Here is a 46,449-nt window from a genome sequence, read left to right as displayed (position 1 = left end):
GGTCCACGATCTCTGCGGTCATCACTCACAGTGCCCATCCCGCCGGATCGAAGTCCGGCGAATCGGGCCAGAAACACCGTTCGTGGCACAGTCCCTCGCCGGCCAGTGGCTGGTCAACCCCCGCGCCGCCCACGTCCAGCGCCTCGCCACCACAGCGGCTTAAGACGCGCGTTCGCCCCATCGGTGAGCCGGCCGGGCGACGAGCCTGTCGTAGCCTGCCAGCGCGCTCCTTGACGTCACCTGCCGTGGCGCGGACTGCGCCCGCAAGACCCCGCGCCATCAGCGGCGGCAACCTCCCCAAGCCATCGCCTGTGTCGGCAGCGCTTGACGCCATCATCGGTAAGTCGTAGCTTACCGTTCGTGACAACTTACCGATCTGATGATGGCTGGGACGTGCTCGCCGACGCGTCGCGGCGCTCGATCGTCACGTGTCTGGCCGAGCGGCCGCGGGCCGTCGGTGAACTCGCCGACGAACTGCCGATCAGCCGGCCCGCGGTATCGCAGCATCTCAAGGTGCTCAAAGACGCCGGCCTGGTCACCGACGAAGCCGCCGGCACCCGCCGCGTCTACCGGCTCAACCCCGCCGGTGTCGCCGCGCTGCGCGACCAGCTCGACACCTTCTGGAACCGCGCGCTGCGCGGCTACCAGGACCTCACCGAACAGCCCACCGATCCCGCACCGAGCAAGGAGCAGTCATGACAGAGGCAACCGCCGTAGTGGTCCAGCGGCAGATCGTCATCGAAGCACCGGTCGAGCATGCGTTCACCGTGTTCACGCAGCGGTTCGGTGACTTCAAGCCGCCGGAACACAACCTGCTCGGCACGCCGATCGCCGAGACCGTGTTCGAGCCGAAGGTCGGTGGCCACATCTACGACCGCGCCACCGACGGCACCGAATGCCGCTGGGCCCGGGTGCTCGCCTACGAACCCCCGCACCGGGTGGTGTTCAGCTGGGACATCAGCCCGCAGTGGCAGGTCGAGACCGACCCCGGCAGCACCAGCGAGGTGGAGGTCCGGTTCATCGCCGAGACCCCGCACCGCACCCGCGTCGAACTTGAGCACCGTCACCTCGACCGGCACGGCCCCGGCTGGGAATCCGTGCGCGACGGCGTCGCCCACGACCAGGGCTGGCCGCTCTACCTCACCCGCTACGCCGCCCTGTTCGCCTGACACAGCCGAGCCAGTTGCACGGCTACGTGAGTCGGTCGAGGGGGCGGCCCTGGATTCGGGCGGCCAGCTCGGGATCGATCGGGTCGACGCCGGCGCGCTGGGCGTGGCGGCGAGCGCGCGGTAGATGCTGGCGACGCTCGGGTTGCGGCCTTTGCGTTTGCCGGTCGGGATGATCAGGTCCGGTTGGATCTGCTCGACGGTTTCCCCGGCGGCGCGTCGGCGCAGGACGGTGTGCAGCATGTCGGCCGTGATCACCGGGGCCGGCAGAGGGGGCTGTCGGCCCCGGTGATCAGATGTGGGACCTGCCGGGCTCCATGCTCCGTTCTCATCGGCTGATGTTGGCTTCGCCATTGCGGTGGTCGCCGGCGGACACTGCCGCTCCGGTACTGGGTTGCTCCGACCCGCGGGTGGCGATCAGGTAGGCCACGGCGGTGAGGAACACGATGATCGAGGTCCACACGTTGAGGCGAAGGCCCAGAATGTGGTTGACGTCGTCGACCCGCAACGACTCCACCCAGGCCCGGCCCAGGGTGTAGGCGGCGATGTACAGCACGAACAGCCGGCCGCCGGTGACCCGGAATCGTTTCTCCGCCCAGATGAGCAGAAAGAAGACTCCCACGCACCACAGCGACTCGTACAGGAATGTCGGGTGGTAGAGGCCGATGTCGGGAGTGTCGGCGGGACGGTTGCCGGGATCGATGCGCAGCGCCCAGGGCACAGTGGTGGGTCCGCCGAAGAGTTCCTGGTTGAAGTAGTTGCCCCATCTGCCGATCGCTTGGGCGAGGACGAGTCCGGGGGCTACCGCGCCGGCGAACGCCGACAAGGAGATGCCGCGCCGGCGGCAGCCGATCCAGGTGCCGACGGCACCGAGGGCAACGGCTCCCCAGATCCCGAGGCCGCCTTGCCAGATGTACAAGGCCGCGACGGGGTTGCGGCCTTGGGCGAAGTACAGCTGCGGGTCGGTGACCACGTGGTACAGGCGTCCACCGATGATGCCGAACGGCACCGCCCACACCGCGACGTCGGTGACATCCTCGGCCTTACCCGACCGGGCGACCCAGCGGCGCTGAGTGATCAGGACCGCCACGATGATGCCCACCAGGATGCACAGCGCGTACGCCCGCACCGGGAACGGGCCCAGATGCCAGACCCCCTGCGATGGGCTGGGCAGGTAGGCAAGACTCATCGATTCCTCCACCCCGCGGTTGCGGTGTCTGCCGGTCCCGGCCGCCGGGATCGATCTTCACCGCTCAGTATCGACGGCGGCCCGATCAGCGCGGCGTCCAGGCTGGGTGGGGTGCGGGAGCATGAGGGCCACCGGCGGGAACGGCCCCCGGCCGGGGCCGATACGGCCGGGCGCCGGGTCAACCACCTGGCACCCGTCTTCCCGGGCCGGATACCGCTGGAGCTTACGAGGAGGCAGCCGGTAGACCGTGCCGCCGTGGTCCGGTGGCGCGAACCGCGGCGGCACGTCGATGAGGTCGTGCTGGCAGCCGGTCAGACGGCGGCGGGGGCGGTGGTGAGCTGCCAGGCAGCGTATCCGCCGAGCAGGTCGGAGGCGTCGGGGTGGCCGTTGGCGCGTAGCAGGCTGGCGGCGACGGAGGAGCGGTAGCCGCCGGCGCAGTGCATGACGACTGGCCGGTTGTTGGGGATCTCGGTGAGGCGGCGAGGCAGTTCGGCCAGGGGGATGTGCGTCGAGCCGTCGATGGCGCCGTGTTCGCGTTCGCCGGCGGTGCGGACGTCGAGGATCATGGGCGGCTGCGGGCTGTCCAGGGCGGTGCGCAGGTCGGCGGCGGTGACCCGGCTGGCGCGGGTGAGCTCGGATGCCATCTGCGGCAGGGCGGTCTCGGGCTCGTGCAGGTAGCCGAGGACCTGGTCGAAGCCGATGCGGGCGAGGCGGATGACGGTCTCCTCGGCGCGGTCGGGATCGGCGATCACGAGTAGCTGATCTGCGGGCTGGGCGACGGTGCCGGCGGTTTCGGCGAACCGGCCGTCGGCCGGGATGTTGAGCGCCCCATTGAGGTGTCCGGCGGCGTAGTCGTGCGGGTCGCGGGCGTCGATGACGATGGCGCCGGCCGTGCGGGCGGCCGCGAAGTCGGTGACGGTCAGCGCCTGCGGGGTGGTGGTGTAGTCGAACAGGTCGCGGGCCTGGCGGTTGAGGGCGGCGTCGAAGGCGAAGTAGCCGGGCGCGGCAGGCTGCCCGGCGGTGACCAGGGCGAGGAACTGGTCGACGCTCATCGGGGCGCAGGCGTAGTTGGTGCGGCGCTGCTCGCCGATGGTGGACTGCCGTTCGGTGGACAGGTTCTTGCCGCAGGCGGATCCGGCGCCGTGGGCGGGGAACACCCGTACCTGGTCCGGCAGGGCCATGAGTTTGTGCTGGACGCTGTCGTGGAGCATGCGGCCGAGTTCGTCGGCGGTGACGCCGGTGGAGGCGAGCAGGTCGGGACGGCCGACGTCGCCGATGAACAGCGCGTCACCGGTCAGCACGCCGTGCGGCACGGTGTCGGCGGCGTGCTCGTAGACGAGCACGCTGATCGACTCGGGGGTGTGGCCGGGGGTCTCGAGGATCTGCAGGGTGACGTCGCCGAGGCTGATGCGTTCGCCGTCGGCGAGTGTGCGGATCTCGTATTCGGTGTCGGCGCGCCGGCCGTAGCCGATCCAGGCGCCGGTGGCAGCGGCGACTTCGAGGTGTCCGGCGAGGAAGTCGGCGTGGAAGTGGGTGTTGATGACCCCGACGATGTTCAGCCCGTGGGTGCGGGCGTCGGTGAGGTATTCGCCGATGTCGCGGCGCGGGTCAACGAGCACCGCCTGGCCGGTGGTCTCGTCGGCGATCAGGTACGACGCCTGCGACAGGCAGTCGAGGTAGTACTGCGTGAACAGCATGGTCTTCTCCCGTGGTCGGTGGTGTGGGGTCTCGGGGCGGGTCAGGCGAGCCGGCCGGGGCGGCCGCCCTTGGCCTGCAGCGGCATCCCGGCGTCAATCCAGCCGCGCATGCCGCCGGTGAGGTCGTGGACCTGCCGGCCGTCGTGGGCGAGCAGGGCGGCGGCCTGCCGGGAGCGGGCCCCGGACAGGCAGACGGTGATCACGGGCCGGTCGGCCGGCACGTCGGCGAGGCGGGAGGCGAGCTGGCCGAGCGGGATGTGCCGGGCCCGCGGCGCGTGCCCGGCACGCCACTCGGCGGGTTCGCGCACGTCAAGCAGTACCGCACCGGCGGCGATCAGCGCGGCGGCCTGCTGCGCGTCCACCGACCGGTACGGCTTGCGGAACAGCGCGGTGAGCAGCGTGGCTACGGGCATCGGAATCCCCTTGGGTCTTTGGGTGGCGTGGCAGGTGCGGGCCTGGAAACCTTCCCATCGGATACCCCCAGGGGTATCTGAGGAGGACGGTTGTGGTGTGCGCCGCAACGCGAGGGAAGCGCGGGTCAGGCCGTGACGGGGTTGACGATCGCCTGGACGGCGACGAACGCGGCGATGGCGATGACGAGCCAGGCGAAGGCGCGTTGCAACTGCCGGGTAGGCAGCCGGGTGGCGATCCGGCCGGCAGCGAGGGAGCCGATGATCGCGGCGAGGGTGAACGCCGCAGCGATGCGGTAGTCGATGGCCGCGTCACCGGCGTGCGCGGCGAACCCGGCGGCCGAGTTGACCACGATGATGACCAGCGAGGTGGCGACGGCAGCGGGCATGCTCAAGCCGAGCAGCAGAACCAGCGCCGGGATGATCAGGAAGCCACCGCCGACACCGAACAGGCCGGTGAGGAAGCCGACGCCGAGGCCGGCGGCGATGGACTTGGGTAGGCAGCCGCGCCAGTTGATGCCGCCGCCGGGCAGGGCGCAGTCGCCGCCGGAGTCGTCGGTGCCGCCCAGCATCCGCCACCCGGCGACCACCATGAGCACGGCGAAACCGGCCAGGACCAGCTGCGGATCGAGCAGCCGGTTGACGGCGGCACCGGCGAACGCCGCGAGAGCGCCGGTGCCGCCGACGATCCCGGCGATGCGCCACTGCACCAGCCCGGCCCGCAGGCGCGGGAGCAGGGCGGTGGCCGACGAGATGCCGACCACCAGCAGCGAGGTGGACACGGCCGCGGCAAGGCTCAGGCCGGCGCCGTAGACCAGAGCGGGGACGGCGAGAATCGAGCCGCCGCCGCCGAGTAGGCCGAGCAGGATCCCGATGAGCGCGCCGAGCCCGACAGCGGCGATCATGACCGGCCCCGGCCCCGGTCCGGCTGGTCCGCGAAGGCCGGCCGGCGGCGCTTGCTGCGGTGACACGGCATGGCTTCTACCGCCGGTCGCTGGTCAGGGCGGTGACGACCTGGTCGAGGTCGGTGCGGGGGCCGCGGTTGTAGGGCAGCTTGGCCAGCAGCATGCCCATCGCGCAGGTGTTGCTCAGTGCCGCGAAGGCAAGGCCGGCGCCGATGAACGCGGCCACCCACCTCACCGGCTCGAACAGTGTGCTGGCCAGCACCGCGAGCAGGACGATGCCGCCGGCGGCCAGGCGGACCTGGCGTTCCAGGTCCCAGCGCGGGGTGCCGGTGGTGACCGGTGCGTGGGCGGCCTGCCAGGCGGTGATGCCGCCGGTGAGCACCCGCAGGTTCGGCAGGCCCGCTCCGGCGAGGGCCTGTTCGGCCTGGCCGGCGCGCTGTCCGGAGCGGCAGACCAGCACGACCCGCTCGTCGAGGTGGTTGCGCAGCTCGTCGCGGTGCTCACGCAGCAGGTCGAGCGGCACGTTGTAGGAGCCGGGGATGTGCGCGGTCTCGAACTCGGCCGGGGTGCGCACATCGATCAGCCGCGGCGTGTGGCCGGTGGTGAGCAGGTGCTGCAGGGCGGGGACGTCGAGGGCGGCGGGGGTGCCAGTGGGCGTGGTCATCGGGTGCGGTGCTCCTGTTTCAGTTTCCGGCAACGATGGACAGGCCGGCGTCGGCAGCGTCGGCGTAGGCGTCGTCGATGTGCACCACCCGGCGGCCGGCCCGCTGCAGCAGGCTGGTGGCGGCCGCGGCTCGGTAGCCGGAACCGCAGTGCACCCAGACCGTGCCGGCGGGCACGTCGCCGAGGCGGTGCGGCAGGTCGGGCAGCGGAATGTGCACCGCGCCGTCGATGTGCTCGGTGCGCCACTCGTTGCTCATCCGCACGTCGAGCAGCACGTCGACGGCGGGCAGGTCGTGCGGTGAGGTGCTGGCGCGGGCGGCGGCCAGGTCGGAGAACGTGGCGGTGGTCAGCCCGGTCAGGCGGGTATCGTCGCCGTCGGCCCATTGGCCGGGGCTGCCGGTGGCCGCGGCTGCGGGCCGGTCGATGCCGATGCGGGCGAGTTCGCGCTGAGCGTCGGCGGCCTGCTGCTCGCTGTCGCCGAGCAGGGTGATCGGCGCGCCCCACGGGGCCATCCAGCCGAGCCAGGTGGCCATCGGCCCGTCCAGGCCGAAACTCAGGGTACCGGCCAGGTGCCGGTGCGCGAACGCCTTGCGGGAGCGCAGGTCGACCACCCACTCGCCGTCCGCGATCCGGGTCGCCAGTTCGGCCGGGTCGGCGACGGCCACCGCGGTGAGGTCGATCAGGTCCGCGCCGGCGGTGTTGCGGGCACCCATGTGCGCGTAGTACGCCGGGTAGGCGTCCAGCCCGGCCAGAGTCTGCTCGACGAAGTCGTCGGTCTCCAGCCGCAGCGCCGGGTTGGCGGTGCGTTCCCGGCCGATCGTGGACTGCGGCGCGTCGGACTGGGTGGCGGAGCAGAAGCTGCCGAAGCCGTGGGTCGGCCACACCTGCGCGCCGTCGGGCAGCAGGTCCGCCAGCCGGTGGGCGGAGGCGTGCTGGTGCTCGGCGAGGGTATGGGCGTGCTGCTTGCCGAGCAGATCGGTGCGCCCGGTGGTGCCGAACAGCAGCGACCCGCCGGTGAACACCCCCACCGGCCCATCGGTGTCGTCCAGGATGTACGACAGGTGGTGGAAGGTGTGCCCGGGCGTGGCCACGACTCGCAGCCCCATCCCCGCCGACACGGTGACCTCGTCACCGTCGGCCACCGGCCGCCGCTCGAAGCCGACCTCGTCGGCGCCAGCGACCAGATATGTCGCGCCGGTCAGCTGGGCGAGGGCCAGGCCGCCGGAGATGTAGTCGTTGTGCAGGTGCGTCTCGGCGACGTGGGTGATCCGCACGCCGAGCCGGCCGGCCAGGGCCAGGATCCGGTCGATGTCGCGTTGCGGGTCCACCACGATCGCGACCTGCCCGTCGTGGGCCAGGTAGCTGCGGTCACCCAGAGACGAGGTCTGCACGACCTCCACGCTCACAACAGTCATCACACGTCGTCCCCTCGTTCGTCTGCGCTGGTCAGCGGCTGGTCTCGACCGGGTGTCCGGCCTGGCGCCACGCTTCGGTGCCGCCGGCCAGGGACTGCACCCGCGGCGGCCAGCAGCCGGGCAGCGGCGAGACTGCGGGCACCGGAGTGACACACCGTCACCACGTCCTGCCCGGCATACCGGCTGGCGGCCGCCTCCACCTCATCGAGCAGCACGCCGGAGACGCCGTCCTGCCGCAACCGGTCAACAGGAATCTCGCTTAACGTCACTTCAAAACTCCATTCAGTGTATACCCCGGGGGGTATGCGAGAGACATGGTTCGGCCAAGGCAAAGAGCTGAAGCCCCCGCCCCTCGATGCGACAGGCGGGGGACCTGCGGCTCAGGACAGCGACATGAACAGCTTCTCGAGCTCTTCCTCGCTCATCGGCGGCTCCTCGCCACGCTGGCGGGCGGTCTGGCATTCCCGCATCCCGGTGGCGATGATCTTGAAGCCCGCCCGGTCAACGGCGCTGGACACGGCTGATAGCTGGGTGAGCACCCGCTTGCAGTCCTCACCATTCTCGATCATCGCGATCACCGCGCCGAGCTGTCCCTGCGCCCGCTTCAGCCGGGTCAGTGCGTCCTTGAGCAGGACCGGACTCATCTCCATGGGTACCACCTCCACCGTGAACATACCCCAGGGGGTACCCGGCATTGCAGACCAATGTACCCCCGGGGGTATGTGCCATGTCTACGGTGATTCGCACCGCAGATGCCAGCGACACCAGGCTTGCCCGCCCAGACCTGCCGACCAAGATCATCGCTGACGCCAGTTCTCGTTCCGATGCTCCTCAAGGGCTGAGGCGCTGGGTGAGCCGGTTCTGCGCCGGCCGCGATGTGCTGGGTGTGGCGGTGCAGTCGGGCGCGCTGCTGCGGGTGGGGTTCGTGCCCGAGGAGGGGACGTTGCGCCTGCCTGGTCCGGGTCGACGAAGCCTGGAGCCACGGGGTGAAGATCGCCGTCGCCGCCTCTGGTGCAACCGTCGTGGTGCACAGTGAAGGTTGTGAAGGATCACCTCACCGATGAGATGACGGCATCGCTGCAACGGCTACAGCGGGTCAGTGATGATCGCCAGGCCAGCCTGGAGCGCCGGCAGGGCGCTGCCGGCCGATCCGGCGCCGACGATCGTCACCGGGTTGATGCTGCCGACCGGCGGGACGATGCCCTGGATGAGCGTGCCGAAGCCGCTGACCGCCGTGACGAGACACAAGCGCGGCGGGAAGCGCAGCTCGATGACCGGCAAGCGGTGCTCGATCGGCGGGAGCAGCTGCTCGACCGGGGAGAGACGCCGGCCTGACGGGCGGGACATCGCTGGGAAGCCCGGTGCGCGGGGAGCACGGCGACGGGCCGGTGGGCTGGCCGGCGCGAACAGGGCCCGCGGAGGCGAGAGATCAAGCCGTGGGCGTGTTGGCGTGCAGGCGTTTCAGGGTGGTGTTGTCGGCGGTGGAGCCGGGGGCACGCAGTTCTTCACCCTTCGGGGAGGTCACGGGACAGCCGATCCCGAGCGCGTCGACTGCGGGGAGATGGTCGATGCGCGAGTCGGTGGCGGTGTCCTCAGCGATGAGTTCGCTGCCGGTGCCGATCAGAATGTGACGAGGGTTGTCGTGGATGTGGTTCTTCTGCCCGGTTGAGGTGTCCGGTCCCACCGGCGACTTTCGGAACGACGCCGTTTGTGTCGCCGTGATGGCCGAGCCAGCCGTGCAGGATCGTCGGATGTGCTTCCGGGTGCCGTGTGTGGCAGTCGGCTGGCGGCGATGGCCGCCGGCCGCTGCGGATCGGGCACCGGCTCCGGTGGTTCTGCTGCAGGCTCGGGAACCGACTTCTTGACGTTGGGGCGGGAGGCTGCGGGTGGGCTTTGCGGCGGTGGGCGTACCGCGGCGGGTTATCGGTCTTCGAGGGCGGCTTTGACGAGGGCGAGGGCGGTGGCCGGGGGGATGCCGAGGGCGCGGGTGCGTTCGGCGTAGGCGTGGGCGGCGCGTTGGGCCTGGCCGGACGTTGCGGTGGCTTTGGCGGTGATGACGGTGCCGTGGCGGCCGCGGGTCTCGACGAGGCCGGCGTGTTCGAGTTCGCGGTAGGCGCGGGCGACGGTGTTGACGGCGAGGTTGAGGTCGCCGGCGAGTTGGCGGACCGGGGGGAGGCGGGTGCCGGCGGCGAGGATCCCGTCGGCGGCTTGGCCGGCGATGGCGAGGCGGACCTGTTCGTACGGGGGTGTGGGGGAGCCGGGGTCGAGGGTGATGTCCATTCAGAGAACTTTCGGCGGTGTGTTGCCGACGGCGAGGATGGCGCGCCGGATGGGGACGAGGGCGAGGAGGATGCCGCCGGCGAGGAAGAAGACGACCAGCGAGACGATGCCGATGCGGTAGCTGCTGGTGAGCTGGAAGATGAGGCCGAAGAAGAGGGGGCCGAGCCAGCTGGTGCCTTTGTCGCTGATCTCGTAGAAGCCGAAGTATTCGCCTTCTTTGCCGGCGGGGATGAGCTGGGCGAAGAGGCTGCGGGAGAGGGCTTGGCTGCCGCCGAGGACGAGGCCGATGCCGGCGCCGAGGATCATGAAGGGTACGGGTTGGCCTTCGGGGAGCCAGAACGCGGCGATGATGACGAGCAGCCACAGGGCGAGGCTGATCAGGATGGTTTTGCGGGCGCCGATGCGGGCGGCGAGGGCGCCGAGGAGCAGGGCGCCGCCGAAGGCGAGGAATTGGACGATGAGGATGGTGACGATCAGGGTGGATTGTTCGAGGTTGAGTTCTTCGGTGCCGAATTGGCTGGCGAGGGTGATGACGGTTTGGATGCCGTCGTTGTAGACGAGGAACGCGCCGAGGAAGAAGAGGGTGAGCGGGTAGGCGCGCATGCCTTTGATGGTGTGGCCGAGTTGTCTGAACCCGTCGGTGAGGATGTTGCCCTTCTCGATCGTCGCTGAGGCGCTGGGGTGTTCGCGGAGCAGGCGCAGCGGGATGATCGTGAACGCGGCCCACCAGACGCCGGCGGAGACGATGCAGTAGCGGGCCAGGTCGAGGGTCTTCTCGGGGTTGCCGTCTTCGGTGAGGGTCATGACGACGACGAGGTTGAGCAGGAGCAGAAGTCCGCCGCCGAGGTAGCCGAAGGCCCAGCCGCGGCTGGAGATGCGGTCGCGGTCGTCGGGGCCGGCGAGTTGGGGCAGGAACGAGTGGTAGACGACGACGGCGGCGCCGAAGCTGATGTTGGCGATGATGAAGAGGATGCCGCCGAGCAGGTAGCGGTCTCCGGTGACGAGTCCCATGGCCATGGTGGCGGTGGCGCCGGTGAAGGCGGCTGCGGCGAGCAGGGGTTTCTTGCGGGGGGCGCGGTCGGCGACGGCGCCGATGATGGGGAGTACGAAGACGGTGAGCAGGACCGACAGCGAGACGAGGTACGGGTAGTAGGAGCCGGCGGCGACGGGGATGCCGAGGGGGTGGACGGTGCCGTCGCAGGTGTCGGCGCCGATGGCGCAGCCGGCGGCCTGTTCGGTGACGCTGGTGAGGAACGGGCCGAGGAACACCGTGATGACGGTGGTCTGGAAGGCCGAGTTCGCCCAGTCGTAGAAGTACCAGCCGCGGAGTTCCCGTTTGCCTGCGGGAACGATGTCGTGGGTGCCGGTGACGGCCATCAGTGTGCGCTCCTGGGTGTGGTCGGTGCGCGGTCATGATGCCATTCCGGGCGCGTTAACGGGAGATGTGGATCACTGTTCACCTGTGGTCCACCAGCGGGCCAGGGCGGCGGTGGCGGGGTCGTCGGAGTTGGTGAGGACGGTCCAGGCGTCGGCGCCGGGGGGGATGTCGATGCCGGCGTAGGCGGCGAGTTCGGCGGCGGTGACCGGGTCGGTGGGCGGGATGAAGCCGGTGTCGGCGGCGCCGAGGGTGGCGGTGTCGATCCAGGGGAAGCCGTCGACGGGTTCGGGCAGGTCGACGGCGAGTGCCGGGGGGAACACGGTGTCGTCGGCGACCGCATCGCCGATTTCGGGAATGTCCGGGACGTCGGTGTCGGGGGCGGGCTGGTCGTCCCACTGAGGGGTGTGGTCGTCGAAGTCGACGTCGTCGTCGTGCAGGGTGGGGGTGTCGTCGGTGTGCGGTGGCGGCAGGTCCTCCGGCACGTCGAAGCCGAAGTCGTCGTCGTGGTCCCAGTGGTCGGTCATCGGGAGAGCCCTTCGTCGATGGGTGCGGGTGTCAGGGAGCGGGCTCGCAGCAGCGCCTCGTCGGCCTGGCGTAGCCGGGCGGCGGCGGCGTCGCGGTCCTTGGTGGCGGCGGCGCGGCGTTTGGCCCGGCCGGCGGCGTCCTCGGCGGCTGCGGCGTCGATCTCGGCGATGAGGGCGTCGAGTTCGCGCAGCCTACGCTCGATGGCGTCGTCGAGGGCGACCGACAGGGCGTATTGCAGGTCGGTGAACCGGCCGCTGATCTCGTCGGTGAGTGCTGCCCGGGTCTCGGCGAGGACGTCGCGTAGCCAGGTGTGGGCGTGCCGGCGGTCGGTGTGGACGCGGCGGCGGTAGATGACGTAGCCGCCGGCGGCGAGGCCGAGGCCGAGGCCGGCGACGGGTAGGAGCAGGCCGCCGGCGAGGCCGAGGGCGGAGACGCCGAGCATGGCGCCGCGGCCGGCGAGGAGGGCGACGCCGCCGGCGGACAGGGCGATGAGCAGGTTGTCGCCGGAGCCGTCGCGGGGTGGGCCGGCGGTGAGGGTGTGGCGCAGGGTGGCGCCGACGCGGGCGGGGTCGAAGGAGTCGGCGAGGACTTTCTCGGCGACGTCGCGGTAGGTGTCCTCCAGGGTGGCCGACAGTTCCGCGGCGACGGCGTGGAGTTGGGTGTCGAGGTCGTCGGGCAGGGCGGTGAGGGTGTCGCCGCGGGCGGTGTCGATGCGGCGGGCGTAGTCGTGCTGGATCTCGGTGAGGCGGGTGCGGAGCCGGCCGACGACGGCGACGCGGGCGTGCTGGATCTCGGCGTTGAGTTTGAGGGTCCACTGCCGGGATTCGGTGCGTTTGCGGGCGGCGAGGGCGGCGCGTTCGGCGCGGGTGGCGGCCTGCGCGGCGGGGTCGACGGCGGCGTGGATGCGTTGTTCGGCGGTGTCGCGCAGCCGGGTGAGGTCGCGGTGGGCGGCGCGGAGCACGTTGGCCAGGCGTAGTTGGTGGCCGCGGCCGGCGAGTTCGACGAGGGCGTGTTGCAGGGCGGGGATGCGGGATTCGGTGGCGAGGGTGTCGCGGGTGGCGGGGTCGGTGGTGAGGGCGATCTCGGCGAGGCGGGCGGAGACGGGGAACCAGGGGGCGGCGGCGAAGCGGGGGGCGTGGGCCTGCAGCAGGGAGCGGTTGTCGTCGGCGATGGCGCGCCACTGCGGGAATGCGTCGATCTTGGTGAGGGCGAAGACGACGGCGTCGACGCGTTCGGTGGCGGCGGCGAGGAAGTCCAGTTCCGGTTGGGACAGGGGGGCGGAGGCGTCGGCGACGAACAGCAGGGCGGTGCCGCGGCGTACGGCGTCCAGGGCGATGGTGGCGTGGACCGGGTCGAGGCCGCCGGCGCCGGGGGTGTCGAGCAGGGTGAGGTATTGCAGCAGTGGGGCGGGGTGGGTGACGTCGATGCGGCGGGCGCGCTGGCGGCCGCGGGCCCAGTCGGACAGGTCGTCGACGTCGATCTCGTCGCCGCCGGGCAGCCAGGCCCGGGCGCTGAATGCGGGCCCGGGGGTGAAGTGCAGGTAGGCGGCGGTGGTGACGGCGGCGTCGACGGGGGACAGGCCGGGTACGCCGAGGAGGGCGTTGACCAGGGAGCTCTTGCCGCGTTTGGTTTCGCCGACGACGACCACGCCGGGGCGGGTGAGGTGGGCGCGGCGCAGGTCGGCGAGGTCGGCGGCGGCGTCGGGGTCGGTGGTGCGCAGGTAGGAGAGGGTGTCGCGGACGGCGGTGTCGAGCTGGGTGGTGAGGTCTTTCACGCCTGGGTCTCCCGGATCTCGCGGGCGAGCAGCTGGAAGCCGCGGTGGGCGACGTGGGCGAGGCGGGCCTGGGCGGGCCCGGCGCCGTCGACGGCGTAGGCGCGCCATCGGCCGGCTGCCGCGATCGCCGCGGATGCCAGCCGGCCGGGCTCGGCGCCGGGGGTGGCGAGGATGTGGTGCGGGTCGTCGGAGGTGGCGAGGCGGATCAGCTCCTGGTCCCAGCCGGCGGGCAGGGGCACGGTGCCGGTGGCGGCGCGCTGGGCGGCGTCGAGGAGCCGGAGCCGGTGGTAGGCGGGGTCGCGCAGGGCTTGTTCGACGGCGTCGCGGATGACGTCGCGGGCGTGCGGGTCGTAGGAGGCGAGGCGTTCCAGGCGGGTGAGTGCCCATTGGGCTTTGATGGCGTCGCTGCGGCGGCGGAAGGTCTGGTCGACGGTGGCGGTGAGGCGGGCCAGCCCGGACGCGGCGGTGAGCCGGCGCACGAGTTCGCCGGTGCTCAGGCGGGGGTCGGTGGTGAGCTGGGCGCAGGCGAAGCCGATGCCGTACAGGTCGAGGCGGGTCAGCAGCCGTTCGCGCTGGCCGGTGGGGACCGGTGCGGGGCGGGTGCGGAACAGGTCGGCGGACAGCAGCAGGATCTGCAGGTCGGCGGGGGGCAGGGTGGCGAGGGTGGCGAGGGCGTCGCGGTCGGTGGCGGTGAGCCGGCCGGCGACGGCGGTCTCGGCGAGCAGGCCGGCGATCGGTACGACGTCGCCGACGGTACGGGTGAGCAGGTGTGCCTGCTGGCGGGCGAGGGGTTCGGCGACGGGCCACGGGTCGGCGCCGCCGCCGGTGAGGGTGTCGATGCGCGAGAGGACGCCGATGGCGTTGACGGGGCTGGTGGCGAGTTTCGCCGAGGCGGCGTGGAAGGCCTGCAGGGCGTGCAGGTCGTCGGCGCGGACGGCCTGGGTGAACACGTAGACGACGGCTTCGGCGGCGGCGATCTCGCCGGCGGAGTCGTCGTCGATGCCGACGGCGGCTTCGGCGCGGGCGCTGCCGGCGGTGTCGGTGGAGGCCAGGCCGGGGGTGTCGACGACGGTGAGGTCGCGGAGCCGGTCGCTGGTGAGGGTCACGTCGACGTGGGCGATGCGGGTGGCGGGCACGCCGAGGCGGGCCGGGACCATGCCGTCGTCGTCCAGGGGCAGGCTGTGCCGGTCGCCGTCGCGGGTGACCACGTCGATGCGGTCGGCGGGCCCGTAGCGGAAGCGGGTGACCACCCGGGTGCACTCGCCGGCGGCGGTGGGGGCGACCCGACGGCCGATCAGAGCGTTGACTAGTGTCGACTTTCCGGCTTTCAGGCGACCTGCAATCGCCACACGTAACGGATCGTGAAGGCGCCGGCTGATCTGTTGCACCTGTTGACCAGCATCGAAGGAGAGGCGCGTGACGATATCGTGACAGAGAGTCACGACACCGGTGGTGAGGGGGCCGGTCACTTCGACTCGTCAGCGCAAGCCACTGTCGGCGACAATGTGCGTATCGCGGCTGTCGTCGTCACGAAGGGACCCTTTCGTCGGAGCGTTGTTCGCAGTGAAGCCTACGGACACCGGCCTGCGGGCCGGCATCACGAGTTCGTGCCAGTGAGGGGGGAGCGCAGGTGACGGACGAGCCAGAGGTGGCCGCCCGTACCGCGTTGCGCCAGGGGCCCGCCCTCGTGGTGCTGACCGGGCCGCCCGGCTGCGGCCGCACCACCCTGCTGCGCCGCATCGCCGCCGCCGTGCCCGGGCCGGCCCACCTCGGCGGGGGCCTGGCCATGCTCGCCGAGGTGCCCGCCCTCGCCCTGTCCCGGGCCGTGCGCGCCCGGCTGCCCGCCGACGACATCCCGCTGCTGGCCGAGGCCGTCCGGTCCCGGGTGCGCGGCGGGCTGCTGGTCATCGACGACCTGCACCACGCCGACCCGGCCACCGTGGCGGCGCTGCCGTACCTGGCCCGCACCTGCCGGGTGCTGGTGGCCGTACGCACCCCGCACCGCCTCGACGCCGACCTCGCCGCCGCGTTGCGGGCCGCCGCCACCGCCTGGCTCGCGGTGCCCCCGCTGACCGCGCACGCCGCGCTCGACCTGGCCCGGCAGACCGCCGGCGGCCTCGACGACCTCGCCGCCGCGGCCGTGGTCACCCGCGCCGGCGGCAACCCCCTCGCGATCATCGCCCTGGCCCGGCAGGCCGCCACCGGCCGCCCCCCGATCGGCGAGGACATCGACCAGGTGGCGTACGCGATCGCGACCGCCCTGGCCGACCTGCCCCGCCCCGCCCGCACCGCCCTGGCCGCGCTCGGGCTGCTCGGCCGGCCCGCCGCGCCCGCCCTGCTCGGCACCGGCGCCGCCGACCTGCTCGCCGCCGGGCTGATCACCGCCGAACCCGGCGGTGACCTGCTGCCGGTGTCCGGGTACGTCGCCGAGACCGCCGCCGGGCTGCTCGACGCGCAGGCCCGCGCCGACCTGCACGCCCGCCTCGCCGACCTCACCCCACCCGCCGAAGCCGCCCGGCACCTCGCCGCCGCCGGCGACCCGGCCGGCGCCTACCGCAAGGCCCTCGCCGCCGCCGACCGGGCCGGCGGCGCCGAACGGGCCGCGCTGCTGCTGTTCGCCGCCGGCCTGCCCACCACCGTCGACCCGCGGGTGCGGCTCGCCGCCGCCGACGCCGCCCTCGCCGCCGGCCGGGCCGCCGACGCCGCCGACGTCCTGCACGGCCAGACCCTCCTGGAAGCGGCCGTGCTGCGCGGGGAGGCGCTGCTGCAGGCCGGTGACCCGGCCGGCGCCCGCGACGCGGTCCGGGCCGTCCCGGACACCGCCGCGACCGCGATCGTCGCCGCCCGCGACCGGGTCCTGCTGCTGTCCACCCTGGCCGGCGAACCGATGAGCGCCCTCGAACTCGCCGACAAGATCGCCGCCCGGCACCCGGAGCCACCCGACGGCATCGCCGCGGCGCTGGCCGCCGTCCGCGCCGCGCACCGGCTGCCCGGCTGGGACACCGCCCTCACCGCCGCCGCGAACGCCGCCGACCCGCTGATCGCCCGCTGGTCGGCGTGGCAACTGGTCGAACACCTCGCCGCCGAAGGCCGGCTCGTCGACGCCGCCACCGCCGCCCTGCACGCCGCCGCCACCGCCGGCGAAGCCCTCGCCTACGGCTGGCAGACCCGGTTCCTGGCCGCCGCCGACTGGGCCCTGGCACTGCACGGCCCCGGCTTCCCCACCGCCCTGTCCTGGGACGGCACCGACGGGGTGCTGCGCCGCGCCGCCAACCTCACCGACCGGGCCCTGCCCGAGCAGGCGCGGGCGTACGCGACCGCCGCGACCGCCCTCATCGAAGCCGACACCGGGCTGCTCGCCGCCGCCCGCACCCGCCTCGGCGCCACCCCCACCCACCCCGCCGCCGCCTGGGTCGCCCGGGAGGCCGCCTGGCTCGACGGGCAACCCGACCGGGCCGTGGCCACCCCCGGCGACACCGGCCGCGGCCTGCTCGCCGGGCTGCACGCCATCACCGCCCGGTGGGCCGCCTACGACCTCGGCGAACCCGGCAGCCCCGCCATCCCCGTCGACCTGCCCGCCCCCGCCCGGCGCACCCTCACCGCCTGGGCCGTCGGCGCCGGCCTCGACACCGCCGCCGACGCGTGGCAGCCCGTCGCCCTGCGCGAACAGATCCGCTGCCTGATCGCCGCCGGGCTCACCGGCGCCGACCGTGACACCGCCGTCACCGCCCTGCTGCGCGCCGAACAACTCGCCGACGACGCCGGCCTCACCGTCCTGGCCGGCCGGGCCCGCCGCGGGCTGCGCCGCCACCAGATCCAGCGCGACACCCGCAGCCCCCGTTCCGACGGCCGGCTCACCCGCCGCGAACTCGACGTGCTGCACCTGGTCGCCGCCGGGGAACCCACCCGCCGCATCGCCGGGCAACTCGGCATCTCCGCCGAGACCGTCGACACCCACATCCGCGCCAGCATGCGCAAACTCGGGGCGCGTACCCGTACCGAAGCCGCGGCACTGGCCCTCGCCCCCACCCCGGCGAGGGCCGAACCCTTCGACACCACCGAGGATGGCCGGTGATACGACAGCCCGACGACGCGCCACGCCACGTAGTGGCCACCTCCGCCGAAGCCGACACCGTCCTGCGCCGGCTCGGCCGTGACGGCTGGACCGCCCGGCCCGGGTTCGCCCTGCCCGACCCCTCCTGGGACGTCGGCGCCGCCCACCTGGTCCTGCACGGCCGTATCGGCGACGACGACATCGAGACCGCGCAACTGGCCGTGCTCGCCGCCGCCCGCGGCGCCGGCGTCGTCGCCGTCTGCGACGCCGAATCCGCGGCCGGCCGGGCCCTGATCGACGACCTGTCACGGCTCGGGCCGGTCAACCGCGGCGCCGACGGCACCGACCTGATCGCCAACCTCATCCCCGAACAACGCGCCCTGCTCGACCGGCTCGCCGCCGGTGACACCATCGCCGCCGCCGCGGCCGCCGAATTCCTGTCCCTGCGCACCGCCAACCGGCGTATCGCCGAAGCCCGCGCCCTGTTCGGGGTCCGCACCACCCGCGAAGCCGTCCTCGCCTACCTGCGCCAGCGCCAGCGCACCGAATAGACCGCCGGTTTCTGTCGTACGGCGGCGGTAGGTTCCGCGGTGTGGAAGACATCCCCGTGGTGGCCGCCCCGCTCCGCGCGGTGCCGCCGATCCTGGCCGACCCGCCCTGGCAGCACCGCGCCACCGCCGCGAAACCACCCACCGTCCCCGGCCTGACCTGCACCGACACGCCAGGCGTGCACTGGCTGCCCGGCGAACGCCGGCAGTGGGCCGAGCAGGCCGCCTGGGTCCACGGCAACCCCGGCACCGACTGGGCCGCCCGCGCCGCCGAGCTGAGCGCCGGCCACGGCAGCCGCATGGACCTGCTGCGGCTGCTCCTGTTCGCGCCCGAGGACATCGCCCGGCCCGCCCTCGCCGGCTGGCGCGAGCACACCGACTGGGCATCGGCGGAGTGGCTGCGGTCGGTGGCGGCCCGGTTCGGCGCCGGCGCGCTGCCCGCCCTGCTGGCCGAAGCCCGCGCCACCCCGGGCGAACACGGGCCGCTGCTGATGCCGTTCACCGCGCCGGACGTGGCGGCCCTCATGGCCGACTGGTCGGCCCGCCTGAAAACGGTGCGGCCCCTGGCCCGGCAGTGGCTGCTGCGGCACCCCGCCGCGGCCGCCCGCGCCCTCATCCCGCCGGCCCTCGGCAAGCCCGGCACCGCCCGCCGGCAGGCCGGGCAGGCGCTGCTCCTGCTGCACCGCCACGGCCACACCACCCTCGTCGAGGACGCCGCCGCCGGGTACGGCCCACCCGCTCTCGCCGGGGTGCGGGCGCTGCTGGCCGCCGACCCGCTGACCGCCCTGCCCGCCCGGATGCCGGCGCCCCCGGACTGGGCCGCCCCCGCCGCCCTGCCACCGGTGCGGCTGCGCGACGGATCCGGGGCGCTGCCGGGCGACGCGGTCAGCAACCTGATCCGGATGCTGATGATCTCCCCGGCCGATGCGCCGTACGCCGGGCTCGGCCTGGTCCGCCAGGCGGCCGAACCCGCCGACCTGGCCGCGTTCGGGTGGGGCCTGTTCCAGGCGTGGCAGTCCACCGGCGCCGCCGGCAAGGACACCTGGGTCCTCGACGCGGTCACCCTCACCGGCGACGACGAGACCGCCGCCCGGATCACCCCGTACCTGCTGTCCTGGCCCCGGCACGGCCGCACCGCCCGCGCCGTCGCCGGGCTGGCCGTGCTGGCCGGCATCGGCACCGACACCGCGCTGCTGCACCTGCACCGCATCTCCGTCCGCGCCACGTCCGCGCCGCTGCGGGCCGCCGCGACCGCCCGCATCCACGAGGTCGCCGCCGCTCGCGGGCTGACCGCCGAGCAGCTCGCCGACCGGCTCGTGCCCGACTTCGGCCTCGACCGTGACGGCCGGCTGCGGCTGGACTACGGGCCCCGGCAGTTCACCGTCGGGTTCGACGAACAGTTACGGCCGGTCGTCGACGGGCTCAAGGCCCTGCCGAAACCGGGCGCCCGCGACGACACCGGTCTGGCCGAGGCCGCCTACCGGCGGTTCACCGCCCTCAAACGTGACGTGCGCACGATCTCCGCCGAGCAGGTGCGGCGCCTGGAACACGCCATGACCAGCGGCCGGCGGTGGACGGGCGCGGAGTTCCGGCGGCTGTTCGCCGAGCATCCGCTGATGTGGCACCTCGCGCGGCGGCTGGTGTGGACGGGCCCCGGCGGTGCGCTGCGGATCGCCGAGGACCGCAGCTTCGCCGACGTCGCCGACGAACCGGTCCGGCTCGGCGACGACGACCTGATCGGCGTCGCCCACCCGGTGCACCTCGGCGGCGACACCGGCCGGTGGGCGCAGCTGTTCACCGACTACGAGATCCTGCAACCGTTCCCGCAGCTCACCCGGCCGGTGCACACCCTCACCGAGGCCGAGCGGGCCGGGTCACGGCTGCACCGGTTCGAGGACGTCACCGTGCCCACCACCACGATCCTCACCCTGGACCGGCGCGGCTGGCGCCGCCGGGAACCGGTCCGGGCCGGCATCTGCGACGGATTCGACCGTGCCGCCGGGACGGGGCTGGTCGTGTCGGTGCACCTGGACCCGGGCATCGTCGGGCAGGCCGGGTTCACCGACGAACAATGCGTGGTCGCGGTCCACCTGCACGACGGCAGCGCCGGCCCGGGCAACCTCACCGGGCCCGGCATGCGGTCCCTGGCCGTCCTCGACGCGGTCACCGCCTCCGAGATCCTGCGCGACCTGACCGACGTGACCACGTGACCGGCCGGTGAGGGCGACTCCGTGGGCCGCTGACCGGCCCTCAGGTACGCACCGCGTGCGCCGGGCTTCACGTGGGTGGCCGGCACCATCGGCACGGCGCCGCCGAGGTGCTCGTTGAGGACACCGACGGCCAGGTTGTCGCGGACGCGGTGGCGATCACCTGCACCGTCCAGGCGGGCGTCAGCAGGCCGATCAGCTCACCGAGATGCCGCAGCGGGGGTCGCGGCGCACACCACCAGATGCAGGGACCGCATGTCAGACCCGCGCCAGCAGGTGCCGCGACGGCTCATAGTCGATCTTCACGTCGGCGTAGACGCCCAGCACGCCGTCGGCCAGGCACCGCAACCCCAGGCTCAGCCAATGGACCTCGCCACTGTCGGTCAGGGAGAACCCGACCGCCGCCGCGAACTCCTCAGCCCCGCACGGGCACGCGCACTCCTCGCGTTCGGCGGCGTTCCAATGGTCGGCGCTGTCGCCGATGAACGCGGTCACCCCGCACGCCACGCACGTCCGCCGGCTGTCGTCGTCACCGTCGACGTCGATCCGGAACGCCCGGCCACCGCACACGCAGCGGCACTCCACCACCGTGTCCACCGGATAGCCGCCGGCCTGATATCCGCGCAGGAACGCGGCCAGGTCGCCGAGATCCTCACCCCGCCAGTGCTCCCCGGACCTGTCGATCGCCATCGCACCATTGTGCGCGACGGTAGATGGCACCATGAGGACCGTGCGGACTCCGGTGGTGTTTCTCAACGGGGCGTCGTCGGCGGGCAAGACCAGCCTCGGGCGGGCGCTGCAGGACCTGACCGGCGAGCCGATGCTGCTGCTCGGCCTGGACACCCTGTTCGCCACGGTCCCGGACCGGTGGGCCGGCGGGCCGCTCGGACAGTTCCGCGATCGCGGGTTCGCCTACGAGCGGCTGCCCGACGACGACGGGCAGCCGATGCTGCGGATCACCTACGGTGACGACGGCCGGCGGATGATGGCCGGGTTCCACCGGGCGGTCGCGGCCCTCGCCGCGGCCGGGAACGCGGTGATCATCGACGAGATGCTGCTCGGCGCGGACGTGCGCGACGACTGGCTGCGGGTGCTGGCGCCGTGGCGGCCGCTGCTGGTCGGGGTGTTCTGCGACGACGGCGAACTCGCCCGCCGGGAGACCGCCCGCGGCAACCGGCCGGGCCTGGCCCGCTGGTCGGCACGGCACGCCCACCAGGGCATGCGCTACGACCTGACGGTCGACACCACACACCGCGACCCGGTCACGGTGGCCCGGTCAGTCCGGGAACGACTCGGCTGAGGTCAACGCCTGCACGAAGGTACGGAAGTCAGCGGCCACCGTCAGCTCCTGCCCCGAGTCCGCGTCGAGCCACACCACCGGCGGGCTGCCGTGCGGGCCGCACGCGCGGTAGTCCAGGGCCAGCCAGGTGTGCCCGTCGCCGCACAGCAGCACGACCGGGGACGGCAGGTCCCACTCCCGGACCAGGTAGGCGGTGTCCAGCAGCGACATCTGCACGGCGTCAGGTGCCGCGGCGATGCCGTGCAGGTGATCGAACGGCACGTGGTCGCCTGCCCAGGAGTTCGGCGCGGCCGGGCAGGCGTCCCACGCGTCGGCGACGGCCCCGCCGTTACGGATCTCCAGTAGCCGGATCAGTGCGGCGGGCAGGGTGACACCCAGCTGATCCTCGGCGGCGGCGACCAGGGCGGGGGTCAGTGGGGGCAGGGTCATGGCGTCGTTGCCGGCATCCCAGAACGAGGCGGCGACGTCGTCGAACGCGGTCATGCCCAGCATGCTGCCAGTCCACCCCACCGGCCGTCGCGGAGGCAGGTCATGGGCCGGCCGTGACCTGCCTCAGCGACGGCCGGCGATCGGGCCGTCGCCCAGGACGGCCATGGGCCGGCGGTGACCTGTGTGGGCGACGGCCGGGGCGCGGTGAGAGCCGCTACGCCCGTGAGGGGCGCTGCGGTCCGGTGACCCGCCTGCGTCGCCCGGAGAAGCAGGGACGGATCACGCTGGGCGGGGCGCGTACGGCGTACCACATCAGGGGTAACCGCATATGTCTGACTTGCCGCACGCCGGGATCTAGCCTTGGCGGCATGGAGGTCGAGCAGATCGAGCGGGTGCACGATTTCAACCGCTACTACAACCAGCGCCTCGACGTGCTCACCGACCGTTACCTCGGGCAGGGCCGGCCGTCGGCGGAACGGTCCCGCGCCGGGATCGCCGCGCTGCTCGGCGAACTCACCGCCGGCCAGCGTGACCGGCTGATCCGCGCCCAGGACGAGATCCGCCGGGTGCTGCGCGCCGCCGCCGTCGTGGTGGAGGCCGTGGCGCCGGCGTCGGTGACCGCCCGGGAGTGCCTGGCCCGGTACGCCGCCGAACTCGACCGCACGTTCCCGGAAGGCTTCGAGGAGGCCACCCTGACCCGGCCGGAGGACGTCACCGGCACCCAGCTCGTCGCGATCGAAGACGGACATCCGGTCGGCTGCGGCCTGTGGATCCGCCTCGGCCCCGGCGTCGCCGAGATCCGGCACCTGTGGGTCGCCACCGAGGCCCGCGGCCTGGGCCTGGGCCGCAGACTGCTGGGCCGCCTGGAGGTCGACGCGGCCGCGCACGGCATCACCACCGTGCGGCTGGGCACGCACCCGCTGCTCACCGAGGCGCTGGCGCTGTACCGCAGCAGCGGCTACGGCCACATCGGCGGCTACAGCGACATCCCCTACAACCAGCTGGCGTTCGAGAAGGAACTGATCAGTCCGTACGCGGCCGGACCCGCGACAGGTCGTGCGGCCGGGTCACATCGATCACTTTCGGCGTCCGCAGCTCATCGCAGCGCAGCGGCGTCAGGGTCTCGTCGATAGCGTCCATGATCAGCCGGGTGGCCTGCATCGCCTGCGCGCCCGGCGAACCGGTCTGCGCCGCCGACAGATCCACCGCGTGCCCGGCGAACCGCACCCGCACCACCGGCCGGGTGAACACCGCCTTCAGCAGCGCCCGGCCCAGATGCTTCGGCGCCGCCCACGGAACCACCGCGTGCGTGCCCCACTGCGCCACCGCCAGCACCGGCGCCCCGGACATCTGCGCCATCCGGGCCGCGCCGGTCTTGCCCCGTTCCGGCCACATCCACGGATCGAGGCCGATGCGGCCCTCCGGGTACACCAGCACCGCCGAGTTCTCCGCCAGGGCCTTCGCGGCGGCCGGCAGCGCGTCGCCGACCCTCGTGGTGTTGCGGTCGACGCGGATGTGCCCGCAATGCCGCATGATCGCCCCGACCACCGGGGCCCGGAACACCCCACCGGTCGCCATGATCCGCGGCACGATGCCGGCCCGATGACACGCCGCCATGATCACCAGCGGGTCGGCCGGGCTGACATGGTTGGTCGCCAGGATCACCGGCCCGCCCCGCAGCTCTTCGGGCATGCCGCCGGACACGCGCAGCCGGGCGAACGGGAACAACACGAACCGGGACACGGCGAGCAGCAGCCGCCACAGCCGCGGCGCCCGCCAGACAGGTGAGGTCTGCATGAGGCCTCGAATGATCCCACGGCCGCGGCAGGCCTTCTTGCGGGGTACGCCGTAAGCGTTCCGTCTGCCCCGATCCCCGGACGGCGCGGCTGCGGGTACCGGACCCTGAACCCATGATCACCATGTCTGCCCTGCGCTTCTGCACCGTCGTGGCGGTCGCTGCGGCCAGCGCGATCAGCCCCGCCGCCCATGCCGCCGGCGCCCCGGCCACCCTCACGCCCGCCCAGCGCACCGTGCTCCTCGACGCGACGAAACGGTTCCAGAACGTGAAGCTGGCCACGGCCGCCGGCTACCTGCCGGCCGAGCACTGCGTGCCCGGCATGGGCTACCACTACGTGCACCCGGGCCTGGCCGCCGATACCGCGGTCGATCCGACGCTGCCGGAGGTGCTGCTGTACGACCGGAAACAGACCCTGCTCGGCCTCGAATACTTCAAAGCCGACGCCGACGGCGACCTGAAGACCAGCGGTGACCGGCCGACCCTGTTCGGCAACCGGTTCGACGGGCCGATGACCGGCCACGAGGTGCCGCACGGCGCTCCGCCCATGCCGGTGCACTACGACCTGCACGTGTGGCTGTACCGGGCCAACCCCGACGGTGACCTCGCCACCGTGAATCCGCGCGTCACCTGTCCCTGAGCCGTCGCGGCGCCCGGTTTCCGGGTTCGCTCGCGCGGACTCCGGGCTTTCGCGGTTGCGGGTCTTAGCGGTTGCGGGCATTCGCGGGTTCGGACGCCGGCTTGGGACGCCGGCTCGCAAGGGTGGTTCGCATGTCGGCTCGGCAAGCTGGCTCGGGAGGCCGGTGAGTTCGGCCACCGGGGCGGACAGTGACGTCTCATTGGCCGCGCCGGGTGGCTAACCTTGGCGAGTGGCGCCCGCGGTCCGCGGGACGCCCCGGACGAGTTGCGTGTCGTACCCGGCCTGACAAGACGACCGCCCCTTGAGGTGATCCGTCATGGCCTGGCTCGTTCTCGTCGTCTCCGGTGTGCTGGAAACCGTCTGGGCGATCGCCCTGGACCGCAGCGCCGGTTTCAGCCGCCCCCTGCCGACCGCTGTCTTCGGTGTCGCCCTGCTGGCCAGCATGGCGGGCCTCGGGTATGCGCTGCGTACCATCCCGGTCGGCACCGGGTACGCGGTGTGGGTCGGCATCGGCGCGGTCGGCACCGCCCTGGTCGGCATGATCGCCCTGAACGAGCCGGCCAACCTGCCCCGCATCATCTGCCTGCTGATGGTCGTCGCCGGGGTCGCCGGCCTCAAGTACTTCCACTGACCCCTCGGCTCGCCAGTTGCCGGCGGCTCACTCCATCCGTCTGGGCAGTGAGGGCAAGGCACAGGCCGCCGCTTCAATACCCGACGCGTCCCCGGCTGCATCCCGCTTCGTGATCGCTGACGGCCGCGGACGCGCAGAGTGGGAAGCGCGCTTTGCACCTGATCTTGTGGACCGGGCACCGGAGCCGGACGACCATGATCGGATTTCTGCCCATACTTGTTCGTTGCGCTCCGGAAACCCGGTACCTCCTGCCCAAGATCTGTGGCATCGATTAGGGAGCGCCGGGCGAACTGCCCCGGAGCGGCGATTTTGGCAGGGAGCGTCCGGGGGGACGTGCAAGATCGCGGGACGAGCCGGAACGAAGCGCTCAAGATCTCAGATGAGGCAGGGGCAACCGGAGCCAGCGCGCAAGATTGCTGGTAGCGGATGTCATGGCTGGATCCGGATGACATTGCTTCCTGGCGGTGACGGGTTCACCCCTGGTACGGGTCGGTGATCTCGCGGAGCCGGGTCAGGGTGTCGCGCAGCGTGGCCATGCCTTCGCCGCCCAGGTGGGTGGCCCACTCCGACTCCACCTGCGCGACTACCGCCGCCGCGACCGGGATCGCTGCCCGGCCGCGCTCGGCGATGCGCACCAGCCGGGCGCGGGCGTCGGTGGGGTCGGGTACCCGTTCCACGTACCCGGCCTTGACCAGCTGGTCGACCAGGAACCCGGCGGTCTGCTTGGTCACCTGAGCCTGCTCGGCCAGTTCCCCGAGCCGGGTGCCGTGCGGCCCGATCCGCTGGAAGATCCGGGCCTGCGCGGCCGTGATGTCGAACCCGGCCGCGGTGACGGCGGCGAGGACCCGGTTCTCCATGGCCCGGTACGCCACGAACAGCAGCACCCCGACGTTCACCTGTTCCGGCATGCCGCGCTCCTTGACGACTCGTCAGATCCTCTGACTAAACTTTAGTCAGAGAATCGTACCAATGCTGGGGGTCGTCATGGACCAGGAGCAGAGCTGGCAGATCATCACCGAGGAGCGGCGGCGCCTGGCACACCTGCTGGCCGGGCTGCCGGACACCGCATGGGAGACACCGTCACTGTGCGCCGGCTGGCGGATCCGTGACGTCGCCGCCCACGTCGCCCTGGCCCCGCAACCACCCGGCATGTGGACCATGACCACCGCGGCGCTCCGGGCCGGCGGCCGCTTCCATCGCCTCAACCACGACATGTCCGTCCAGCACGCCCAGCGGCCGGTCACCGACCTGGTCGCCGAGCTCGAGCGGTACGCGGACTGCCGCCGGCTGCCGTTCGTCACCAACTACCGCAACATTCTGTGCGATGTCCTGGTGCACGCCCAGGACATCGCCGTGCCGCTGGGCCGCGACCTGCCCATGCCCCCGGCTGCCGCCGCGGACGCCGCCACCCGGGTGTGGACGATGGGCTGGCCGTTCTGGGCCCGCCGCCGCCTGCCGGGCCTGCGCCTGACCGCCACCGACGTCCCCTGGACGGCCGGCGCCGGCCCCGTGGTCACCGGCCCGATCAGCGCCCTGCTCCTGCTGCTGACCGGCCGCGCCGCCGCCCTGCCGCACCTCTCCGGTCCCGGCCTCACCGGCCTTGCCCACCTCACCTGACGTCCCGGCAGAAGGTCGAGACAGCGCAACGCGCCCCAGGTAGGGCGCAGGAAGCATGGCGGAGGCGGAGCGAGGGCGACCGACAAGGGCGACGGGGCTACGAGTACCGGGCGGTAGCGCGGTGGAAGGCAAACAAGGGAGCCGACCGGGTAATCGGTTTCGCCGCGCAGAGGCGGTTGTCTACGTTGGCCGGATGCGCTTGACGACCTGCGGCCATGCCTGCGTACGGATCGAGGACGGCGACCGGATCCTCGTGATCGACCCCGGCACCCTCTCCGACCGCGACGCCCTCGCCGGCGCCGCCGACATCGTCGACGGGCTGCCCGGCTGCCCGCACCTCGGATACCTCGTCGACGGCGTCTACCACCCCGGCGACTCCTACACCGTGCCCGACGCCGACGTGCACACCCTGCTCGTCCCGGTGTCCGGGCCGTGGGCGAGCCTGCCCGCCGCCATCGCGTTCGTCCGGGCGGTCGCACCCACCCGGTCGTATCCCATCCACGACGCGCACCTCAGCGACATCGGCATCGAGACCGCCGACTGGTGGCTGGCCACCAGGGGCGGCACCGTCCATACCCGCATACCGCGAGGTGAACCGGTCAGCCTGCCGCCACCGGCCGCCACGACATCCGACCGGGCATGACCCGACCGGACCGTCAGCCCGCCTCGCCGAGCTCGGCCAGGCGGGCCTCCACCTCGGCCAGCTCGGCCCGTAACCGCTGCGCCTGCTGCTCGGCCTCGGCCCGCTCGGCCGCCATGATCTGCTCGACCGCCTCCTGCACCCCCGGCATGTCGACCAGCGACACCATCTTCAGCGCCTCCGCCGGCCGGATCACATAGGGCCGGGCCAGCGCTTTCGCCCCCTGATTGGCGGCCACCGTCCACTCGCCGTCCCCGTAGGCCAGCGTCACGGTCAGGCTCGGCGACGGTTTCGCCTTGGCCGGGCGGGCCACCTTGCGCACCGGAGCAGCCGGCTCGTTGGGTTCCTTCACAGCGGGAGCTTCCTCACTACTCTTGCGGGGGACCGGCGGTTTCGGCGGCGCGGGCGGGTCGGGCAGCAGCGGCGGCCCGGACAGCACCGGCTCCGCCGGCGGGGGAGGCGGCGCCACCTTCTTCGGCGGTGGGCCTTTCGGGGCGATCCGCAGATCACCGGGGGAGAACGGCAACTCGTCGCGCCCGAATTTCACCACCACCCACTCGTCCGACACCGCCGGATCCTCCAGGCCCACCACCTGGCCGATCTGCCCGGAGATCTGTCCTGCCGACTCGGTGAACTGCACGCGAGGTTTGCGGCCGGCCGCCAGAGCGTCCCGGATCTGCTGCAACTCCTCCGCGGTCAACCCACCGGCTGCCACGCCTGCCGCCGTCATCACACCCTGCCTTCGTACGCCTGTATGAGAGCGGCTTCTTTCTACCAGCACCCACCGACAAGAACCGCGCACCACACCGAAACGATCATGACGGGTGTGGCGAACGGCCCGTCACGCAATACTCCCGGCCCACCGGATCCCGCAACGTCGTCCAGTCACCCGGCACCCGCCGTACCACCGAAGCCCCCACCGCGACATGCCGCGCCACCTCCGCATCCACGTCGTCACACGCGAAATCCACATGCACCCCCGCCACCGCGCCACCGGTGCGCTGCACCAACAACCGCAAACCCATCCCGCCCGGCCGCTCCAGACAGCAGAACTCCGGCAGATCCGTCGCCCGGACCGCCCACCCGGTCAGTCCACCCCAAAAATCAACTTCTTGCGCGTGTACGGGGCCCGGAACGTCCAGGCACAACTGGTCCACGACACTGTGCTGCCCACCCGGCCACCGCCGGGGCGCCGGCCGCCGTTGCTCACCGTCCCAGCCCACCACACAGAACGAGATTCCGGCCGGAGACGACAGCACCACCAGATCCCCATGATCCGCCGTCACCACCGCGCCCAGCTCCACCGCCCGCGCCACCGAGACGGCAACCTCGTCGACATGCAGATCCAGATGCGAACGCGCCCGACCGTCCCCGACCACCTGCACCCGCAGACACGCATCCCCGTCCACCGGCAGCAACGTCGCGAACGTGCCACCGTCGCGCCGCGCCGACAACTCCCACCCCGTCACCGCCACCCAGAACGGCTCCACCTCCCGCCCCGGAGAATCCAGGAACCCGGTGATCCACCGCACCGCCATCACGCCACCCGCCCCGTCCGCAGCGCCGCCGCCACATCCGCACGCCCGAACCCCTCGGCCGCCACCGCCGCCCGCTCCCACCCGTACGCCACGCGGTGAAAAGACACCTCCCAGCGCCCCGACACGTCATCGGCCACCGCGAACCGCGCATGCGGCGACCCCGCCTCCATCCGATGCGGAAACGGCACGTCATCGGAGTACGCCGGCCAGCCCACACTGCCCGGATTCACCACCAGCGCCCCACCCGGCAACCGCACCGACCCGGAAAGATGCGTGTGCCCGCACAGCAGCAACCCGTACCCCGACACGTCACCGAGCCGCTCCACCACCTCCGCCAGGGTCGCCTCCCGCGCCCCGGCAGCGGTCACCGTGTGCAACAGGTACTGCAGGTCATCGGTGGGCGTACCGTGAAAAGCAAGAACCCCCGCCACCGGGGACAGCGTCGCCGGCAGCGACCGCAACCAGGCCAGATGCTCACCCGACAACGCTTCCAGGGTGACCCGATCGGCCATCCCGATCCGCTCCGGCCCGAACGTCAGCAACTGCCGCTCATGATTGCCCGCCACCGTCGGCAACCCCAACCCCATCAACCGGTCCGCCGTCGCCGCCGGCTGCACATACCCCGACAACAGGTCACCACAGTTGACCGTCAGATCCACCCGTTCGGCGTCGATGGCCGCCAGCACCGCATCGAGCGCCGGCAGATTGCCGTGCACATCAGAGATCACCGCGATTCGCATCCGGCCATCCTGCTTGATCTTGCTACCGGACCGGAAACGCATTCTGGTACGCGAGACGCTCGTCCGCACCCGCCGCCAGAGCCTGCAGGCAGTCGTCCAACGACACGAACGCCTCCCACACCGCCACCCGTGACGCCCGCGCGATCCGCTCGACCAGCAACGTCTCCAGATCCTCCACCCGCTTCGCCTTCCACACCTTGTCCGCGACGCTGACCAGCAGATCGTCCACCCCGATCCCGTGCGCCGTCCACGACCCGTGCGTGCCCGCGAACCGGGCCAGCCGCTCCGGCACACCCCGCTCCACCAGCAACGCCCGCCCCGCCGCCTCATGCAGCGACCCCGGCCCCGACAACTCCTGCGGATGCCGCACCTTGCCGACATCATGGGTCGCCGCCCCGAACACCACCGCCTCCCGATCGAACACCACCGCCGGATGCGCCGCCGCCAGCCAGCCGACCAGCTCACACGCCACGTCGTACACCAGCCGCAGATGCGCCCCCAACCGTGCCGGCGCACCCACGTCAGCCAGCAGCACCGCCACCACCGGCGGCACCACCCGGAACCCACCCGGCCCGCACACCGCCCGCTCCAGCAACACCGTCACACCAGCACCTCCGCACCCTCCAACACCAGCGGCGCCCACACCTCCGCACCCGACCGGCCATGCTCCGGATCCACCGCCACGAAACAGCCACCACCCAGCCGCGTCACCGTCCGCCGCGCCCCCCAATCCACCGACGACCGCTGCGGAACCGCTCCTCACACACCCACCGCCGATCCCGGTAACTCACGATCGCCGAATGCCCGTGAATCAGCGAGAACGGCATCCACACCCGCAGCGCCACCGCCTTCGGCAACGACCCCACCGACGTACGCCCCTGGGCCCACCAACTCCAACACCACGCCCTCACCCGGATCGGCGCCTTCGACGGCCCCCACCTCATCGGCTTCATCCAAGTCTGCTGGGACGGCGGCAGCCACGCCTTCCTCCTCGACACCACCCTCCACCCCGGCAGACAACACACCGGCATCGGTACGCGCCTGGTCACCGCCGCCACCGACGCCGCCCGCGCGCCGGCTGCCAATGGCTGCGCCTCGACCACTTCTACCGCGCCAGCGGCTTCCAGCCCACCCAGGCCGGCCTGCTCAACCTGACAACGCCTTGACGTAGAACACCAGCGTCCACGACCACCCCGGCCGATGCTCCCGCCTCACCTCGCGGTACCCCAGACCCCGATAGAACGCCATCGCATCCGGCTGATTGGTCGCCGTATCCAGGTGCACCGCCTTCAAGCCCGCATCCGCCGCACACCGCTCCAACTCACCCATCAGCGCCCGCCCGACCCCACACCACCCCGGTGTCCGAACCCCGAAACCTCCGCACCGTCACCACACCGCCGACCCTGCCCCAGAAACCCCGCCACCACCAGCCAATATCATCAGCGCCATCTATCGCCGACCAGTAACGCGAAGCCATAGGGGAGTAGCCCACACCATGAGCCGACCCCGAACCGACCGCGAACTGCTCCACACCATCCACGACTCACCGACCTGCTCGCCCGCCTCGACTTCGACGTCTCCCGGCACACCGAAGGACCCTTCGAACCGATCGCCGGAGACGCCGGGGGAGGCGCATACCTCCTCGTCGGCACAGGGGAGACCAGACCCGTCCTCTACGCCGGCTGCGCCGGGGGAAGCGGACTCGCCCTCATCACCGGTCTCCCCAGCCTGCAGGACGCCACCACCGGCGACCACACCTGGCTCACGGAGGCCGACGACGAGATCCGCCACGACTGGCCGACCCTCGACCACGACCGCCACCGCATCCGAACAGCACTCCCTGATCACCTGCACGCCGGCGGATCCGCTGCGATGACCCGGCCCTCACCCGCATAGCCGGGGATGCGGAAGTAGAAGACGGCCTGGAACGCGGACTCAGAGCCCCAGCCCGGTCAGGATCCGCCACCCCACCACCGCCACACCCAACAACTCGTCGACCTTCGCCACCACCTCGGGACGGCCCGCATCCACCGCGGCCTCCCGCAACCGCAACGACAGCCTCAGCAACGCCGCAGTCCGCTCACCCACCCCATCCGCCATGCCCCCAAGCTAGAAAGACACGGCGAATCGAAGCGGGACCAACGACCGGGGGAGACCGGCAACGATGCAACCCACCACACTGCTGACACAACGACTGACCCGCGCCGGAATCCACGACGTCATCACCGTCGAACCGGTCACCGGAGGACTCGCCGCCATCGCAGGGATCGCCACCCGCGACAACCCGCCACCGATCTTCGTCAAAACCCTCCCCGACACACCCGCCAACGACACCTTCACCACCGAAGCCGAAGGACTCACCGCCCTACGAGAACTCGGGGGACAGACGACACCCCACGTCATCGCCGCCAACCACGAACTACTCGCCCTGTCGCTCCTGGAACCACGGCCACGTACCGAAGCCTTCTGGGAACAGTTCGCCCACACGCTCGCCCACCTGCACACCACCACCATCCACCCCCGCCACGGATGGCACCGCGACAACTGGCTCGGCCGCCGCCGCCAGACCAACACATGGACCGACGACGGCCACACGTTCTACGCCGAACACCGGCTCCTGCGCTGGCTCACCGAACCCCGCGTCGACACCGCCCTCGAACCCGCCGACCGCGCCGCACTGCACCGACTCTGCGACCGGCTCCCCGAACTGCTCCCGAACCGGCCGGCCTGCCTCACCCACGGCGACCTGTGGAGCCAGAACGTTCTGTCCACCGCCGACGGGCGAGCGGCACTGATCGACCCGGCCGTGTCCTACACCTGGGCCGAGGTCGACCTGGCCCACCTCTGGACCACGGCGCCACCACCGGAATCCCGCCGCTTCTTCGCCGTCTACGCCGAACTCACCGGACTCGACGACGACTGGACCACCCGCATGCCGATCATCCAGTTGCGGCAACACCTCGCCGTCCTCGCCCAGTTCGACGACGACTGGGGCGCCGCCGACACGATCCGCGCCACACTGGCCTCGTTCAGGACCAATCGGACATTTGTCCGGAAGTGGCCGCCAGCGCGAATCGAGGGCTGATGCCATGAGCGCCACTGAAGGGGAGAGGCTTCTTCGCGCCACCGCTGATCACATGGTGGCAAGATGCTGCGTCCCGCGCGGACTCGGGATGCCGGCCGACAAGTGACACCCCCTGAGGTACCGGACAGGGCAGATTTACCACGTGTCTTTCACCTGAGGCAGGCGGCCTGGGACGAGAAGGAACTCTCGGCCCCACCCGAGGGCCTTGATAACGCCTTCCCGCGCCCATATTTCCGGGGTCGATAATCTATATTATGTCAACCTGGCTTGAGGAGGGGTCTCCCCGCGGCCTCCAGCACCCTGCTTCAACACACTTTTCCGGCTGCGTCTGACAGCCGCCGAGCCATCCCAGGGCGTCGAGTGCCGCTGGAGGCGAGTGGAAGTCGCTCCTGTGCTGAATACGGCCCGGTGCGAAGGGCGGGTCGTGGACACCGTGCGCCCGCGAAGATCGCCCGCGAGGGCGGCCGGCCTTTGGATCCGGTTCAGCCCTGCCCCCCTGTCCGGCTCAGGGCCCCGCCCGCGGCTCGCGGAAGGCGTGGCGAGACGGACAAGTCGTCATACAAGCGGGCGTAATGCATCACCACCACTGATGGATCACGAAGTTGAGCAGCACAAACGGTGATAATTGCTGCATAATATGCCTTATGCAGCATGCGTCAATCTCTGAGTTGATCGACGAGTTCCTGGCCGCGCGGGCCACACGGAAGCCTTCGGTGCACACGCTGTCGGCGTACCGGCGCGACCTCCACCTCGTGGCGCAACTGGTGGATCCCGCGCCGCTCACCGTGAGTGACCTCTCCCCTCGCGTGCTGCGGGCCGCGTTCGCGCGGTTCGCCGCGTCCCGCTCCCCCGCGTCGGTGTCGCGGGCCTGGTCGTCGTGGAATGCGTTCTTCACGTTTCTGGTCACTGAGCAGGTGCTTCCGGGGAATCCGATGTCGGGGGTGGACAAGCCGCGGCAGTCGGTGCTGATTCCGAAGCCGTTGCGGGGTGAGGACACGCCGGAGGTGTTGTTGCGGGCGGTGAGCAAGGTGGATGAGACGCAGCGTGACCCGTGGCCGGAGCGGGATGTGGTGGTGCTGGCGCTGGCGTTGTGTGCGGGGTTGCGGTTGTCGGAGATGTTGGCGCTGCGGGTGGGTTCGATCGGTGGGCGGCCCGGTGAGCGGCGGGTGGAGGTGGCCGGTAAGGGTGGGCGGCCGCGGATGGTGCCGATCGAGAACGGTCTGGATGCGGCGGTGGGGCGTTATCTGGAGAGCCGGCGGGTGCGGTTCGGGCGGGTGGGGTCGACCGCTCCCCTGCTGGTGGATCGGCGTGGTGAGCCGTTGCGGCGGGGTGGTCTGCAGTATCTGGTGCGGTCGTGTTACCGGCGTGCGGGGGTCGGTGATCGGGTGCCGCGGGGTGCGCAGTTGCATGCGTTGCGGCATACGTTCGCGACGCGGTTGGCGGAGGACGGGGCGAACGCGTCGGAGATCATGCGGTTGCTGGGGCATGCGTCGTTGGCGACGTCGCAGTCGTATATCGAGGTGACGGCGGAGCAGCAGCGGGCCGCCGTACAGGCCAATCGGACAAATCGGGTTTTGAGTGAGCTGTGACGACGGGTGTCTGCCAGAATCCGCGGTATGAACGAGGAGACCTTCAGCCGGCGGTCGCTGTTCGGGCGGGTTCTGCTGGTCGCGAGTGGCGCGGCGACACTGCTGACGCTGTCCGGGTGCCCGGGCGGGGACGGCGACGACGAGGACGATGACGACGGTGGGGACGACGACGATTGATTCTTTGGTTCGATACCTGTGGCCCGGGATCATCGACTTAGGTAGCTAGTTGCCGGGTGTGCGGCGCGGGCAGGCTTTGCGGCATGCGAGTGCTGGGGTTGTGGCTGCTGGCGACGTGGTGCGCCGAGTGTGTGTGGGGTGGCTTCACCGTCGACGGTTATCCGATGGTGGTGCTGTTCCTCGGGCCGTTGTACGGCAGTGTCGCGGTGCTGATCCGTGAGGTGGCGCGGCGCCGGGGTGGTGGCTGGCCGGTGATGATCCTGCTGGCGGCGGCGTTCGGTGTGGTGCAGGCCGGTGTGGTGGATCATTCGTTGTTCGATCGGGCGGGGCTGGCCGGCACGGAGTTCGCCGCGTGGAACGAGGCGGCCGGGCGGACGCTGGTGCCGGTGTTCGGGTTCAGTGCCGAGCAGTTGTTCGAGTTCGTGCGTAATCATGTGTGGCTCAGTGTGTGTGCGCCGATCGCGGTGGTCGAGGCGTGCACGGGGGTGTCGCGGCGGCATGCCGCGTGGTTGACCGGGCGTACGGCGGGTCTGCTGGTGGTGCTCTATCTGGTGGGCAGTCTGCTGATCTGGTCGGATACGTCCTATCCCCTCTCCCCCGCCCAGTGGCTGTTCGTCGTGGTGACGGTGGGGTCGCTGGTGACGGCTGCGGTGGTCTGGCCGTGGTTGCGGCCCGGGGGTCGGGTGGGTGGTGTGCGGCGTGGTCCCGGTCCGTGGTGGCTGGGTGGGTTCGTGCTGGTGGTGGAGTTGGCGGTGTGGTTCGCGGGTTCCGGGTGGGCCGGGTTGTGGCTGCGGGTGGTGGCGCTGGGGCTGGTGGTCGTGCTGGCGGTGTGGTGGGCGGTGTCGGAGTCGCATGTGCTGGCGGTCTGGGGCGCCGGGCTGGTGCTGGCGGCGGCCGGGGCGTTCCTGTCCCCGCCGTATGAGGCGGCGGCGCCGTGGCTGATGGTGGTGTCGGACGTGTTCGGGGCGGTGTTGGTGGTCACGTTGCTGGTGGTGGCGTGGCGTCGATTGTCGCGGTCAGGCGGTCGGGTCGCGGTCCTGTCGCGGGGTGGTGGTTCTTAGGAAATATTTAGAGTCATAGATAAGTCTCGATGCATTTGCTCGCTAGCGTCGACGCGACCGTAGTCCAGATTCGGCTAAGGAGCGTCTATTGTCCTCGCCTCGTGTCGCCCAGATCACCTGGTCGCTGTTCCGTGTCGTGGTCGGCCTGTTGTTCGCCTGTCACGGGCTGTCCAGCCTGTTCGGCGTGTTCGGTGGCGCCCGCGGCAGCGGTGAGCCGGTTCCCGTCGGGTTGTGGCCCGGCTGGTACGCGGCGTTGATCCAGCTCGTCTGCGGCATCCTGGTCATGATCGGGCTGCTGACACGTCCCGCGGCGATTCTGGCGTCCGGGTCGATGGCCTACGCCTATTTCGTCGTGCACCAGCCGGACGGGTTGCTGCCGATCGAGAACGGTGGGGTCAACGCCGCCCTGTACGCGTGGATCTTCCTGACCGTCGCCGCGTTCGGTGCGGGCCGGTGGTCGCTGGACGCGGTGATCGGCAGGCGCCGTGCGAGCGTTCCGGCCGCGAGCGCCCCCGCCGCGGTGACCGAGCCGGTGTGACTCGGACGGCCCCGCCGGCGTGGCGGTGGGGCCGTCCGTTCAGGGTTTCCAGGGCAGTTCGATCGGGCCTGCGGGCAGGGTTCCGGTGATCGTGTCGGTGAGCAGGGCGGCGAGGCCGGCCGGGTAGACGATCTCGGTGGTGGCGTGCAGGTCCGGGACGGGCCACCAGTGGTGGCCGCCGTAGTGGCGGCGTTCCCAGGCGGTCTGGCCGCGGGTGTCGACGTCGTGGTGGTCGACGCGGAGCAGGAAGAAGTCGTCGCGGAAGTAGCCGGTGCCCCCGTCGATGTCGGCGGGCCCGGCGGTGAAGGCGATCCAGCGCAGCGCGTGCGGGGTGACGGTGAGACCGATCTCCTCGGCGAGTTCCCGGGCGGCCGTGGTGGCGAGGTCCTCACCGGGTTCGACGCCGCCGCCCGGGGTGAACCAGCCGAAGCCCGCCGTCAGATCTCGCGGGTCGAGTGCCGAGCGCAGCAGCAGGACCCGGTCGGCGCGGTTCAGGACGATCGCGCGGGCGGAGCGCCGGGTGTACTCGGGCATGCCGGGAGCCTACGGCCCTGCGCGGGAGCACCGCTCGAATCGTCAGGGACGGGTGGGAGCGGGAGTGCTGTCCGGGCCCAGATGACCAGCGGAAGCCGCCGAGCGGCCGGAGCCGGCGGTGTCGGTGTTCGATCAGGTGGTGCGGTCGTTCGCCGATCGTGGTATCGCCAGTCCCAGTAGCGACTCGTGACCGAGCCGCCAGCCGGGGTTTGCGGCCGCGGGAGCCGGCAGGTGAGAGCCGGCAGGTACGGCGGCGGGGACACGAGCGTCGGCGGGAACGCGAACGGCACCGACCCGCGTGGGGCCGGTGCCGTTCGGGGTGGGGCCGTTCGGGGGCGGTGGTCAGGCCAGGTTGAGCTGGACGTCGACGTTGCCGCGGGTGGCGTTGGAGTACGGGCACAGCTGGTGGGCGGCGTCCAGGACGGACTTGGCGGTGGCCTCGTCCAGGCCGGGGAGTTCGGCCTCGATGGCGACGGTCAGGCCGAAGCCGCCGGTGGGCAGCGGGCCGATGCCGACGTCGACGGTGATCGCGGTGTCGGTCAGGGTGATCTTCTGGGCGCTGGCGACGCGCTTGAGGGCGCTGTGGAAGCAGGCGGCGTACCCGGCGGCGAACAGCTGCTCGGGGTTGGTGAGGGCGCCGCCGGCGCCGCCGAGCTCCTTCGGGACGGCCAGGTCGAATTCGAGGACGCCGTCGCTGGAGCGGACGTGGCCGTTGCGGCCGTCGCCGGTCGCGGTGGCGGAGGCGGTGTAGAGGGCGCTCATGCGATGTCTCCCTGAGGGTAGGAGTGGTTGCCGGCACCGCGGGCGCGGTGCGGCGGGTGAGGGCAGTGGTCAGCGGTGCGCCGGAGCGCCGGTCAGGGGGTGGGGCCGGCGGTGCGGGCGCGGTGGAGCAGGGTGTGCAGCTGGGTGAGTTCGTCGGGGGTGAGGCCGGTGGCGCAGGCCAGGGCCTGGGTGAGGTCGCCGATGTCGGTCTGCAGGCGTAGTCCGGTGTCGGTGGGGTGGACCTCGACGGTGCGTTCGTCGTGGGCGCCGCGGCGGCGGGTGATGTGGCCCTGGGCTTCGAGGCGTTTGAGCAGAGGGCTGAGGGTGCCGCTGTCCAGGCGCAGGGTGCGGCCGAGGTCACGGACCGTGGTGGGGCCGTCGTGCCAGAGGACGCGCAGGACGAGATATTGGGGGTAGGTGAGGCCGTGTGGGTCGAGGTGCGGGCGGTAGAGCGCGGTCATCGCCCGGCTGGCCGCGTAGAGCTGGAAGCAGATCATCCGGTCGAGGGCGGTGCTCTCTCGCATGACCAAAACAGTAGTACGCAATTTAGTTGTGCACAACTGATTGGTGCTGTGGATCACCACTGTGTGTGATCATGCGGCCATGGCGTCCATCCGCTTCCTCCAGCTCTCCCCCGCCGTGCTGGCCGCGCTCGTCGACGGCGACCTCGATGCCGCCAGTGCCGCCGCGGGGCATCCGCTGAGCCCGTTCCTGGTGGAGGAGCGATGGCTGTGGGAGGTACGGCTCGACGACATCCGCCGGGACCCGGAGGCCGCCGACTGGATCGCCCGGGCCGCCGTCGCCGAACCCGAAGGGGTGATTGTCGGGCACGGCGGGTTCCACGGGCCGCCGGACGAGGCAGGGCGGGTCGAGGTCGGGTACACGGTCGCGCCGGAGCACCGGCTGCGCGGGTACGGCAAGGCGATCCTGGCGGCGCTGCTGGAACGCGCGGACGCGGATCCGCGGATCACCGGGGTACGGGCCAGCATCCGGCCGGACAACATCGGGTCGAAGAAGGTGATCGCCGGGTTCGGGTTCCGCAAGATCGGCGAGCAGTGGGACGCCCAGGACGGTCTCGAAGACGTCTACCTACGGGTGAGACCGCAACCCGGGGGCATGAGCCGGCCGTGAGCCGGCGCCCCTGACCCGGCGGGGGCGGGCATCCCCGTACCATCAAGAATCAGGCGGCCGCGGCCAGGCGCTGACCGTGCACGTCGGTGACCGAAAGCCGCGAGGCCATGGTGCTGCGGGCGGCGATCTGCGCGGCGTACGCGGCCCGGCGGCGCGAGACACAGCCGTCCTTGGGCGCTGCGGGGACGTTCTTCTGCTCCATGTGGGTGTTCAGGCCGTCGCGCAGCAGGGCCAGGGCCTCGGTGCGCAGCTGCGACACCCGGGACTCGGTGACGCCCAGCGACGCGGCGACCTCCGACAGCGGGCGTTCCTGCAGGAACGACGCCTCGACGACGTAGCGCAGCCGCTCCGGCAGCACGGTGACCGCGTCGTGCAGGTAGCCGAGGCGCTCGCGGTGCAGCAGGGTCTCCTCGGGGTTCATCGACGCCTCGGTGACCAGGTCCTCGGCGGCGCCGGACGCGAAGCCCTGCAGCGACAGCACGGCGGCGCGCTGGACGTCGTCGTCGACGCTGGACAGCTCGTTCACGGCGACGCCGAGCAGTTCGGCCAGCTCGTCGGCGGTGGGGGTGCGGCCCAGCTGGCGGGTCAGCTCCTCGCGGGCGACGTCGGCGCGGCGGGCCCGGGCGCGCACCGAGCGGCTGGCCCAGTCCATGCTGCGCAGCTCGTCGAGCAGGGCGCCGCGGACCCGGACGGCGGCGAACCGGCCGAACGGGATGCCCCGCTCGGCGTCGAAGGCCTGCGCGGCGGTGACCAGGGCGGCGTACCCGGCGGAGGCGAGGTCGTCGCGGTGCACGTGCGGCGGCACCTTGAACAGCATCTCGCGGACCATGTGACCGACCAGCGCCATGTTGTCGCGGATGAGCTCTTCCTGGTCGCGGGTGACGGACTTCGGCGTGACGGTGGCGGTCATTTCGGTTCCCCCTGTGTCGGCTGACCGGCTTGCAGGGGGAACTTTTCGCGGCTACGGGTGCAACCGGTGGGCACTCTCGGTTGCTGCTTGGTTGCACCGCGAATTTCTTCTCAAGTACGGGTCACGGCTCCTGCGGGCCTTTCTCGACCGCTTCGCGGACGGCGTCGTGGTCCAGGTCGAGCACGGGTTCGCCCTCGGTGAGCAGGGCCAGCAGCAGATGGCCGGTGCCGACCTTGTCGTGGCCCAGGCGCAGCGCCTCGCGGAAGGTCAGTTCCAGAACCTTGCGGGTACGGGTGTCGAACGGGATCAGTGGCACCGGCTCGGCGTCCCCGGGCGGCAGGGTGACCTGGTCGCGGATCTCGGCGACGGTGCGGCCCTGGGCGGTGATCGCCGTGACGGCGAGGCCGCCGGCCTGGTCGAGCACGCCGAGCAGCAGGTGCCCGCAGCTGATCTCGGGGTGCCGCCAGCGGGCGGTGTGGGCCATCGAGGCGACCACCGCCGCGCGGGCGGCGTCGGAGTAGCGCTCGAAGCCCTGGTCGCGGGGCACCGAGCGTTTCTGGGCGGCCTGTTTGCTCACGCCCATGCTGCGGCCGATGTCGGTCCAGGAGGCGCCGGAGCGGCGGGCCTGGTCGACGAAGTGGCCGATCAGGTGGTCGGCGAGGTCGCCGAGACGGTCGCTGAGCACCACGGCGCCGGTGAGCCGGTCGAGGGGGTCGTCGGGGTGCTGACGGGTGACGGCGTGGATGAGGTCGTCGAGACGGACCGGAGGCTGCGTCATAGCGTCAACCGTAGGTTGACGACACGACGGCCGTCAACCTACGGTTGACCTGATCAGTTCAGGCTTGGAGTTTGCGGCCGCGTTTGCCGAGGGGGATCTCCGACATGTCGACCGTCTGCGAGGTGATGCGCTTGAAGCCGTACCCGCGCGCGGTCATCCACGCCGCCGCCTTCGCCTCGGCCCGCGCCGTCACCTTCGGGATCTCCCGCTCGTCGTCGACCGTCTCACCGAACCGGAACGTGAAGAACGGGCGCGCCGCCAGGTCGTAGGTCAGGTGCCCCTCGGGCGTGTACTCGACGGCGAGGATGTCGGCGTGCGCGTCCCCGGCGGCGGTCAGCTCGGCCTTCTGGGCATCGGACAGGTTGTCGAAGGACCCGCGGACGGTGACGCGGATCGTGCGGCTGGTGCTCATCGCGCCAGTATCGTGACTACGCCCCGGCCGGGCGAACGAATTCCGTCGCGCCCCGCAACCGCACCGACAGCAGCTTGCCGGCCCGGGTGATGTCCAGTCGCAGGTCCGCCGGCCGGGCCAGGCCCAGATCGGCCAGCCGCGCCGCCGGGATCGCCGCCGGGTCCAGGCCGTCGCGGCGGGCCACCAGCACACCCAGGTCGTAGCGGCTGATCGGGTCGGCGCCGGCCACGTTCAGCACCCCGGCGTAGTCGCCGGCGGCCAGCTCGAGCAGCGCGTCGGCCAGGTCGTCGACGTGCACCGGCTTACGGATCTCGTCGGTGAACATCGCCCCGGACGCGCGGCCGGCGATCAGGTCGTGGGTGAACCGCTCGTGACCGCCGTGCCCGTCGCCCAGAATCAGGGAGGTGCGCACGATCGCGGCGGACGGGGCGATCGCGCGGACCGCGGTCTCGGCGGCGGCCTTGGCGGCCCCGTACGCGTACACCGGCTCCGGCAGGGCGTCCTCGCCGTACTCCTCCCCCAGCGTCCCGGAGAAGATCGCGTCGCTGGACACGTGCACCAGGCGGATCCCGGCCGCCGCCAGGGCCACATGCGCGGCCCCGTCGGCGGTGGCCGGCCAGTCGTGGCGATCCCGGCCCGCCGCGGTGTGCACGATCGCGTCCGGGCGGACCTCGGCGACCACCCGGCGCACGTCGGCGGGATCGCGGATGTCCAGGCGCACCGGCGACGCCGACAGCGACGCCCCGACCGCCTCGAAGCCCTGCGCCGCCGCGCGCGCGAGGACGCGGCGGCCCAGATAGCCGGTGGCACCGGTGACGAGCAGGCGACGGATCACGCCGGAACTCTAGTACGCACCGGCACGTCCCGGACCGCCAGCCACAGCAGCGCCCACCCGGCGGCCACCATCAGCGCCGTCGCCGGCACGCCCAGGCCGATCCGCGCGAACGGGAGACTGAACAGGCCGTTCGCGGCGCCCGCGTACACCACGATCGCCGCCGCCGGCAGCAACGCCAGACCACCGGCGGCCTCCCAGCGCAGGATCGCCGCGCCGAGGAACGCCCCGGTCATCAGGCACACCGCCAGCATGCTCCAGTACGCCGCGAAGATCAGCGGGTAGTCGCCGGCCTCGAAGATCCGGTGGTCCTGCAACAGGCGGGTCCAGCCGGCGGCCCGGTAGACCACCGCCTCGACCGCGTACACCCCGGTGATCAGCACGGCCAGCACGGCGCTCGTGACCACCTGGAACAGCGGGTGCTGCAGCAGGAACTCCCGGCGGGTCCGGCCGTGCACGATCATCGTGGTCAGCACCCGCGACGCGCTGTAGCCGTACCCCAGCGCCAGCCAGTGCAGCGCCTGCCCGGCCACGTCGACACCGCTCAGCGTGATCGGGGTGAACAGCGCGGCGACCGCGACGACCACGGCCACCAGCAGATAGAACGCGCCCAGGAACATGATCAGGAAGACGGTGTGGGCGGAGAACAGGTACCGGGCGATCGGCAGACGGCTCACGACGGGCCTCCGGTCAGATGGATGAACAGGTCCTGCACGGCCACCGGGCCCAGCTCCAGGCCGTGCCGGCCGGCCAGCCGCCGGCGGTCGTCGTCGAGGCCGCCGAACACGGTCACCTCCTTGGTCGGGCCCAGCTGCCGCTCGGCCAGCACGGTCAGCCCGGAGGTGAAGTCGTCGACCACACGCGCCGGGCCGGTCACCGCCACCCCGCGGGCGCGCAGGTCGTCGAGGTCCTCGCGCAGCAGCAGCCGGCCCTCGTGCAGGATAAGCACCTGCTCGAACAGCGGCGACTGCTCCTCGATCAGGTGGGTGGACAGCACGAACGTGCGCGGATGCGCCAGATAGTCGGCCAGGAGCTCGTCGGTGAACAGCTGCCGGGCCGCGGCGTCCATGCCCAGGTGCGCCTCGTCGAACATGGTCAGCTCCGCGCGCGACGCCAGGCCGACGGTGACGCCGAACGCGGACCGCTGGCCCCGTGACAGCCGGCTCAGGGTGGACCTGCGGGGCAGGGCGAACCGGTCGAGCAGGGCAGTCGCGTACGCCCGGTCGAAGGAGGGCCGCAACACCGCGGCCATGTCGAGGATGTCGGTGAGCTTGTCGGACGGGTCGCCGAGACCACCGTCGTCACGGATCAGGCAGATCCGGGTGGTGGCCGCGACGTTCTCGAACACCGGCATGCCGTCGAAGGTCACCGTGCCGGCGGTCGGCTTGCGGAACCCGGCCAGCGCCGACAGCAGGGTCGTCTTGCCGGCGCCGTTGCGGCCCAGCAGGCCGTAGACGCGGCCGGGGCTCAGGTCGAGGTCGAGGGGGTGCAGGGCGGTGGCGTCGCCGTACCGCACCTGCAACGCGGACGTGGTGATCATCGGGCGTCTCCCGGGGGGTCGTGCCGCTGGAGGTGGGCCACGACGTCGGCGACCGGGATGCCCAGGGCGTGCGCCTCGGCGAGCATCGGGCCGACGACCTCGGTGAAGAACCGCTCCCGCCGCTGGTCCCGCAGCCGGGCGCGGGCGCCGTCGGCCACGAACATGCCGACACCGCGGCGCTTGTAGATCACGCCTTCGTCGACGAGCTGCTGGAACGCCTTGGCGGCGGTGGCGGGGTTGATGCGGTAGTGGGCGGCGTACTGATTGGTCGACATCACCTGCTGGCCGGTGTCGAGGACGCCGCGCAGCACGTCGTCCTTGATCTGGTCGGCGATCTGCCGGTAGATCGGGCTGCGGTCATCGAACATGCCTCCGCTCCTTGCTGGCTTCACTGCGTTGGTTCGTTACTCCACCAACTAACCATAGAGCATCGGCATATGTCTTATGTCGGACCGAAGGCTGCCGATCAGGAATGGCATGAAGAACTTGACCATCGGACGCCGGCTCGGGGCGGGCTTCCTCGTCGTCGTGCTCACCATGGTCGCGCTGGTGGTGACGGGTGTCGTCCAGGTCAACCGGATCAACGACAAGCTCACCGTCATCAACGACCAGAACGCCGTCAAACAGCGATACGCGATCAACTACCGGGGCAGCGTGCACGACCGGGCCATCGCCCTGCGCGACCTCGTCCACGCCACCACGCCGGGCGACGTCGCCGCCGAGAAGGCCCTGATCGACAAGCTCGCCGCCGCCTACCGCGAGTCCGAAGTGAAGATGAACGCCATCTTCGCCGACGCCAGCCTGGTCAGCGACGCCGAGAAGGACGCCCTCGACGGCATCAACGACGTCCAGGCCGCGACGAACCCGCTCGTCGAGCAGGTCATCGGGCTGCGCGAGGCCGGCCAGACCCGGCAGGCCGTCACCGTCCTCACCGACCAGGCCAAACCCGCGTTCGTGGAATGGCTCAAGGTCATCAACGTGTTCATCGACCTCGAAGAGTCGATGAACCAGGCCGAGACCGCCACCGCCCGCGACATCGGCCACAACTTCCGGCTGCTGATGTACCTGCTGCTCGCCGCCGCCGTCGCGTTCGCCGCGGCGATCGGCTGGTGGGTCACCCGCAGCATCACCCGCCCGCTCGGGCAGGCCGCCGACGTGCTCGCCGCCGTCGCCGACGGCGACCTCACCCGCCGCCTGCACGTGGCCGGCGACGACGAGGTCGGCCGGATGAACCGGTCCATGAACACCGCCCTGGAATCGATCAGCTCCGCCATGGGCGGGCTCGCCGCCGGCACCGACAGCCTCGCCGCCGCCAGCGACAAGATGGGCCGCCTGTCGGCCCAGCTCGCCGACGGCGCCAAGGAGTCCTCCATGCAGGCCGACGTGGTCGCCGCATCCGCCGACGAGGTGTCCCGCAACGTGCACACCGTCGCGGCCGGCAGCGAGGAGATGGGCGCCTCCATCCGCGAGATCGCCACCAGCGCCAACGAGGCCGCCACCGTCGCCGGCCGGGCCGTCACCGCGGTGCAGACCACCACGGCCAGCGTGTCGCGGCTCGGCGAGTCCAGCCGCGAGATCGGCGACGTCGTCAAGACCATCACCAGCATCGCCGAGCAGACCAACCTGCTCGCCCTCAACGCCACCATCGAGGCGGCCCGGGCCGGGGAGATGGGCAAGGGCTTCGCCGTCGTCGCCGGCGAGGTCAAGGACCTGGCCCAGGAGACCGCCCGGGCCACCGAGGACATCGCCCGGCGCGTCCAGACCATCCAGGCCGACACCGCCGGGGCGGTCGCCGCGATCAGCGAGGTCGCCGAGGTGATCGAGCAGATCAACTCGTACCAGACGACGATCGCGTCGGCGGTGGAGGAACAGACCGCAACCACCAACGAGATCAACCGCAGCGTCTCCGAGGCCGCCAGCGGCTCCGGCCAGATCGCCGCGAACATCGGCACCGTCGCCTCCGTGGCCCGCAACACCACCGACCTGGTCAACCAGTCGGAGCAGGCGGTCCAGGAGCTCGGGCAGGTGACCGGCGAGCTGCGCTCCCTGGTCTCCCGGTTCCGGTTCTAGAGCGAGCCGAGGTACGCGTCCGCCTTCTGCGCCGACAGGAACCAGTCACCGAAGTCGGCCGGATCGGCGAACCCGTTGGCGAGCCGGTCCGCCACCACCTGATGCTGGGCCGCGGCCCCGAGCAGCTGCTGCACATGCTGCGGGGGCGGGCCCAGCATCAGGTTCGTCCAGTCGGTGACCGGCTGCCCGTGCAGCTGCCAGAACGACGCGAACACCCGGTTCATCCACGCCGCGTCGAACAGCCCCTGATGAGCCAGGATCGCCGTCAGGTAGTGGTCGGCGGCCTTCGCCGCGGTGTTGGCGCCCTGCCCGGTGACCGGATCGTTCTGGATCACCACGTCGCCGATCCCCAGCACCGGCGTGCCACCCGGCAGCAGCCCCACCGGCCGGCGCACCACCGGGGTGAACCGGCCGGCCAGGGTCGCCCTCTCCCCGGCCGCCTCGACCGCGCCGGCCCGCTCGCGCACCGCCGGCAGGAACTCCTTGACCAGGGCCAGGGCGCTGCCGAGCACGTCGCCGGGGTCGACGACATCCAGCGGGCCGCCCGGCACCGCCTCCCAGAACAGGATGTCGCACGGCCCCTCCTCCGTCAGGGCCGGCATCACGAACAGCTCGCCCGCCCCGGCGACCGTGTGGTTGGCCACGTGCCCGGCCGGATGCTCCGGGTCCGGCCGCAGACCGTGCACGTACGCGACCGCCAGAGACCGGGCCGGCGCGGTCAGCGGCGACCGGGCGGCGTCCCGCTCGAACAGCCCCGTCAGATCCCCGCGCCCGGCCGCGACCACGGTCAGGTCGAACCCCTCCGCGAGAGCGTCCAGGTCGGCCGGGCCGACGGTCCGGTACTCGACGGTCACGCCGCGCTGCTCGGCCAGCTCCAGCCAGCCGGCCATCTTCAGCCGCTGGTCGACCGAGCGGGCCGGGGCGTCCAGGCGCCCGTACACGTCCAGCACCGGTGCGGTCCGCGGCATCGACAGGCTCACGTGCAGCCCGTCGATCCGCGGCGCCTGCCGCTCCCACAGGTTCAGCCCGTGCCGGCGTTCGGTGGCCAGCGCCGGTTCGAACATGACCTGAGTGGACAGCGGCGCGCCGCCACGCAGCTCGGCCGGCGTGCGCGCCGACACCACCGTCACGTCGAAACCTTCGGCGTGCAGGCCCAGGGCCAGCTGAAGCCCGGCCTGACCGGCCCCGGCGATGAGGATGGTGCGCAACTCTTCTCCTTTGCCGAAAAGCAGCCGGTGCCGCCCGGCCCGGACTGGGCGGCACCGGCGGCAGTATCCCTTGATCTTGAGCACTGTTGCATCTGGACGATCACATAGGGCGCGCCGGACCGTTGACGTGGATAAACTCGGCCTGCGCAACCGGGCCGTGCGCTGAAGACGTGGGTGTGGAGTTGGGGGGCGCCAAGCGGCCCCAAAACACACCCACCGCTTAACAACCCCCCCCCGCCCCCCGGCCCGCCCCCCCCCGCGCAAAAAAAACGGTAGAGGGG

At 71.8% G+C, this 46,449-nt stretch carries 53 protein-coding genes, 1 pseudogene and 1 riboswitch; of the genes and pseudogenes, 20 read left to right on the top strand and 34 right to left on the bottom strand.

Annotated elements, in window-relative coordinates:
* The first annotated feature begins 360 nt into the window (after nucleotides 1–360).
* The gene (locus tag ACZ3II_RS42860) at nucleotides 361–699 is read left to right on the top strand and encodes an ArsR/SmtB family transcription factor (protein ID WP_465526535.1); all 339 of its coding nucleotides are present in this window, start codon (nucleotides 361–363) and stop codon (nucleotides 697–699) included.
* Entirely contained in the window at nucleotides 696–1,169 is a 474-nt protein-coding gene (locus ACZ3II_RS42855) for an SRPBCC family protein (RefSeq protein WP_465526533.1), read from the top strand. The genes ACZ3II_RS42860 and ACZ3II_RS42855 overlap by 4 nt, the downstream gene beginning before the upstream one ends.
* Before the next feature lie 325 nt (nucleotides 1,170–1,494).
* Here ACZ3II_RS42855 and lgt read toward each other — a convergent pair whose 3' ends face one another.
* From lgt to ACZ3II_RS42820, 7 genes are all read right to left on the bottom strand, one after another.
* Entirely contained in the window at nucleotides 1,495–2,355 is an 861-nt protein-coding gene (lgt, locus tag ACZ3II_RS42850; RefSeq protein WP_465526531.1) for a prolipoprotein diacylglyceryl transferase, read from the bottom strand.
* Nucleotides 2,356–2,666: 311 nt separating this feature from the next.
* Complete coding sequence (locus ACZ3II_RS42845) at nucleotides 2,667–4,052, bottom strand: MBL fold metallo-hydrolase (RefSeq protein ID WP_465526530.1); 1,386 nt, start codon at nucleotides 4,050–4,052, stop codon at nucleotides 2,667–2,669.
* Between the two features lie 41 nt (nucleotides 4,053–4,093).
* Nucleotides 4,094–4,465, bottom strand: coding sequence for a rhodanese-like domain-containing protein (locus tag ACZ3II_RS42840; protein ID WP_465526528.1), 372 nt, complete (start codon nucleotides 4,463–4,465; stop codon nucleotides 4,094–4,096).
* A 125-nt stretch (nucleotides 4,466–4,590) separates the two neighbouring features.
* Nucleotides 4,591–5,367, bottom strand: coding sequence for a sulfite exporter TauE/SafE family protein (locus tag ACZ3II_RS42835; protein WP_465526526.1), 777 nt, complete (start codon nucleotides 5,365–5,367; stop codon nucleotides 4,591–4,593).
* 76 nt (nucleotides 5,368–5,443) lie between these two features.
* Nucleotides 5,444–6,031 carry a rhodanese-like domain-containing protein gene (locus ACZ3II_RS42830; protein ID WP_465526524.1) on the bottom strand — a complete coding sequence of 196 codons (588 nt, stop codon included), beginning with the start codon at nucleotides 6,029–6,031 and terminating at the stop codon, nucleotides 5,444–5,446.
* 19 nt (nucleotides 6,032–6,050) lie between these two features.
* Nucleotides 6,051–7,445 (bottom strand): MBL fold metallo-hydrolase, encoded by a 1,395-nt coding sequence (locus ACZ3II_RS42825; RefSeq protein WP_465526522.1) that lies wholly within the window; start codon nucleotides 7,443–7,445, stop codon nucleotides 6,051–6,053.
* A gap of 380 nt (nucleotides 7,446–7,825) precedes the next feature.
* Nucleotides 7,826–8,095 (bottom strand): metal-sensitive transcriptional regulator, encoded by a 270-nt coding sequence (locus ACZ3II_RS42820; protein ID WP_043526820.1) that lies wholly within the window; start codon nucleotides 8,093–8,095, stop codon nucleotides 7,826–7,828.
* A 391-nt stretch (nucleotides 8,096–8,486) separates the two neighbouring features.
* Here ACZ3II_RS42820 and ACZ3II_RS42815 point away from each other — a divergent pair, with 391 nt between their 5' ends.
* Nucleotides 8,487–8,780, top strand: a complete 294-nt coding sequence (locus ACZ3II_RS42815; protein ID WP_465526520.1) for a hypothetical protein — start codon at nucleotides 8,487–8,489, stop codon at nucleotides 8,778–8,780.
* A gap of 94 nt (nucleotides 8,781–8,874) precedes the next feature.
* Here ACZ3II_RS42815 and ACZ3II_RS42810 read toward each other — a convergent pair whose 3' ends face one another.
* From ACZ3II_RS42810 to ACZ3II_RS42785, 6 genes are all read right to left on the bottom strand, one after another.
* Complete coding sequence (locus ACZ3II_RS42810; RefSeq protein WP_465526518.1) at nucleotides 8,875–9,129, bottom strand: hypothetical protein; 255 nt, start codon at nucleotides 9,127–9,129, stop codon at nucleotides 8,875–8,877.
* Nucleotides 9,130–9,365: 236 nt separating this feature from the next.
* A complete protein-coding gene (locus ACZ3II_RS42805) occupies nucleotides 9,366–9,725 on the bottom strand; it encodes a GntR family transcriptional regulator (RefSeq protein ID WP_465526516.1) in 360 nt (119 codons plus the stop codon).
* A complete protein-coding gene (locus tag ACZ3II_RS42800) occupies nucleotides 9,726–11,102 on the bottom strand; it encodes an MFS transporter (RefSeq protein WP_465526514.1) in 1,377 nt (458 codons plus the stop codon). It abuts the gene before it with no gap.
* 72 nt (nucleotides 11,103–11,174) lie between these two features.
* The gene (locus tag ACZ3II_RS42795) at nucleotides 11,175–11,627 is read right to left on the bottom strand and encodes a hypothetical protein (RefSeq protein ID WP_465526512.1); all 453 of its coding nucleotides are present in this window, start codon (nucleotides 11,625–11,627) and stop codon (nucleotides 11,175–11,177) included.
* Nucleotides 11,624–13,402 carry a dynamin family protein gene (locus ACZ3II_RS42790; RefSeq protein WP_465526508.1) on the bottom strand — a complete coding sequence of 593 codons (1,779 nt, stop codon included), beginning with the start codon at nucleotides 13,400–13,402 and terminating at the stop codon, nucleotides 11,624–11,626. The genes ACZ3II_RS42795 and ACZ3II_RS42790 overlap by 4 nt, the downstream gene beginning before the upstream one ends.
* Entirely contained in the window at nucleotides 13,399–14,751 is a 1,353-nt protein-coding gene (locus tag ACZ3II_RS42785; RefSeq protein WP_465526506.1) for a dynamin family protein, read from the bottom strand. The genes ACZ3II_RS42790 and ACZ3II_RS42785 overlap by 4 nt, the downstream gene beginning before the upstream one ends.
* Nucleotides 14,752–15,032: 281 nt before the next feature.
* Here ACZ3II_RS42785 and ACZ3II_RS42780 point away from each other — a divergent pair, with 281 nt between their 5' ends.
* The 3 genes from ACZ3II_RS42780 to ACZ3II_RS42770 are packed head-to-tail and all read left to right on the top strand — an operon-like array spanning nucleotide 15,033 to nucleotide 20,214.
* Nucleotides 15,033–17,477, top strand: a complete 2,445-nt coding sequence (locus tag ACZ3II_RS42780) for a LuxR C-terminal-related transcriptional regulator (RefSeq protein ID WP_465526504.1) — start codon at nucleotides 15,033–15,035, stop codon at nucleotides 17,475–17,477.
* Complete coding sequence (locus tag ACZ3II_RS42775) at nucleotides 17,474–18,007, top strand: LuxR family transcriptional regulator (RefSeq protein ID WP_465526502.1); 534 nt, start codon at nucleotides 17,474–17,476, stop codon at nucleotides 18,005–18,007. Before ACZ3II_RS42780 ends, ACZ3II_RS42775 begins: the two co-directional genes overlap by 4 nt.
* A gap of 41 nt (nucleotides 18,008–18,048) precedes the next feature.
* On the top strand, nucleotides 18,049–20,214 hold the full coding sequence (locus tag ACZ3II_RS42770; protein WP_465526500.1) for a DUF4132 domain-containing protein: 2,166 nt from the start codon (nucleotides 18,049–18,051) through the stop codon (nucleotides 20,212–20,214).
* A 255-nt stretch (nucleotides 20,215–20,469) separates the two neighbouring features.
* On the opposite strand, the gene ACZ3II_RS42765 is transcribed toward ACZ3II_RS42770, so the two are convergent.
* Nucleotides 20,470–20,901: a hypothetical protein gene (locus tag ACZ3II_RS42765; RefSeq protein WP_465526498.1), complete on the bottom strand. Its 432-nt coding sequence runs from the start codon at nucleotides 20,899–20,901 to the stop codon at nucleotides 20,470–20,472.
* Nucleotides 20,902–20,941: 40 nt separating this feature from the next.
* On the opposite strand from ACZ3II_RS42765, the gene ACZ3II_RS42760 reads away from it, so the two are divergent.
* The gene (locus ACZ3II_RS42760) at nucleotides 20,942–21,511 is read left to right on the top strand and encodes a phosphotransferase-like protein (protein ID WP_465526496.1); all 570 of its coding nucleotides are present in this window, start codon (nucleotides 20,942–20,944) and stop codon (nucleotides 21,509–21,511) included.
* On the opposite strand, the gene ACZ3II_RS42755 is transcribed toward ACZ3II_RS42760, so the two are convergent.
* Complete coding sequence (locus ACZ3II_RS42755; protein WP_465526494.1) at nucleotides 21,488–21,994, bottom strand: SMI1/KNR4 family protein; 507 nt, start codon at nucleotides 21,992–21,994, stop codon at nucleotides 21,488–21,490. The two genes, ACZ3II_RS42760 and ACZ3II_RS42755, sit on opposite strands and share 24 nt — an antisense overlap.
* A gap of 314 nt (nucleotides 21,995–22,308) precedes the next feature.
* Here ACZ3II_RS42755 and ACZ3II_RS42750 point away from each other — a divergent pair, with 314 nt between their 5' ends.
* Nucleotides 22,309–23,073, top strand: coding sequence for a GNAT family N-acetyltransferase (locus ACZ3II_RS42750; protein WP_465526489.1), 765 nt, complete (start codon nucleotides 22,309–22,311; stop codon nucleotides 23,071–23,073).
* On the opposite strand, the gene ACZ3II_RS42745 is transcribed toward ACZ3II_RS42750, so the two are convergent.
* A complete protein-coding gene (locus ACZ3II_RS42745) occupies nucleotides 22,964–23,737 on the bottom strand; it encodes a lysophospholipid acyltransferase family protein (protein ID WP_465526484.1) in 774 nt (257 codons plus the stop codon). The two genes, ACZ3II_RS42750 and ACZ3II_RS42745, sit on opposite strands and share 110 nt — an antisense overlap.
* Nucleotides 23,738–23,850: 113 nt before the next feature.
* Here ACZ3II_RS42745 and ACZ3II_RS42740 point away from each other — a divergent pair, with 113 nt between their 5' ends.
* Both ACZ3II_RS42740 and ACZ3II_RS42735 read left to right on the top strand, forming a co-directional pair.
* Complete coding sequence (locus tag ACZ3II_RS42740) at nucleotides 23,851–24,375, top strand: hypothetical protein (RefSeq protein ID WP_465526482.1); 525 nt, start codon at nucleotides 23,851–23,853, stop codon at nucleotides 24,373–24,375.
* A gap of 230 nt (nucleotides 24,376–24,605) precedes the next feature.
* Nucleotides 24,606–24,676, top strand: a riboswitch (guanidine-III (ykkC-III) riboswitch).
* Nucleotides 24,677–24,691: 15 nt separating this feature from the next.
* Complete coding sequence (locus tag ACZ3II_RS42735) at nucleotides 24,692–25,006, top strand: DMT family transporter (RefSeq protein WP_465526480.1); 315 nt, start codon at nucleotides 24,692–24,694, stop codon at nucleotides 25,004–25,006.
* 473 nt (nucleotides 25,007–25,479) lie between these two features.
* Here ACZ3II_RS42735 and ACZ3II_RS42730 read toward each other — a convergent pair whose 3' ends face one another.
* Entirely contained in the window at nucleotides 25,480–25,914 is a 435-nt protein-coding gene (locus ACZ3II_RS42730) for a MarR family winged helix-turn-helix transcriptional regulator (protein ID WP_465526478.1), read from the bottom strand.
* Nucleotides 25,915–25,975: 61 nt separating this feature from the next.
* Here ACZ3II_RS42730 and ACZ3II_RS42725 point away from each other — a divergent pair, with 61 nt between their 5' ends.
* Together ACZ3II_RS42725 and ACZ3II_RS42720 are read left to right on the top strand one after the other, a co-directional pair.
* The gene (locus ACZ3II_RS42725; RefSeq protein WP_465526476.1) at nucleotides 25,976–26,623 is read left to right on the top strand and encodes a maleylpyruvate isomerase family mycothiol-dependent enzyme; all 648 of its coding nucleotides are present in this window, start codon (nucleotides 25,976–25,978) and stop codon (nucleotides 26,621–26,623) included.
* Nucleotides 26,624–26,816: 193 nt separating this feature from the next.
* The gene (locus tag ACZ3II_RS42720; protein WP_465526474.1) at nucleotides 26,817–27,266 is read left to right on the top strand and encodes an MBL fold metallo-hydrolase; all 450 of its coding nucleotides are present in this window, start codon (nucleotides 26,817–26,819) and stop codon (nucleotides 27,264–27,266) included.
* A gap of 13 nt (nucleotides 27,267–27,279) precedes the next feature.
* Here the strand turns inward: ACZ3II_RS42720 and ACZ3II_RS42715 are convergent, their stop codons facing one another.
* The 4 genes from ACZ3II_RS42715 to ACZ3II_RS42700 all read right to left on the bottom strand — a co-directional run bounded on the left by ACZ3II_RS42715 (nucleotide 27,280) and on the right by ACZ3II_RS42700 (nucleotide 30,145).
* On the bottom strand, nucleotides 27,280–27,993 hold the full coding sequence (locus tag ACZ3II_RS42715; RefSeq protein WP_465526472.1) for a hypothetical protein: 714 nt from the start codon (nucleotides 27,991–27,993) through the stop codon (nucleotides 27,280–27,282).
* A gap of 85 nt (nucleotides 27,994–28,078) precedes the next feature.
* Nucleotides 28,079–28,801 (bottom strand): VOC family protein, encoded by a 723-nt coding sequence (locus tag ACZ3II_RS42710; RefSeq protein WP_465526470.1) that lies wholly within the window; start codon nucleotides 28,799–28,801, stop codon nucleotides 28,079–28,081.
* Complete coding sequence (locus ACZ3II_RS42705) at nucleotides 28,801–29,583, bottom strand: metallophosphoesterase family protein (protein ID WP_465526468.1); 783 nt, start codon at nucleotides 29,581–29,583, stop codon at nucleotides 28,801–28,803. Before ACZ3II_RS42705 ends, ACZ3II_RS42710 begins: the two co-directional genes overlap by 1 nt.
* Nucleotides 29,564–30,145: an HD domain-containing protein gene (locus tag ACZ3II_RS42700; RefSeq protein ID WP_465526466.1), complete on the bottom strand. Its 582-nt coding sequence runs from the start codon at nucleotides 30,143–30,145 to the stop codon at nucleotides 29,564–29,566. The genes ACZ3II_RS42705 and ACZ3II_RS42700 overlap by 20 nt, the downstream gene beginning before the upstream one ends.
* Before the next feature lie 206 nt (nucleotides 30,146–30,351).
* On the opposite strand from ACZ3II_RS42700, the gene ACZ3II_RS42695 reads away from it, so the two are divergent.
* Nucleotides 30,352–30,696, top strand: a complete 345-nt coding sequence (locus tag ACZ3II_RS42695) for a GNAT family N-acetyltransferase (protein ID WP_465526537.1) — start codon at nucleotides 30,352–30,354, stop codon at nucleotides 30,694–30,696.
* Here the strand turns inward: ACZ3II_RS42695 and ACZ3II_RS42690 are convergent.
* Both ACZ3II_RS42690 and ACZ3II_RS42685 read right to left on the bottom strand, forming a co-directional pair.
* A pseudogene (locus tag ACZ3II_RS42690) lies at nucleotides 30,688–30,876 on the bottom strand (GNAT family N-acetyltransferase); the annotation flags it as partial. The gene ACZ3II_RS42695 and the pseudogene ACZ3II_RS42690 overlap by 9 nt on opposite strands.
* Before the next feature lie 600 nt (nucleotides 30,877–31,476).
* Nucleotides 31,477–31,641: a hypothetical protein gene (locus ACZ3II_RS42685; RefSeq protein ID WP_465526464.1), complete on the bottom strand. Its 165-nt coding sequence runs from the start codon at nucleotides 31,639–31,641 to the stop codon at nucleotides 31,477–31,479.
* A gap of 64 nt (nucleotides 31,642–31,705) precedes the next feature.
* On the opposite strand from ACZ3II_RS42685, the gene ACZ3II_RS42680 reads away from it, so the two are divergent.
* The 5 genes from ACZ3II_RS42680 (at nucleotide 31,706) to ACZ3II_RS42660 (ending at nucleotide 35,991) form a co-directional block, all read left to right on the top strand.
* Entirely contained in the window at nucleotides 31,706–32,626 is a 921-nt protein-coding gene (locus ACZ3II_RS42680) for a fructosamine kinase family protein (protein WP_465526462.1), read from the top strand.
* A gap of 644 nt (nucleotides 32,627–33,270) precedes the next feature.
* The gene (locus ACZ3II_RS42675) at nucleotides 33,271–34,215 is read left to right on the top strand and encodes a tyrosine-type recombinase/integrase (protein ID WP_465526460.1); all 945 of its coding nucleotides are present in this window, start codon (nucleotides 33,271–33,273) and stop codon (nucleotides 34,213–34,215) included.
* Nucleotides 34,216–34,242: 27 nt separating this feature from the next.
* Complete coding sequence (locus tag ACZ3II_RS42670; RefSeq protein ID WP_465526458.1) at nucleotides 34,243–34,392, top strand: hypothetical protein; 150 nt, start codon at nucleotides 34,243–34,245, stop codon at nucleotides 34,390–34,392.
* An 83-nt stretch (nucleotides 34,393–34,475) separates the two neighbouring features.
* Nucleotides 34,476–35,453 carry a hypothetical protein gene (locus ACZ3II_RS42665; protein ID WP_465526456.1) on the top strand — a complete coding sequence of 326 codons (978 nt, stop codon included), beginning with the start codon at nucleotides 34,476–34,478 and terminating at the stop codon, nucleotides 35,451–35,453.
* Between the two features lie 88 nt (nucleotides 35,454–35,541).
* Nucleotides 35,542–35,991 (top strand): DoxX family protein, encoded by a 450-nt coding sequence (locus ACZ3II_RS42660; protein WP_465526454.1) that lies wholly within the window; start codon nucleotides 35,542–35,544, stop codon nucleotides 35,989–35,991.
* A 39-nt stretch (nucleotides 35,992–36,030) separates the two neighbouring features.
* On the opposite strand, the gene ACZ3II_RS42655 is transcribed toward ACZ3II_RS42660, so the two are convergent.
* The 3 genes from ACZ3II_RS42655 to ACZ3II_RS42645 form a co-directional block, all read right to left on the bottom strand.
* Nucleotides 36,031–36,525, bottom strand: coding sequence for an NUDIX hydrolase (locus ACZ3II_RS42655; protein WP_465526452.1), 495 nt, complete (start codon nucleotides 36,523–36,525; stop codon nucleotides 36,031–36,033).
* A 342-nt stretch (nucleotides 36,526–36,867) separates the two neighbouring features.
* Complete coding sequence (locus tag ACZ3II_RS42650; RefSeq protein ID WP_465526450.1) at nucleotides 36,868–37,287, bottom strand: organic hydroperoxide resistance protein; 420 nt, start codon at nucleotides 37,285–37,287, stop codon at nucleotides 36,868–36,870.
* A 92-nt stretch (nucleotides 37,288–37,379) separates the two neighbouring features.
* Nucleotides 37,380–37,811 carry a MarR family winged helix-turn-helix transcriptional regulator gene (locus ACZ3II_RS42645; RefSeq protein WP_465526448.1) on the bottom strand — a complete coding sequence of 144 codons (432 nt, stop codon included), beginning with the start codon at nucleotides 37,809–37,811 and terminating at the stop codon, nucleotides 37,380–37,382.
* Nucleotides 37,812–37,890: 79 nt separating this feature from the next.
* On the opposite strand from ACZ3II_RS42645, the gene ACZ3II_RS42640 reads away from it, so the two are divergent.
* Complete coding sequence (locus tag ACZ3II_RS42640) at nucleotides 37,891–38,418, top strand: GNAT family N-acetyltransferase (RefSeq protein WP_465526446.1); 528 nt, start codon at nucleotides 37,891–37,893, stop codon at nucleotides 38,416–38,418.
* A gap of 49 nt (nucleotides 38,419–38,467) precedes the next feature.
* On the opposite strand, the gene ACZ3II_RS42635 is transcribed toward ACZ3II_RS42640, so the two are convergent.
* The 7 genes from ACZ3II_RS42635 to ACZ3II_RS42605 form a co-directional block, all read right to left on the bottom strand.
* Nucleotides 38,468–39,328 (bottom strand): sigma-70 family RNA polymerase sigma factor, encoded by an 861-nt coding sequence (locus ACZ3II_RS42635; protein WP_465526444.1) that lies wholly within the window; start codon nucleotides 39,326–39,328, stop codon nucleotides 38,468–38,470.
* Between the two features lie 121 nt (nucleotides 39,329–39,449).
* Nucleotides 39,450–40,106 (bottom strand): Clp protease N-terminal domain-containing protein, encoded by a 657-nt coding sequence (locus tag ACZ3II_RS42630; RefSeq protein ID WP_465526442.1) that lies wholly within the window; start codon nucleotides 40,104–40,106, stop codon nucleotides 39,450–39,452.
* A 58-nt stretch (nucleotides 40,107–40,164) separates the two neighbouring features.
* Complete coding sequence (locus tag ACZ3II_RS42625; protein WP_465526440.1) at nucleotides 40,165–40,518, bottom strand: DUF6204 family protein; 354 nt, start codon at nucleotides 40,516–40,518, stop codon at nucleotides 40,165–40,167.
* Between the two features lie 16 nt (nucleotides 40,519–40,534).
* On the bottom strand, nucleotides 40,535–41,353 hold the full coding sequence (locus tag ACZ3II_RS42620) for an SDR family oxidoreductase (RefSeq protein ID WP_465526438.1): 819 nt from the start codon (nucleotides 41,351–41,353) through the stop codon (nucleotides 40,535–40,537).
* On the bottom strand, nucleotides 41,350–42,027 hold the full coding sequence (locus ACZ3II_RS42615) for a hypothetical protein (protein ID WP_465526436.1): 678 nt from the start codon (nucleotides 42,025–42,027) through the stop codon (nucleotides 41,350–41,352). The genes ACZ3II_RS42620 and ACZ3II_RS42615 overlap by 4 nt, the downstream gene beginning before the upstream one ends.
* Nucleotides 42,024–42,890: an ATP-binding cassette domain-containing protein gene (locus tag ACZ3II_RS42610; RefSeq protein WP_465526434.1), complete on the bottom strand. Its 867-nt coding sequence runs from the start codon at nucleotides 42,888–42,890 to the stop codon at nucleotides 42,024–42,026. Before ACZ3II_RS42610 ends, ACZ3II_RS42615 begins: the two co-directional genes overlap by 4 nt.
* Nucleotides 42,887–43,258, bottom strand: coding sequence for a GntR family transcriptional regulator (locus ACZ3II_RS42605; protein ID WP_465526432.1), 372 nt, complete (start codon nucleotides 43,256–43,258; stop codon nucleotides 42,887–42,889). Before ACZ3II_RS42605 ends, ACZ3II_RS42610 begins: the two co-directional genes overlap by 4 nt.
* Before the next feature lie 109 nt (nucleotides 43,259–43,367).
* Here ACZ3II_RS42605 and ACZ3II_RS42600 point away from each other — a divergent pair, with 109 nt between their 5' ends.
* Entirely contained in the window at nucleotides 43,368–44,960 is a 1,593-nt protein-coding gene (locus ACZ3II_RS42600; protein ID WP_465526430.1) for a methyl-accepting chemotaxis protein, read from the top strand.
* Here the strand turns inward: ACZ3II_RS42600 and ACZ3II_RS42595 are convergent.
* Nucleotides 44,957–46,168, bottom strand: coding sequence for a styrene monooxygenase/indole monooxygenase family protein (locus ACZ3II_RS42595; RefSeq protein ID WP_465526428.1), 1,212 nt, complete (start codon nucleotides 46,166–46,168; stop codon nucleotides 44,957–44,959). The genes ACZ3II_RS42600 and ACZ3II_RS42595 overlap by 4 nt on opposite strands.
* Between the last annotated feature and the right edge of the window lie 281 nt (nucleotides 46,169–46,449).

The organism is Actinoplanes sp. NPDC019969, from assembly GCF_055562375.1.
Note: the sequence above shows the minus strand (reverse complement) of the source record. Positions and strands in the feature narration are given on the sequence as shown.

Excerpts from the sequence above, each read along its gene's own strand:
- ACZ3II_RS42600 (WP_465526430.1), top strand. The coding sequence starts at position 43,368 with ATGAAGAACTTGACCATCGGACGCCGGCTCGGGGCGGGCTTCCTCGTC.
- ACZ3II_RS42830 (WP_465526524.1), bottom strand. The coding sequence starts at position 6,031 with ATGACCACGCCCACTGGCACCCCCGCCGCCCTCGACGTCCCCGCCCTG.
- ACZ3II_RS42635 (WP_465526444.1), bottom strand. The coding sequence starts at position 39,328 with ATGACCGCCACCGTCACGCCGAAGTCCGTCACCCGCGACCAGGAAGAG.
- ACZ3II_RS42740 (WP_465526482.1), top strand. The coding sequence starts at position 23,851 with ATGATCACCATGTCTGCCCTGCGCTTCTGCACCGTCGTGGCGGTCGCT.
- ACZ3II_RS42665 (WP_465526456.1), top strand. The coding sequence starts at position 34,476 with ATGCGAGTGCTGGGGTTGTGGCTGCTGGCGACGTGGTGCGCCGAGTGT.
- ACZ3II_RS42610 (WP_465526434.1), bottom strand. The coding sequence starts at position 42,890 with ATGATCACCACGTCCGCGTTGCAGGTGCGGTACGGCGACGCCACCGCC.
- ACZ3II_RS42655 (WP_465526452.1), bottom strand. The coding sequence starts at position 36,525 with ATGCCCGAGTACACCCGGCGCTCCGCCCGCGCGATCGTCCTGAACCGC.
- ACZ3II_RS42715 (WP_465526472.1), bottom strand. The coding sequence starts at position 27,993 with ATGACGGCGGCAGGCGTGGCAGCCGGTGGGTTGACCGCGGAGGAGTTG.
- lgt (WP_465526531.1), bottom strand. The coding sequence starts at position 2,355 with ATGAGTCTTGCCTACCTGCCCAGCCCATCGCAGGGGGTCTGGCATCTG.
- ACZ3II_RS42855 (WP_465526533.1), top strand. The coding sequence starts at position 696 with ATGACAGAGGCAACCGCCGTAGTGGTCCAGCGGCAGATCGTCATCGAA.
- ACZ3II_RS42680 (WP_465526462.1), top strand. The coding sequence starts at position 31,706 with ATGCAACCCACCACACTGCTGACACAACGACTGACCCGCGCCGGAATC.
- ACZ3II_RS42625 (WP_465526440.1), bottom strand. The coding sequence starts at position 40,518 with ATGAGCACCAGCCGCACGATCCGCGTCACCGTCCGCGGGTCCTTCGAC.
- ACZ3II_RS42820 (WP_043526820.1), bottom strand. The coding sequence starts at position 8,095 with ATGGAGATGAGTCCGGTCCTGCTCAAGGACGCACTGACCCGGCTGAAG.
- ACZ3II_RS42795 (WP_465526512.1), bottom strand. The coding sequence starts at position 11,627 with ATGACCGACCACTGGGACCACGACGACGACTTCGGCTTCGACGTGCCG.
- ACZ3II_RS42670 (WP_465526458.1), top strand. The coding sequence starts at position 34,243 with ATGAACGAGGAGACCTTCAGCCGGCGGTCGCTGTTCGGGCGGGTTCTG.
- ACZ3II_RS42685 (WP_465526464.1), bottom strand. The coding sequence starts at position 31,641 with ATGGCGGATGGGGTGGGTGAGCGGACTGCGGCGTTGCTGAGGCTGTCG.
- ACZ3II_RS42720 (WP_465526474.1), top strand. The coding sequence starts at position 26,817 with ATGCGCTTGACGACCTGCGGCCATGCCTGCGTACGGATCGAGGACGGC.
- ACZ3II_RS42765 (WP_465526498.1), bottom strand. The coding sequence starts at position 20,901 with ATGGCGATCGACAGGTCCGGGGAGCACTGGCGGGGTGAGGATCTCGGC.
- ACZ3II_RS42735 (WP_465526480.1), top strand. The coding sequence starts at position 24,692 with ATGGCCTGGCTCGTTCTCGTCGTCTCCGGTGTGCTGGAAACCGTCTGG.
- ACZ3II_RS42725 (WP_465526476.1), top strand. The coding sequence starts at position 25,976 with ATGCTGGGGGTCGTCATGGACCAGGAGCAGAGCTGGCAGATCATCACC.
- ACZ3II_RS42710 (WP_465526470.1), bottom strand. The coding sequence starts at position 28,801 with ATGGCGGTGCGGTGGATCACCGGGTTCCTGGATTCTCCGGGGCGGGAG.
- ACZ3II_RS42835 (WP_465526526.1), bottom strand. The coding sequence starts at position 5,367 with ATGATCGCCGCTGTCGGGCTCGGCGCGCTCATCGGGATCCTGCTCGGC.
- ACZ3II_RS42800 (WP_465526514.1), bottom strand. The coding sequence starts at position 11,102 with ATGGCCGTCACCGGCACCCACGACATCGTTCCCGCAGGCAAACGGGAA.
- ACZ3II_RS42705 (WP_465526468.1), bottom strand. The coding sequence starts at position 29,583 with ATGCGTTTCCGGTCCGGTAGCAAGATCAAGCAGGATGGCCGGATGCGA.
- ACZ3II_RS42630 (WP_465526442.1), bottom strand. The coding sequence starts at position 40,106 with ATGACGCAGCCTCCGGTCCGTCTCGACGACCTCATCCACGCCGTCACC.
- ACZ3II_RS42750 (WP_465526489.1), top strand. The coding sequence starts at position 22,309 with ATGGAGGTCGAGCAGATCGAGCGGGTGCACGATTTCAACCGCTACTAC.
- ACZ3II_RS42650 (WP_465526450.1), bottom strand. The coding sequence starts at position 37,287 with ATGAGCGCCCTCTACACCGCCTCCGCCACCGCGACCGGCGACGGCCGC.
- ACZ3II_RS42640 (WP_465526446.1), top strand. The coding sequence starts at position 37,891 with ATGGCGTCCATCCGCTTCCTCCAGCTCTCCCCCGCCGTGCTGGCCGCG.
- ACZ3II_RS42755 (WP_465526494.1), bottom strand. The coding sequence starts at position 21,994 with ATGACCGCGTTCGACGACGTCGCCGCCTCGTTCTGGGATGCCGGCAAC.
- ACZ3II_RS42845 (WP_465526530.1), bottom strand. The coding sequence starts at position 4,052 with ATGCTGTTCACGCAGTACTACCTCGACTGCCTGTCGCAGGCGTCGTAC.
- ACZ3II_RS42730 (WP_465526478.1), bottom strand. The coding sequence starts at position 25,914 with ATGCCGGAACAGGTGAACGTCGGGGTGCTGCTGTTCGTGGCGTACCGG.
- ACZ3II_RS42840 (WP_465526528.1), bottom strand. The coding sequence starts at position 4,465 with ATGCCCGTAGCCACGCTGCTCACCGCGCTGTTCCGCAAGCCGTACCGG.
- ACZ3II_RS42825 (WP_465526522.1), bottom strand. The coding sequence starts at position 7,445 with ATGACTGTTGTGAGCGTGGAGGTCGTGCAGACCTCGTCTCTGGGTGAC.
- ACZ3II_RS42605 (WP_465526432.1), bottom strand. The coding sequence starts at position 43,258 with ATGTTCGATGACCGCAGCCCGATCTACCGGCAGATCGCCGACCAGATC.
- ACZ3II_RS42745 (WP_465526484.1), bottom strand. The coding sequence starts at position 23,737 with ATGCAGACCTCACCTGTCTGGCGGGCGCCGCGGCTGTGGCGGCTGCTG.
- ACZ3II_RS42645 (WP_465526448.1), bottom strand. The coding sequence starts at position 37,811 with ATGCGAGAGAGCACCGCCCTCGACCGGATGATCTGCTTCCAGCTCTAC.
- ACZ3II_RS42805 (WP_465526516.1), bottom strand. The coding sequence starts at position 9,725 with ATGGACATCACCCTCGACCCCGGCTCCCCCACACCCCCGTACGAACAG.
- ACZ3II_RS42675 (WP_465526460.1), top strand. The coding sequence starts at position 33,271 with ATGCAGCATGCGTCAATCTCTGAGTTGATCGACGAGTTCCTGGCCGCG.